The organism is Roseomonas sp. OT10, assembly GCF_020991085.1.
In the GTDB taxonomy this organism is placed as follows: domain Bacteria; phylum Pseudomonadota; class Alphaproteobacteria; order Acetobacterales; family Acetobacteraceae; genus Roseomonas; species Roseomonas cutis.
This window is the reverse complement of the sequence record NZ_CP087719.1, coordinates 3,899,717-3,956,251: the sequence shown is the minus strand read 5'-3', so window position 1 is coordinate 3,956,251 and position 56,535 is coordinate 3,899,717. Positions and strand designations below refer to the sequence as shown.

At 73.0% G+C, this 56,535-nt stretch carries 49 protein-coding genes and 1 pseudogene (2 of these 50 only partly in view); 22 read left to right on the top strand and 28 right to left on the bottom strand.

Annotated features, from left to right (window positions below; translation table 11 throughout):
* The 4 genes from cas8c to LPC08_RS17995 form a co-directional block, all read right to left on the bottom strand.
* Nucleotides 1-1,021 carry the 5' portion of a type I-C CRISPR-associated protein Cas8c/Csd1 gene (gene cas8c, locus LPC08_RS18010; protein ID WP_230449612.1) on the bottom strand. Its footprint begins 770 nt before the window's first position, so 1,021 of the gene's 1,791 nt are visible here — the first part of the coding sequence; the start codon lies at nt 1,019-1,021; its stop codon lies off the left edge, out of view.
* Entirely contained in the window at nt 1,018-1,695 is a 678-nt protein-coding gene (gene cas5c, locus LPC08_RS18005) for a type I-C CRISPR-associated protein Cas5c (RefSeq protein ID WP_255702284.1), read from the bottom strand. Before cas5c ends, cas8c begins: the two co-directional genes overlap by 4 nt.
* 196 nt (nt 1,696-1,891) lie before the next feature.
* On the bottom strand, nt 1,892-4,147 hold the full coding sequence (locus tag LPC08_RS18000) for a CRISPR-associated endonuclease Cas3'' (RefSeq protein WP_230449611.1): 2,256 nt from the start codon (nt 4,145-4,147) through the stop codon (nt 1,892-1,894).
* A 79-nt stretch (nt 4,148-4,226) separates the two neighbouring features.
* The gene (locus LPC08_RS17995; RefSeq protein ID WP_230449610.1) at nt 4,227-4,421 is read right to left on the bottom strand and encodes a hypothetical protein; all 195 of its coding nucleotides are present in this window, start codon (nt 4,419-4,421) and stop codon (nt 4,227-4,229) included.
* 189 nt (nt 4,422-4,610) lie between these two features.
* Here LPC08_RS17995 and LPC08_RS17990 point away from each other — a divergent pair.
* Nucleotides 4,611-4,755 (top strand): annotated as a pseudogene (locus LPC08_RS17990) (transposase); the annotation flags it as partial.
* 163 nt (nt 4,756-4,918) lie between these two features.
* On the opposite strand, the gene LPC08_RS17985 reads toward LPC08_RS17990, so the two are convergent.
* From LPC08_RS17985 to LPC08_RS17960, 6 genes are read right to left on the bottom strand one after another with little or no spacing between them, the layout of a single operon-like run.
* Nucleotides 4,919-6,007 (bottom strand): NAD/NADP-dependent octopine/nopaline dehydrogenase family protein, encoded by a 1,089-nt coding sequence (locus LPC08_RS17985; RefSeq protein WP_230449609.1) that lies wholly within the window; start codon nt 6,005-6,007, stop codon nt 4,919-4,921.
* The gene (locus LPC08_RS17980) at nt 6,007-7,125 is read right to left on the bottom strand and encodes an NAD(P)/FAD-dependent oxidoreductase (RefSeq protein ID WP_230449608.1); all 1,119 of its coding nucleotides are present in this window, start codon (nt 7,123-7,125) and stop codon (nt 6,007-6,009) included. Before LPC08_RS17980 ends, LPC08_RS17985 begins: the two co-directional genes overlap by 1 nt.
* A gap of 43 nt (nt 7,126-7,168) precedes the next feature.
* Nucleotides 7,169-7,966 (bottom strand): ABC transporter permease, encoded by a 798-nt coding sequence (locus LPC08_RS17975; RefSeq protein ID WP_230449607.1) that lies wholly within the window; start codon nt 7,964-7,966, stop codon nt 7,169-7,171.
* Nucleotides 7,963-8,829 carry an ABC transporter permease gene (locus tag LPC08_RS17970; protein ID WP_230449606.1) on the bottom strand — a complete coding sequence of 289 codons (867 nt, stop codon included), beginning with the start codon at nt 8,827-8,829 and terminating at the stop codon, nt 7,963-7,965. The genes LPC08_RS17975 and LPC08_RS17970 overlap by 4 nt, the downstream gene beginning before the upstream one ends.
* Nucleotides 8,822-9,892 (bottom strand): ABC transporter ATP-binding protein, encoded by a 1,071-nt coding sequence (locus LPC08_RS17965; protein WP_230449605.1) that lies wholly within the window; start codon nt 9,890-9,892, stop codon nt 8,822-8,824. The genes LPC08_RS17970 and LPC08_RS17965 overlap by 8 nt, the downstream gene beginning before the upstream one ends.
* A gap of 52 nt (nt 9,893-9,944) precedes the next feature.
* Complete coding sequence (locus LPC08_RS17960) at nt 9,945-10,985, bottom strand: ABC transporter substrate-binding protein (protein ID WP_230449604.1); 1,041 nt, start codon at nt 10,983-10,985, stop codon at nt 9,945-9,947.
* A 158-nt stretch (nt 10,986-11,143) separates the two neighbouring features.
* On the opposite strand from LPC08_RS17960, the gene LPC08_RS17955 reads away from it, so the two are divergent.
* The 9 genes from LPC08_RS17955 (at nt 11,144) to LPC08_RS17915 (ending at nt 22,152) form a co-directional block, all read left to right on the top strand.
* Entirely contained in the window at nt 11,144-12,094 is a 951-nt protein-coding gene (locus LPC08_RS17955; protein ID WP_230449603.1) for a LysR substrate-binding domain-containing protein, read from the top strand.
* A 334-nt stretch (nt 12,095-12,428) separates the two neighbouring features.
* Entirely contained in the window at nt 12,429-13,151 is a 723-nt protein-coding gene (locus LPC08_RS17950; protein ID WP_230449602.1) for an IclR family transcriptional regulator, read from the top strand.
* 67 nt (nt 13,152-13,218) lie between these two features.
* Nucleotides 13,219-14,847, top strand: coding sequence for an FAD-dependent monooxygenase (locus tag LPC08_RS17945; RefSeq protein ID WP_230449601.1), 1,629 nt, complete (start codon nt 13,219-13,221; stop codon nt 14,845-14,847).
* Nucleotides 14,847-15,581 carry a class II aldolase/adducin family protein gene (locus LPC08_RS17940; protein WP_230449600.1) on the top strand — a complete coding sequence of 245 codons (735 nt, stop codon included), beginning with the start codon at nt 14,847-14,849 and terminating at the stop codon, nt 15,579-15,581. The genes LPC08_RS17945 and LPC08_RS17940 overlap by 1 nt, the downstream gene beginning before the upstream one ends.
* 143 nt (nt 15,582-15,724) lie before the next feature.
* The gene (locus LPC08_RS17935; RefSeq protein WP_230449599.1) at nt 15,725-16,747 is read left to right on the top strand and encodes an amidohydrolase family protein; all 1,023 of its coding nucleotides are present in this window, start codon (nt 15,725-15,727) and stop codon (nt 16,745-16,747) included.
* A gap of 115 nt (nt 16,748-16,862) precedes the next feature.
* Nucleotides 16,863-17,843, top strand: a complete 981-nt coding sequence (locus LPC08_RS17930) for a Bug family tripartite tricarboxylate transporter substrate binding protein (protein ID WP_230449598.1) — start codon at nt 16,863-16,865, stop codon at nt 17,841-17,843.
* 36 nt (nt 17,844-17,879) lie between these two features.
* Entirely contained in the window at nt 17,880-18,869 is a 990-nt protein-coding gene (locus LPC08_RS17925; RefSeq protein ID WP_230449597.1) for a Bug family tripartite tricarboxylate transporter substrate binding protein, read from the top strand.
* A 653-nt stretch (nt 18,870-19,522) separates the two neighbouring features.
* A complete protein-coding gene (locus LPC08_RS17920) occupies nt 19,523-20,899 on the top strand; it encodes a M16 family metallopeptidase (protein WP_230449596.1) in 1,377 nt (458 codons plus the stop codon).
* The gene (locus LPC08_RS17915; protein WP_230449595.1) at nt 20,896-22,152 is read left to right on the top strand and encodes a M16 family metallopeptidase; all 1,257 of its coding nucleotides are present in this window, start codon (nt 20,896-20,898) and stop codon (nt 22,150-22,152) included. The genes LPC08_RS17920 and LPC08_RS17915 overlap by 4 nt, the downstream gene beginning before the upstream one ends.
* Before the next feature lie 414 nt (nt 22,153-22,566).
* Here the strand turns inward: LPC08_RS17915 and LPC08_RS17910 are convergent, their stop codons facing one another.
* The 10 genes from LPC08_RS17910 to LPC08_RS17865 all read right to left on the bottom strand — a co-directional run bounded on the left by LPC08_RS17910 (nt 22,567) and on the right by LPC08_RS17865 (nt 36,602).
* The gene (locus LPC08_RS17910) at nt 22,567-23,325 is read right to left on the bottom strand and encodes a GntR family transcriptional regulator (protein WP_230449594.1); all 759 of its coding nucleotides are present in this window, start codon (nt 23,323-23,325) and stop codon (nt 22,567-22,569) included.
* Nucleotides 23,326-24,041: 716 nt separating this feature from the next.
* A complete protein-coding gene (locus LPC08_RS17905) occupies nt 24,042-25,007 on the bottom strand; it encodes a 2-hydroxyacid dehydrogenase (RefSeq protein ID WP_230449593.1) in 966 nt (321 codons plus the stop codon).
* Complete coding sequence (locus tag LPC08_RS17900) at nt 25,007-25,771, bottom strand: GntR family transcriptional regulator (protein WP_230449592.1); 765 nt, start codon at nt 25,769-25,771, stop codon at nt 25,007-25,009. Before LPC08_RS17900 ends, LPC08_RS17905 begins: the two co-directional genes overlap by 1 nt.
* 534 nt (nt 25,772-26,305) lie before the next feature.
* Complete coding sequence (locus LPC08_RS17895) at nt 26,306-30,241, bottom strand: non-ribosomal peptide synthetase (RefSeq protein WP_230449591.1); 3,936 nt, start codon at nt 30,239-30,241, stop codon at nt 26,306-26,308.
* Nucleotides 30,234-30,512: a phosphopantetheine-binding protein gene (locus LPC08_RS17890; protein ID WP_230449590.1), complete on the bottom strand. Its 279-nt coding sequence runs from the start codon at nt 30,510-30,512 to the stop codon at nt 30,234-30,236. The genes LPC08_RS17895 and LPC08_RS17890 overlap by 8 nt, the downstream gene beginning before the upstream one ends.
* Entirely contained in the window at nt 30,509-32,143 is a 1,635-nt protein-coding gene (locus tag LPC08_RS17885; RefSeq protein ID WP_230449589.1) for a (2,3-dihydroxybenzoyl)adenylate synthase, read from the bottom strand. Before LPC08_RS17885 ends, LPC08_RS17890 begins: the two co-directional genes overlap by 4 nt.
* A 136-nt stretch (nt 32,144-32,279) precedes the next feature.
* Nucleotides 32,280-33,173: an alpha/beta hydrolase gene (locus LPC08_RS17880; protein ID WP_230449588.1), complete on the bottom strand. Its 894-nt coding sequence runs from the start codon at nt 33,171-33,173 to the stop codon at nt 32,280-32,282.
* Nucleotides 33,170-34,081, bottom strand: a complete 912-nt coding sequence (locus tag LPC08_RS17875) for a Bug family tripartite tricarboxylate transporter substrate binding protein (RefSeq protein WP_230449587.1) — start codon at nt 34,079-34,081, stop codon at nt 33,170-33,172. The genes LPC08_RS17880 and LPC08_RS17875 overlap by 4 nt, the downstream gene beginning before the upstream one ends.
* Before the next feature lie 166 nt (nt 34,082-34,247).
* Nucleotides 34,248-35,486, bottom strand: coding sequence for an MFS transporter (locus LPC08_RS17870; protein WP_230449586.1), 1,239 nt, complete (start codon nt 35,484-35,486; stop codon nt 34,248-34,250).
* A 201-nt stretch (nt 35,487-35,687) separates the two neighbouring features.
* The gene (locus LPC08_RS17865) at nt 35,688-36,602 is read right to left on the bottom strand and encodes an AEC family transporter (protein WP_230449585.1); all 915 of its coding nucleotides are present in this window, start codon (nt 36,600-36,602) and stop codon (nt 35,688-35,690) included.
* 166 nt (nt 36,603-36,768) lie between these two features.
* Between LPC08_RS17865 and LPC08_RS17860 the strand changes: the two genes are divergently transcribed.
* On the top strand, nt 36,769-38,469 hold the full coding sequence (locus tag LPC08_RS17860; RefSeq protein WP_230449584.1) for a putative bifunctional diguanylate cyclase/phosphodiesterase: 1,701 nt from the start codon (nt 36,769-36,771) through the stop codon (nt 38,467-38,469).
* Nucleotides 38,470-38,557: 88 nt separating this feature from the next.
* Complete coding sequence (ykgO, locus tag LPC08_RS17855; protein WP_230449583.1) at nt 38,558-38,683, top strand: type B 50S ribosomal protein L36; 126 nt, start codon at nt 38,558-38,560, stop codon at nt 38,681-38,683.
* A 556-nt stretch (nt 38,684-39,239) separates the two neighbouring features.
* On the opposite strand, the gene LPC08_RS17850 is transcribed toward ykgO, so the two are convergent.
* Nucleotides 39,240-40,160 (bottom strand): metal ABC transporter solute-binding protein, Zn/Mn family, encoded by a 921-nt coding sequence (locus tag LPC08_RS17850; protein ID WP_230449582.1) that lies wholly within the window; start codon nt 40,158-40,160, stop codon nt 39,240-39,242.
* Nucleotides 40,161-40,340: 180 nt separating this feature from the next.
* On the opposite strand from LPC08_RS17850, the gene hrpB reads away from it, so the two are divergent.
* The 3 genes from hrpB to ppk2 all read left to right on the top strand — a co-directional run bounded on the left by hrpB (nt 40,341) and on the right by ppk2 (nt 44,715).
* Nucleotides 40,341-42,779, top strand: coding sequence for an ATP-dependent helicase HrpB (gene hrpB, locus LPC08_RS17845; RefSeq protein ID WP_230449581.1), 2,439 nt, complete (start codon nt 40,341-40,343; stop codon nt 42,777-42,779).
* A 26-nt stretch (nt 42,780-42,805) separates the two neighbouring features.
* The gene (locus tag LPC08_RS17840) at nt 42,806-43,633 is read left to right on the top strand and encodes a HEPN domain-containing protein (RefSeq protein ID WP_230449580.1); all 828 of its coding nucleotides are present in this window, start codon (nt 42,806-42,808) and stop codon (nt 43,631-43,633) included.
* Between the two features lie 161 nt (nt 43,634-43,794).
* Complete coding sequence (ppk2, locus tag LPC08_RS17835) at nt 43,795-44,715, top strand: polyphosphate kinase 2 (protein WP_230449579.1); 921 nt, start codon at nt 43,795-43,797, stop codon at nt 44,713-44,715.
* A 25-nt stretch (nt 44,716-44,740) separates the two neighbouring features.
* Here ppk2 and LPC08_RS17830 read toward each other — a convergent pair whose 3' ends face one another.
* Nucleotides 44,741-45,859 (bottom strand): YeiH family protein, encoded by a 1,119-nt coding sequence (locus tag LPC08_RS17830; RefSeq protein WP_230449578.1) that lies wholly within the window; start codon nt 45,857-45,859, stop codon nt 44,741-44,743.
* Nucleotides 45,860-45,992: 133 nt separating this feature from the next.
* Between LPC08_RS17830 and LPC08_RS17825 the strand changes: the two genes are divergently transcribed.
* Complete coding sequence (locus tag LPC08_RS17825) at nt 45,993-47,234, top strand: NupC/NupG family nucleoside CNT transporter (protein WP_230449577.1); 1,242 nt, start codon at nt 45,993-45,995, stop codon at nt 47,232-47,234.
* A gap of 64 nt (nt 47,235-47,298) precedes the next feature.
* Here LPC08_RS17825 and LPC08_RS17820 read toward each other — a convergent pair whose 3' ends face one another.
* From LPC08_RS17820 to LPC08_RS17810, 3 genes are all read right to left on the bottom strand, one after another.
* Nucleotides 47,299-47,820 carry a hypothetical protein gene (locus LPC08_RS17820; RefSeq protein ID WP_230449576.1) on the bottom strand — a complete coding sequence of 174 codons (522 nt, stop codon included), beginning with the start codon at nt 47,818-47,820 and terminating at the stop codon, nt 47,299-47,301.
* Nucleotides 47,821-47,967: 147 nt separating this feature from the next.
* On the bottom strand, nt 47,968-49,029 hold the full coding sequence (locus tag LPC08_RS17815; RefSeq protein ID WP_230449575.1) for a dipeptidase: 1,062 nt from the start codon (nt 49,027-49,029) through the stop codon (nt 47,968-47,970).
* Between the two features lie 19 nt (nt 49,030-49,048).
* Nucleotides 49,049-50,152 (bottom strand): serine hydrolase domain-containing protein, encoded by a 1,104-nt coding sequence (locus LPC08_RS17810; RefSeq protein WP_230449574.1) that lies wholly within the window; start codon nt 50,150-50,152, stop codon nt 49,049-49,051.
* A gap of 124 nt (nt 50,153-50,276) precedes the next feature.
* On the opposite strand from LPC08_RS17810, the gene msrA reads away from it, so the two are divergent.
* From msrA to LPC08_RS17790, 4 genes are read left to right on the top strand one after another with little or no spacing between them, the layout of a single operon-like run.
* Nucleotides 50,277-50,834, top strand: coding sequence for a peptide-methionine (S)-S-oxide reductase MsrA (gene msrA, locus LPC08_RS17805; protein ID WP_230449573.1), 558 nt, complete (start codon nt 50,277-50,279; stop codon nt 50,832-50,834).
* On the top strand, nt 50,831-51,262 hold the full coding sequence (gene msrB / locus LPC08_RS17800) for a peptide-methionine (R)-S-oxide reductase MsrB (RefSeq protein WP_230449572.1): 432 nt from the start codon (nt 50,831-50,833) through the stop codon (nt 51,260-51,262). The genes msrA and msrB overlap by 4 nt, the downstream gene beginning before the upstream one ends.
* A 49-nt stretch (nt 51,263-51,311) precedes the next feature.
* Nucleotides 51,312-52,301, top strand: coding sequence for a YncE family protein (locus LPC08_RS17795; RefSeq protein ID WP_230449571.1), 990 nt, complete (start codon nt 51,312-51,314; stop codon nt 52,299-52,301).
* 25 nt (nt 52,302-52,326) lie between these two features.
* On the top strand, nt 52,327-53,133 hold the full coding sequence (locus tag LPC08_RS17790; protein WP_230449570.1) for a polysaccharide deacetylase family protein: 807 nt from the start codon (nt 52,327-52,329) through the stop codon (nt 53,131-53,133).
* 52 nt (nt 53,134-53,185) lie between these two features.
* Here the strand turns inward: LPC08_RS17790 and LPC08_RS17785 are convergent, their stop codons facing one another.
* Entirely contained in the window at nt 53,186-53,578 is a 393-nt protein-coding gene (locus LPC08_RS17785; RefSeq protein WP_230449569.1) for a hypothetical protein, read from the bottom strand.
* Nucleotides 53,579-53,803: 225 nt separating this feature from the next.
* Here LPC08_RS17785 and LPC08_RS17780 point away from each other — a divergent pair, with 225 nt between their 5' ends.
* Nucleotides 53,804-54,874: a tartrate dehydrogenase gene (locus LPC08_RS17780; RefSeq protein ID WP_230449568.1), complete on the top strand. Its 1,071-nt coding sequence runs from the start codon at nt 53,804-53,806 to the stop codon at nt 54,872-54,874.
* 185 nt (nt 54,875-55,059) lie between these two features.
* Complete coding sequence (locus tag LPC08_RS17775; protein WP_230449567.1) at nt 55,060-55,299, top strand: hypothetical protein; 240 nt, start codon at nt 55,060-55,062, stop codon at nt 55,297-55,299.
* 186 nt (nt 55,300-55,485) lie between these two features.
* On the opposite strand, the gene cuyB is transcribed toward LPC08_RS17775, so the two are convergent.
* Complete coding sequence (gene cuyB, locus LPC08_RS17770; protein ID WP_230449566.1) at nt 55,486-56,193, bottom strand: cysteate racemase; 708 nt, start codon at nt 56,191-56,193, stop codon at nt 55,486-55,488.
* On the bottom strand, nt 56,190-56,535 hold the final stretch of the coding sequence (locus LPC08_RS17765) for a sulfite exporter TauE/SafE family protein (protein WP_230449565.1). The gene runs 413 nt beyond the window's last position; only the last 346 of its 759 coding nucleotides appear in the window; its start codon lies off the right edge, out of view; its stop codon occupies nt 56,190-56,192. Before LPC08_RS17765 ends, cuyB begins: the two co-directional genes overlap by 4 nt.

Below are 56,535 nucleotides of genomic sequence, written 5' to 3'. Positions count from 1 at the left end.
CGAGGCCCAGGATGTGGAAGCGCACGCCCTCGGCAAGCTTCGGGTCGGCGTCGCGCAGCGGGCGGCCCTCATGCAGCGCGGCGAGAAGGGCACGCAGCTTCGCGGCCTCCTCGCCGTCGCGCGCCGTGTCGCCTTCCGGGGCGGGCGGGTTGAACAGCGTATCGAAGGCGCTCTCGGCGGCCTCCGCCGCCACCTCGCCGACGCCCGAGGCATCGGCCCAGAACACCACGGTGGTGTCGCCGATCGGGCGCGGCAGGCGGTTGCGGCTGCCCCGATCCAGCATGCGGTTCAGCGCAGCGCCGTAGCGGAAGGCGATGACCTGCGAGGTCGGAGCATTCGCGCCCTGCTCCTGGCCGTAGGAGCTGAAGGCTTCGAGGTTGAAGGAGACCAGCGCCGCGCCGGAACTCTGCGCGCCTTCCACCCCCTTGATGGTCGGATGCAGCCGCGTGATCGGCGCCTCCACGCCGGAGACCAGACAAAAGGCGCGCTTTCCCTCGCCGCCCGCGCGCGCCGCGACCAGGGCGCGCGCGGCCACCCGTTCATGCAGGTAGCGGTGCTCGCCCTCCAGCGCGAAAACCAGGTTGGCGTCCAGCATCTCCGCCTCGAAAGGCGGGGCGTCGAAGTGTTCCGACTGCCAGGCCTCCAGGAAGCGGCGCAGCGCCAGCAGACCCGGATCCTTCGTGTCCGCCAGCAGGTCCAGATGCAGCTTGCGGAAGGCCGCATGCTCCTCGGCCGTGCGGCGTCCCTCGCCGGCGGTCCGGCCAAGCACATAGGCGCTCTTGTCCCAGAGCAGGTTGGGCAAGATGCCCGCCGTCCGCTTGACGGCGGCCGGCACCTCCATCAGGCGGGGCAGCAGCTTTCTGCCGGCCTGCTGGCGCAGGTCCAGCCGCGCCGCTGGCTTGCCCTCCGGGGACAGCACGATGGCAAAGCCGATCTTCTCGCGGGAGTAGCCGGGCGCTTCCGCCTCTCCCCGCGCAGCCATGCGGTCGTAGTAGCGGTCGAGCGACTGGAGGATGGTCACGTCGCGCTGCCCTCCTCCAGGCAGGCACGCACATTCACCACCCCGTCCTGCATCCGCGCCCGGAAGAAGCGCGAGACCGCGTCCGCCCCGTGATCGATGTCGTGCAGCATCCAGCCCAGGTCGCGGTCGCGCTGGTCCGGCGGCAGGGTGCTCGCCGGCAGCGGGGCCCCGGGCGGGAGCAACGCGAACTCTGCGGCGAACTCCCGCGTGCCGAGGCAGGGACGATGGAAGCACTGGCCGGCCTCGGCGCGCCGGTTGAACATCGACAGGTGCTTGGCCGGCGTGTCCTCGGCGCCCGCGCGCGGCGTCATGACGAAATGCGCCTCGATGACATAAGCGACGTCGACGAGCAGGGTGGCGGCGCGCTGCTGCCGCACCTCCTCCATCACCATCCCCAGCCCGGCGACGGAACCCGCCCGCATGGCGCGTTCCGCAGTGGGGCCGGGGATCTTGCTGGACACCTCGTTGCGGCGGAAGGACTGGAAGCGGATCGGGCGCAGGACGTGGAGCCGATCCACCACCCAGCGGATGGCCGGCTTCCAGTGGATCGCCTCCAGGATGCCGCGTGCGGCGGAAGGGGTGATGACATCGTAGGAAACACGCTCGACCTTCATCTCCGGACGGGAGAAGCAGGCGCGGTCGCCCCAGACGTGCAGCCGGACGCCGAAGCTCACGCCGAGTGCAAAGAAAGCAACATATCTTCCTCCCGACCTGCTGTGCGTCCGAAATGCGAAGGCGTTGGGTCGATTCGCGTCAGTTTCCGCAGATAATGGTAAAGCTTCTTGCGTCAGGTTGAAGATGTTCGGCAGACGATACTTCTAAAATAAGATGGTACCGCCTAAGTGCTGAATTATGGCCCTGGACAAAGTCTCACCATATGTTTTCCTCTGCTCGTCGGAGCAGTGCGCTATCGCCGAGCCGTAACCCCGTCTGCGGGTCGTAAGGCGCCTCAGCCACGAAGGTCAGCAGCGTATCGCCCAGCCCGACATGCACCGGACGCAACGCCGCCGATGCAAGCCACTGTGCCCGCGCCTGCCGCGGCACGGACACGGTGTAGGGCTGCAGCTTCCGCAGGTCAGCGGAGAGTGGCCGCTCCATCGCCTCGATCTTGCGCAGCAGAGCCGCAGCCTCGTCATCCCAGGCGACAACGACCGGCAGCATCGTCTCGTCGATCATCCGGAAGGCTTCGGACAGGCTGCGGAACGGGAACTCGCCGGTCCTGCGCGTTTCGGCCAGGGCCGGCAGCACGCCGCGATGCCCGTCCACCACAGTCGCATCCAGTGCTTCGCGACCCTGCGTCCAGTACAGCGCCTGGAAATAGGCCTGGATGGCTTCCAGCCCCAGTGGATCCTCCGTGTGTCCCAGAACGCCCTGCGCTGCCTGCCGGAACTGTTTCAGGCTGTGCGGCACCTTGTCCTCCTGCGGCGTGAACACCACCACCCGACCGGCCGCCAGCTCTCCGTGCCGGTTGCAGCGGCCTGCCGCCTGGGCGATGGAATCCAGCCCCGCCGCGGCGCGCCAGACCTCGGGCAGCGAGATGTCCACCCCCGCCTCGATCAGGCTGGTGGAGACCAGCCGCACCGGCTCCCCACCACGCAGCCGCTCCCGTGCCTCGGCGAGCACCTGGCGCCGGTGTTTCGCGCACATCAGCGTGCTGAGATGCATCGCCCCGGGCAGTCCGCGGATGGTCCCGTACAGCGCCGCGGCATGCGCCCGGCTGTTGACGATGCACAGCATCTGCGGCTGGCCCGCGAAGCGTGCGGCGATCGCGGCGTCGGGGACGGGCTGCGGCGCCACCTCCACCCGAACGCGCTTCAGCGCGGCGTAGAGGGCGCGGGGGTCCGGGGCCAGCTCGCGCGTGTCATCGAGACAGAATCCATCCTCGAAGCCGTCTGTCCGCCGCAGCGCGGGCTGGGTGGCGGTGCAGAGCACGACGCTGCTGCCATAGTTGCACGCCAGCTCCTCCAGTGCCGCCATGCAGGGGCGCAGCACCGGCAGCGGCAGGGTCTGCGCCTCGTCCAGCACGATCACCGCCCTGGTCAGGTTGTGCAGCTTGCGACAGCGGGCGGTGCGGCTGGCGAAGAGGCTCTCAAAGAACTGCACCGCGGTGGTGACGACGATCGGCGCATCCCAGTTCTCCGCCGCGCGCCGCAGCCGGGTGAGGCTGTCCGGCTCCGTTCCCTCCTCCGATTCCGCGCCCGACCAGTCGACGCCGGAATGGTGCTCCAGCACGTCGTCCTGCGTGTCCAGGGCGTTGCGGAACACGTCGACGGTCTGTTCGATGATGGCGGTGAACGGCACCACATAGACCACGCGCCGCAGCCCGTGCCGCCGCGCATGCTCCAGAGCGAAGGCGAGCGAGGTCAGCGTCTTGCCGCCGCCGGTGGGCACGGTGAGGGTGAAGAGGCCCGGTGCCAGTGCGGCCTTCTCCCGCGCATGCTCCAGCACCCGTTGCCGCAACGCGATGACCTCGGGCGCTCCCGTCGGCGGCAGGGCCGCCAGGGACGCGTCGAGGCGCTGGCGGAGCGTGTCCAGCGGGGTATGGCCGCCGCGGTGCGGGGCCTCGCCCCTGGTCCGGGCAAAAAAGGCTTCCGTCGCCAGGAAATCGGCATCCACCAGGCACGAGAACAGCATCCGCGTCAGGAATGCCTGGGAGAAGCCGGGATGCCGGGAGGGCCGGAAGCCGGCCGGCGGCGCCATGTCCCGGGCAGGCGGCAAGGGACCGGCATGCGCCTGCCATCCATCATAGGCCTCCAGGGAATGGTCGGGGCTCAGCCGCCCCTCCCGTAGCGTCCTGCCATCCTGGAGGCCGGCATGGTGCCCTGCGATGATCCCCGCAAGCAGCGGGCCACCTGCCTTCGGATAGGCGGCCAAGGCCTCCCTCGCCCCGGCCGTCGAATGGTCCGGTCCTTTGCGCCCGGAGCGGGGCGGGGCCGCGATGTAGGTTTGATAGGCGGCGGAGACCTTACCGATGTCGTGCAACAGGCCCGCCACGCGGCCCATAGGGGACCAGCCGAATGGCGCCGCAAAGCATGCAGCGAGATCGGCGACCTCCTCGAGATGGTCGGAAAGCTGTTCCCAGCTTTCTGGCGACTGGCCTTTGACCGAATGAGCATACACAGGCATTCAGATCGGGCCCCCGGTTGCGCAGCCCGAACGTAGACTATTTCGCTTGTTTGCGAAAACAAACCCGTTTCGGTGTCGTCTATTTCAAAGACAAGTCCCGTAAAGCTGGGTTTGATTGGGATTCATTGAGCATGGTGGTGGAAAAATCATGCCTTTCGGCGAATTTCCGGTCCTTTGCCTGATGCAATAAATTTACTGCTTTATCCATGGCCGCCACGATGGTCGAAGGACCACCGCGGAGCATGACATCATTTTCAGTCGCTGCCTCGGTCACGATGCCGGAGCAAGGTCAGGGCAACAACACCATTCGCCACGACCGCTGCAGCCTGTGCCTTCTTTTATCCTGGATTCGACAGCGGCGCCTCCCGGTGCGGTGCACGGTATGAGGCGAACCAGCGGAGGGGGCCCGGATCTGGTGATGGTTCTTCGGCAGATTTCCCCATGATGGATGGAGAGATCGGCCATGACGGAGAGATTCTCCGTGGAGCAGACCGTGGCGGCGCTGAGGCAGGCCGAGATGGACCTGCCGGTGGCCGACCTGATCCGCAAGCTTCGGCATCTCGGAGCAGGCCCGCTGGCGCTGGAAGAAGCAGCGTGCCGGCTTGGAGAGGGCGCCTATGCCTGTTCAGCCACGACCGCCGTCTGGCCATCCGCGACGAGCGCCGCGCCGATAACGGCCAAGCCTTCCCCCCCTCGCCATCGCACGCATCACCCTCAAACAGATCAAACGGTTCTGCTCGGCGCCGCGGAATGGCGATCGACACGGCAATGTCAGTTTCCTGCCGCTGCCGGGCTGCGGCCGATGCCCCGTTCGGCCAGGATCTCCTCGGCCAATCCCTGCGCTTCCAGCGCCGGCAGCAGGTCGTTCTCCGCCGCGAGGTCACGTCCGTAGAGAGCGGAGAACAGCGCGATCCCCGCCTCGTGCAGCGGCACGGGAACCCCCGCCAGCCGCCCCAGCCAGGCCAGAGGCACCAGCCCGAAGGGCACGTCCTCCAGCGTGTAGCGCGTCTGGATCGTGGCCGGCCCCAGGGTCGGCGCGTCGCGCGCGGCCAGGATGCGGGCGCTCTCCGCCACCGGCGCGTCGGGCAGGCCGTAGGTCAGGCTGTAGTGCTGGCGCATGCTGCGCACCTCGCGCCCGAAGGCGGCGGCGATGGCGAGGCGCTCCGCATCCACCGCCTCCAGCAGGCGCCCGACGGACTCCGTCATGTGCTCGCTCTGCCCCCAGGCCTCGCCCTTCTCCATGCGGGTGAAGTTGCACAGCGCGAGTGCCAGGTGGCTCTGCGGGTTGACGTTGCTCAGCGCCACGGCGAGCAGGTCGGCACGCGGGAGGAAGCGCTCGCCGAACAGCGCGTTGCAGGCGGCGAGCCCCTCCGCCGCCGCGGCGGCGGGGACCGTCGCCATGTCCACCTTGCCGCGCAGCGTGGCCACCCGCACGCGCGTCGGCGAGGTCTGCCGCGCCCGCAGCACCGTGGTGCTCAGCGCCACGATCGGCAGTTCCAGCCCGCGCGCGGCCAGCAGCCGCGAGAGGTAGAGCGCGCCGAAGGAGGCATGGGCGCTGACGATCACCACCTGCCCGGGGCGCAGATGCGGCGCCATCGCCTCCAGCACCATGCGGTAGCCATTGGCGGGCAGGGCGACCAGCGCGACATCGGCGCCGTCCAGCGCGGCGGCGCAACTGCCGGCGATGACGGGATGGAACTCTCCCGCCACCACGCCCTCGCTCACCAGCGGCGCGCCGGCCGCCAGCGCCTCCGTGCGGCGACCGGAGGGCGACCAGAGCCGCGCCTCGTGCCCGTTGGCGCAGAGGAAGGCGGCGCTGCCATAGGCGACGGCGCCGGCGCCGAGGATGCCGACGCGCATCAGCGGAAGAACCGCGCCGGGCGGAACTCGGCCAGCTCCGGCGCCTCGCGCCCCTCGATCGCCTCCTGCGCGATGGCCTGGCCGAGGAAGGGGCCGAGCGTCACGCCACTGTGCGTCACCGCCAGGTAGTAGCCGGACAGGCCCGGCACCGGCCCGACGGCGGAGTAGCTGTCGCCCGGCACCGGACGGATGCCGATGCGCACCGCCTCCACCTCGGCCGGGCCGAGGGCCGGCAGGGTCAGCTTCGCCCGGCGCAGCAGCTCCTGCGCCTGCGGGTGGGAGGGCACGGCGCCGTCGAGCGAGGTGACCAGCCGGTCCAGCTCGTTGGAGCGCAGCAGCAGCCGCCCGCCGCCATCGGGGCGCAGGTTGATCAGCGGCGTGCGCAGCCCGCGCCGCAGCCGCAGCCCCACGGCGGGGGTATAGGCGACGATGCCGTAGGTCGGCGCCAGGGGGATGCCCGCCTCCCCCGCGACCTCGTTGGACCAGCGCCCGGCGCAGTTCACCACCAGGTCGGCGCCCAGCACGCTGCCATCCGCCAGCCGCACGCCCTCGCAGCGCCCGGCCCGCACCTCCAGCCCGGCGACCTTGCCGATCCGCAGGGTGAGGTCGTGCCGCTCCATCCCCGCCCCCACCTGCGCCGCGGCGCAGAGCGGCGCATCGGCCCAGCCGTCGCCGGGGTAGTGGATGACCGGCGCGTTGCCGACCACCGCCGGGCTGATCTCCGGCTCCAGCTTCAGCAACTCGGCCTGGTCCAGCGGCTCGGCGGGATAGCCCCATTCCTGGAGGCGCTTCAGCTTGTCCGTCGGCTCGGCGCCGTCGCGCCCGCCCGCCTCCGCCTCGGCATGCTGCCATTGCAGCACGCCCGGGCGATGGTACCACCACTTCGCGCCGTCCAGCTCCTCGGCCAGCGCCGCGTGGGCGCGGCGGCCGGCCATGTTCAGCTCAAAATAGGGGCGGGAAGCGAGCTTCTCGCAGGCGTTCACCCAGGCATAGGTGACGCCGGAGGTGCCGCCGCCGATGCGGCGCTCCTCGACCAGGGTGACGGCGGCGCCGGCCTGCGCGAGGCGATAGGCAACCGAGGCGCCGACGATGCCGGCCCCCACGACGATGGCTTTCATACGAAGGACCTCTTGATCCGGACGGAAGGGAAGGGCGGGGGCGTCAGCGCCCCTTGCCGACGAGCATGCGGTCGAGCCCGTAGATGCGGTCGATCACCAGCATCAGGACGAAGGTGCCGAGGATGACGACGGTGGAGACGGAGGCGACCAGCGGATCGATGGATTCCTCGATGTAGTGGTACATCCGCACCGGCAGCGTCATCGAGGAGGGCGTGGCGATAAAGGCGGTCATCGTCACCTCGTCGAAGCTCTGGATGAAGGACACCACCCAGCCGCCCGCCACCCCCGGCAGCATCAGCGGCAGGGTGAGCCGGCGGAACAGCGTCCAGCGCGAGGCGCCGAGCGAGAGCGCCGCCCGTTCCAGCGCGGGATCGGCGCTGACCAGCGCGGCGAGGACGAGGCGCAGCCCATAGGGGAAGATCACCAGCACGTGGCTGGCGAGCACGGCCGCGAAGCTGCCCTGCACGCCTATCCCGGTGAAGAAGCGCAGGAAGGCGACGCCGAGGACGACGTGCGGGATGATCAGCGGCGAGAGGAACAGCGCGATCACGCCGTCCCGTCCCGGGAAGCGGTGCCGCGCCACGGCCAGCGCCGCGGGCACCGCCAGCAGCATGGCGCAGGTCGCGGCGAGCAGGCCGAGCAGGATGCTGAAGCCGAAGGCGTCCAGGAACTGCCGGCTGTTCAGGATCGCCGCGAACCAGCGCAGGGAGAAGCGCGTGGTCGGCAGCACCAGCAGGCTCTCCGGCGTGAAGGCCATCCAGACGATGACGAGCAGCGGCGCCAGCATGAACAGCACGAAGACGGCGTGGAAGATCAGGCTGAGCGGGCCGTTGCGGGTCATGCGGCGAACCTCGCGTAGCGGCGCTCCAGCACCCGGTTGTAGGTCAGCATGATGGCGGCGTTGACGACCAGCAGGGCGATCGCGAGGGCGGCGCCCAGCGGCCAGTTCAGCGTGCCCAGGAACTCGTCATAGGTCGCCGTCGCCACCACCTTGAGCTGCCGCCCACCGATGATCGCGGGCGTCGCGAAGGCGCTGGCGGCCATGGCGAAGACGATCAGCGAGCCGGACAGGATGCCGGGGATGATCTGCGGCAGGATGACGCGGCGGAACATGGTGAAGGGCCCGGCCCCGAGCGAGACGGCGGCGTGGGAGACGCGTGGGTCCAGCCGTTGCAGCGAGGTCCAGACGGAGATCACCATGAAGGGCAGCGCCACATGCACCAGGGCGATGACGACGCCGTGGGTGGTGTAGAGCAGCGGGATCGGCCCGCCGCCCAGCCCCAGCGCGCCCAGCGCCTGATTGATCACCCCGTTGCGGCCGAAGAGCAGCGCCCAGCCCAGCGTCCGCACCACCACGGAGATGAGCAGCGGGCTGAGGCAGACGATCAGGAAGACCGAACGCCAGGGCGAGCGCATGCGCGAGAGGATATAGGCCTCCGGCGCGCCCAGCAGGATGCAGGCGAGGGTGGTGGCCACCGCGATGCCCAGGGTGCGGCCGAAGATGGTGTGGTAGTAGGGATCGGTCAGCACGTCGGCGTAGTTCTGCCAGGTGAAGCCGCCCGTGGCGCCCGTGTTCAGGTCGAAGGCCTGGAGGCTGAGCGCCACCGTCATCACCAGCGGCGTCACCAGCAGCGCGGCGAAGAAGAGCAGCGCCGGCAGGCTGAGCAGGATGGGCGGGCCGGGCCGCCGCGCGACCTCAGCCACGGGCGGGCTCCGCCGGCAGCAGCACCGCGTCGGACCAGGACCAGCCGAGCGAGACCGCATCCCCCTCGCGGAAGGCGGGGGTGCCGCGGTGCAACTGCGCCGCCGTGACCCGCCCGGCCGGCGTCGTCACCTCGAACAGCCAGGCGCTGCCCTGGAAGACGCGCGCCGTCACCTGCCCTTGCAGCATGCCCTCGCCCACCGGGCCGATGGCGACGCGTTCCGGGCGGAGCGCGAGCAGCACGGCCTCTCCGGGCGACCAGCCGCCCAGCACACCGGGTAGCGGCGCCTCACAGCCCTCCAGCCGCAGCGCCGGGCCGTCCGGCCCCGCCACCACCTGCCCGCGCAGCTGCGAGGAGCGGCCGACGAAGCCGGCGGCGAAGGCGCTGCGCGGGGCGTCGTAGAGGCTCTGCGGATCGGCGTACTGCACGATGCGCCCCGCCTCCATCACGGCGATGCGGTCGCAGGTGGCGAGCGCCTCCGCCTGGTCGTGGGTGACCATCAGGGTGGTGGTGCCGACGCGGCGCTGGATGGCGCGCAGCTCCACCTGCATCCCCTCGCGCAGCTTGGCGTCGAGGTTGGAGAGCGGCTCGTCCAGCAGCAGCAGCTCGGGCTCGATCGCCATGGCGCGGGCCAGGGCCACGCGCTGCTGCTGCCCGCCGGAGAGCTGGCGCGGGTAGCGGTCCGCCATGGCGGAAAGCCCCACCAGATCCAGCGTGCGGCGCACCCGCGCGTCGCGCTCCGCCTTCGGCACACGCCGCATCTCCAGCCCGAAGGCGACGTTCTCCGCCACCGTCATGTGCGGGAAGAGGGCGTAGCTCTGGAAAACGATGCCCATGCCGCGGCGGTTGGCGGGCACCCCCGCGAGGTCGCGCCCGTCCAGCAGCACGCGGCCGCCGCTCGGTGCCTCGAAGCCCGCGATGATGTTCAACGTCGTCGTCTTGCCGCAGCCCGAGGGGCCGAGGAGCGCGATGAACTCGCCCGGCTCCACGGCGAGGTCGATGCCGTGCAGGGCGACAAAATGGGCGAAGCGCTTGGTCAGCGCCTCGACGGCGATCTTGGCCATGTCCTGTGTCCGTCCTGGCGGCCGGCCCGCTGCCGGGCCGGCCGCCGCGCGCTCAGCGCTCGATCTCGCGGTTCCAGCGCTGCGTCCAGGCGGCGCGCTGGCGGTTGATCGTCGGCCAGTCCAGCGTCACCAGGCTGTTCACCGCCTCTGCGCCGAAGGGGACCGCCTCGGCCTCCTTCTCGGTGAGCTGCGTCGTGCGGTTCACCGGGCCGTAGCCGCCGGAGGCGAAGATGCGCTGCATCTCCGGCGAGAGCATGTGGCGGATGAAGGCCTGCGCCGCCGGCGAGACGGTGCTCTTCGCCACGGGGCAGATCGTCGTCATCAGCGCGACCGGCCCTTCCTTCGGCGTGGCGGCGGCGATCGGCAGGCCCATGGCGCGCAGCGCGGTGACGCGGGAGCGGGAGAGGACGGAGAGCGAGATCTCGCCGCTCTGCAGCAGCTCCTCGATCTTCGGGGCGGAGGGCGCGAAGGTCACGACGTTGGGCCGGATCTCGCTGCGGAAGGCGGCGAAGCCCGGATCGATGTTGGCCTCGCCGCCGCCCTTGGCGCGGGCGACCATGATCAGCCCGTGCAGACCCGTGGTGCTGGCCGCGCCGAGCAGGGCGAGCTGGCCGCGGAAGGCGGGGTTGCCGAGATCGGCCCAGGAGGCGGGCGGGGCCCAGCCCTTCTCGGCGAAGACGCGCTCGTTGTAGACGGGCACGGTGGCGCCGACGCCGAAGGCCACCGCCTTCTCGTCCAGCCGCGCCAGCGGGTAGAGGTCGTTCAGCACGGGCGACGCCTCGATCGGCGCGCAGAAGCCGAACTGCACCGCCTGGTACATCGGCCCGTCATCGACGATGGCGATGTCCAGCTCCTGCTGCCCGCGCTGCGCCTGAAGCTTGGCCAGCGTCGCGGTGGACTGGCCGGCGACGTATTCCACGCGGAGGTTGTTGGCCTGCTCGAAGGGCGGGATGATCCGCTCGCGCATCATGCGCTCGAAGGAACCGCCGTAGCCCGCCACGTAGAGCGTCTGCTGCGCCTGGGCCGGCTTCCCCAGGAGGAGGGCGGCACCCAAAGCCAGGCCGAGGATGGGAAGAAGCGTCGGTCGGTCCATCTGCATCGTGCAGCCCCTTGAACTTGCCTTGCCGGCCTGTCGGCGTCCCGGATCGTCTTGCTCTTGCGGGCAGTCTCGGCGCGGCAGGCGATCTGTCAATTCGCTGATTCTGGATGTGCTCATCCGGATCTGATATGGCGCAGGGGAATGGAGGGCGAATGGCCGTCACCCACCGGCATCTGGAAGCGTTCCACGCCGTGATACAGTCCGGGGGCTTCACGCGAGCGGCGAAGCTGCTGCGCACCTCGCAGCCCTCGATCAGCCGGCTGATCGCCGAGTTGCAGGACAGCCTGGCCTTCCCACTCTTCTCGCGCGTGCAGGGGCGGACCGTGCCGACGGCCGAGGCGCTGGTCTTCCACCAGGAGGTGGAGCGCTCCTTCACCGGCGTGGACAAGATCCTCCAGCATGCGGAGCGCATCCGCACGCACCGCGTCGGCCATCTGAACATCCTCAGCATGCCCGCCCTGGCGCAGGCCTTCCTCCCGCGCGTGCTGGCGGGCTTCCTGCGGGACCATCCCGGCGTGTCGGCGTCGTTGCAGGTGCAACGGTCGGACGCCATCCCGGGCTGGATGACGACGCAGCAGTTCGACATCGGCTTCGCCATGCTGGCCGCCGAGCGGCCCGGGCTGGAAACGGAGCTGTTCGATCCCTCGCCCAGTGTCTGCATCATGCCGCCGGATCATCCGCTGGCAGCGCGCAGGACCGTGGAGGTGCAGGACCTCGCCGGGCTCCAGCTCGTCGGGAGCGGGCCGAACAGCGTGGTGCAGCGCGCCCTCGGCCTGCTCCTCGCGGAGCAGGGCGTGCAGCCGGACATCACCGTGGAGACGCCGATCACCGCGATCGCCTGCGAGCTGGTGGCGAGCGGGGCCGGGGTGACCATCGTCGATCCCTTCACGGCGCAGAGCTACCGCGACCGGGGGCTCGTCGTGCGGCCCTTCATGCCGCAGATCGCCTTCACCATCTCCGCCCTGTATCCGGAGGGCCGGCCGCGCCCCGCCCTGGTCGGGCGCTTCCTGGCCGCCATGCGGCAGGCACGCGACGGGCTGTATCGCGACCTCGCGGCTCGCCCCCCGCCTCCCGGAGCGGCGTCATCGCGGCGGCGGACGTGAGGCTGCGTCCGTCGTGACCCGATCGCCCGCCATCGTGCCGGTCCCGCGGTGGGATGCGGGCCATGTCGGATCGTGCCGGGCGCCGGTGTCCTCCCGCGCGATGCCGTCCCGCGCGATACCGGAGCCGGGACGGGGCCTGACCCCGGCGTGCCACCGGCAACCGGACCGGATCAGCCTCGGGGGCCCGGTCGGGGTTCCGCGCATATGGCTGCCGGGGACCCGCCGGTGCTAAAGCCGATCCGTCTCCGCGCCAATCGGGTGGCGCGGAAGGACATCGGTCAATCCCATATGTCAGGACAAACTCCGATTGACGGCGCAATCCAGCCCTGAGCGCATGCTGCGCGTCCTGGACCAGATCGAGGCGGCGCCCGAGGGGCTGCTGAGCTTCGAGGCGCTACACGAGGCCCTCGGCTACACCCGCTCCACCCTGTACCGCCACCTCAAGACCCTGACGGATGCCGGGCTGGTCGCCTCCCTGCCCGATCGCGGCTTCACCCTGGGGCCGCGGATCATGGAGCTGGACCGCAGCATGCGGGACCGGGACCCGCTGATCGCGGCGGCGCGGCCGGTGATGGCGGAGCTGGCGGGCTCCATCGGCGGGATCGCGCTGCTCTGCCGCCGCTACCGGGACCGGGTCCTGTGCATCCATCAGGAACAGGGGGATGCCCGCTTCCGCAGCCGCTATTCCCGCGGCCTGGGGAGGCCGATGTTCCGGGGTGCCGCCTCCCGCATCATCCTGGCGCACCTCCCCCCGCCCGCCCTGGCGCGGCTCCATGCGGAGCATGCGGCGGAGTTCGAGGCGGGGAGGCTCGGCGCCACCCTGGCGGAGGTGCGGGAGACGCTGCGCCGGATGCGGGCGCAGGGCTGGGACTGCAGCCATGGCCAGGTGACGCCGGGCGTCACCGGCATCGCCGCCCCCATCCTGGAGCGCGGCGACCAGGTCCTGGGCAGCCTTAGCATCACCCTGGGCAAGCCGGACCTGGCGCCGGAGGAGGCCGCGCGGATCGCGGAGCGCGTCGTCTTCGCGGCGGGGGTCATCAACCGCTCCTTGCTTTAATCCTGAATATTGGGACTTGACCCCGTTCAAGGATGGAGCTTTGTTCCCCGAAAGCGAAGGGAACGCCATGCCGGACAGCGAGGTCCTCATCATCGGCGGCGGCCCGGTCGGCCTGACCCTGGCCGTGGACCTCGGGCGCCGCGGCATCCGCTGCACCCTGGTCGAGCAGAAGCCGCATCCCGAGTTCCTGCCCAAGATGGAGCGGTGCAACGCCCGCACCATGGAGCTGTACCGGCGCATCGGCCTGTCGGAGCGCATCCGCGCCGCCGGGCTGCGCGCCGACGTGCCGATGGATGTCTTCGTCATCCTCTCCATGGTGGAGCCGCCGCTGCTGCGCCTGCCCTACCCCTCGGTGGAGGAGGCGCGCGCCACCCTGGCCGCCACGCATGACGGCACCCAGCCGGCCGAGCCCTACCAGCTCATCTCCCAGTACACGCTGGAGCCGCTGCTGAAGTCCGTGGCGGAGGGGCTGCCCGGCGTCACCCTGCTCTATGGCCACCAGTTCCTGGAATTCGCCCAGGATGCCGAAGGCGTCTCGGCCATGCTGCGCGCGCCCGACGGCGACACCCGCACCCTGCGCGCGGACTACCTCGTCGGCTGCGACGGCGGCGCGAGCCAGGTCCGCCGCCAGCTCGGCATCCGCCTGCGCGGCGAGGGCAACCTGCTGCAGCTCCGCCAGGCGCTGTACCGCTGCGACGAGCTGTTCGACCGCCTGCCGCTCGGTGACGGCCCCGGGCGCGGCCGGCACTACCACGTGGCCGACGACCGGGCGAGCTTCCTGATCATGCAGGATTCCACCCGCCACTGGACGCTGCACGCCGTCGTCGAGAGCGACGCGGCGATGCAGGCGCAGTTCGAGAGCGTCGTCGGCACGCCCGTCCGCTACGAGATGCTCTATTGCGGCGAATGGCGGCAGAACCTGCTGCTGGCCGACCGCTACGGCGAGGGACGCGTCTTCCTGGCCGGGGATTCCGCGCATCTGGTGATCCCGACCGGGGGGCTGGGCATGAACACGGGCGTGGGCGACGCCTTCGACCTGTCCTGGAAGCTGGCGGCGACGCTGCGCGGCTGGGGCGGGCCGAACCTGCTCCGCTCGTACGAGGTCGAGCGGCGCCAGGTGGGCGAGCGCAATGTCGGCGCCTCGCGCTATGCCTCGCTCGGCCGGCGCAAGTGGCGCTCGCAGTGGCGGCCGGAAATCCGCGACGAGACCCCTGCGGGACAGGCCGCGCGCGACAACCTCGCCCATGTCGCGGAGGTGGAGCAGCGCAAGACCAACGAGATGATCGGGGCGGAGCTGGGCTACCGCTACGTCGACAGCCCGATCATCGACAACGTCCCGGGCGGGCCGGAGCACCTGTTCCGCGAGTACCACCCGACCACCTGGCCAGGCGCGCGGCTGCCGCATGTCTGGATGCGCGACGGCTCGGCCATCCAGGACCACATCCCCGACAGCGGCTACGCCCTGCTGCGCCTGGGCGGCACCCGGGCGGAGACCGACGCGCTGGAGGCCGCCTTCCGCGCCCGCGGCGCGCCGCTGGCGGTGCTGGACATCGCCGAGGAGGCGGCGCGCGCGGTCTATGGCCACGACCTGTTGCTGCTGCGCCCCGACCTGCACGTCGTCTGGCGCGGCAACGCGCCGCCCGCCGATGCCGCCGCCCTGGCCGATACCGCCACGGGCCATGGAGGGAGGCCCTGATGTCGCAACGCGATGAACTTGCCCGGGATCTTGTCGCCGCCAGCCGGATCCTGGCGAACGAGGGCGTCTGCGACGCCTTCGGCCATGTCAGCGCCCGGCATCCGGACGACCCCGCCCGCTACCTGCTGGCGCGCGCCCGCTCGCCCGAGCTGGTGGAGTTCGAGGATATCGAGGAGTACGCGCTGGACGGCACGCCGCTGTCGCCCGGCGCGCGCAAGCCCTTCCTGGAGCGCTCCATCCACGGCGCCCTCTACGAGGCGCGGCCGGACGTCATGTCCGTGGTGCACAGCCACAGCCGCACCGTCGTCGCCTACAGCGTCGTGCAGGAGAGGCTGCGGCCCGTCATGCACAGCTGCGCCACCATCGGCGCGGAGGTGCCGGTCTGGGATTCGCGCCGGCGCTTCGGCGACACCACCCTGCTGGTCTGCGACATGCCCATGGGCCGCGACCTCGCCGCCGGGCTGGGCGACGGCAACGCCGTGCTGATGCGCGGCCATGGCTCCACCACCATCGGCCGCTCGGTGCGCGAGGCGGTCTATACCGCCGTCTACCTGGAGGTGAACGCCTCGCTCCAGGAGCGCGCGGGCCGCCTGGGCGAGGTGACCTTCCTCTCCCCCGGCGAGGTGGAGAAGATCAACGCCCGCCTGCTGCACGGCCTGCCCGGCGAGGGCTTCGGGCGTGCCTGGGACTACTGGTGCCGTCGCGCCGGGGTGCCGGACCGCGCCGCGCCCTGACACGCCGCCCCGACACGCCCCCTGGCACGCCACCGGGACCGCTGCCATGGGGGCGGCGGCATCCGTGACGGAACCCAGCGATCCGCATGGCCTGCCGGGGCCGGGTCGCGCATCCTGCCCGCCCACAACAGCCGAGGAACGCCGTGCGCTACGTCGACGCCTTCTGCCACTTCTTCCCCAAGCCGCTCTGGGACCGCATGCAGACCCTCGAAGGGTCGGCGCGCAACATCGGCTCCCGCATGCGCGGCATCCCCGCGATCTACGACCTGGAGGAGCGGTTCCGGGTCATGGACCAGTTCCGCCACCACGACTACACCCAGGTCATCTCGCTCGGCATGCCGCCGCTGGAGCAGCTGGGCGAGCCGGCGGTCTCCGTGGAGCTGGCGCGCCTGGCCAATGACGGGCTGGCGGAGCTGGTGCGCAGGCACCCCGACCGCTTCGCGGGCTTCGTCGGCTCGCTGCCCATGAACGACCCGGACGCCGCGGTGCGGGAGGCGGAGCGCGCCTTCCGCGACCTGGGCATGAACGGGTTGCAGATCCACAGCAACATCAACGGCGTGCCGCTGGACGACGAACGCTTCCTGCCAATCTTCGAGGTCGCGGCGAAGTACGACCGGCCGATCGCGCTGCACCCGTCGCGCGGCAACGAGCTGCCCGACTACATCACCGAGAGCAAGTCGAAGTACGAGATCTGGTGGACCTTCGGCTGGCCCTACGAGACCAGCGCCGCCATGGCCCGGCTGGTCTTCGGCGGGGTGATGGACAAGCTGCCGAACCTCAAGCTCCTGGCGCACCACCTGGGCGCGATGGTGCCGTACTTCGAGGGCCGCGTCGGCCCGGGCTGGGACCAGCTCGGCAAGCGCACCACGGACGAGGATCTGAGCCACGTCCTCGCCGGGCTGAAGCGGCGGCCGCTGGAGTACTTCAAGGACTTCTGGGCGGACAGCGCCGTCTTCGGCTCGCGCGCCGCCACCGTCTGCGGACTGGAGTTCTACGGCGCGGACAAGGTGCTCTTCGCCTCCGACTGCCCCTTCGATCCGGAGCGCGGCCCCGGCTACATCCGCGAGACGATCAAGGTGCTGGAGAGCATCGAGATGTCCGACGCGGACCGGCAGAAGATCAACTACCGCAACGCCGAGGCCTTCTTCGGCCTGACGCCGCGCTGACCGCGGGGCCGGGCGCGGCGGCGGGACCGCCTGCCCGGCCGTGCGGCCGACTTCCCCGGCCTCCCGACAGGGGGAGGCCGGCACCAAGCAAGCAAGAACGAGGATCGTCCGAAGCATGCTGACCCGACGCCGCGCCGCCGCCGTCGCCTCCCTGGGCCTGGCCGCCTTCGCCCCCCTGACCCTGCGCGCGCAGCCGGCGCGCCAGCCGGACGGGCCGGTGGCCCTGATCGTCGGCTCGACCCCCGGCACCGGCAACGACATCCTGGCTCGGCTGATGTCGCCCTTCCTCCAGGCGCGGCTGGGTCAGCCCGTGGTGGTGGACAACCGCACCGGGGCCAGCGGCATGATCGCCGCCCAGGCGGTGAACCGCGCGGCGCCGGACGGGCGCACCCTGCTGGTCCTCGGCGATCCCTTCGTCACCAGCCCGGGGCTGACGCCGAACCTGCCCTACGATCCCGTGGCCGGCTTCAGCTTCATCGTGCGCCTGGCCAGCGGGCTGGTCGTGCTCGCGGTGAAGCCGGACTCCCCGGCGCGCGACCTGCGCGGCTTCGTGGAGCTGGCCCGGGCGCAGCCGGGCGCGCTGAGCTACGCCTCGCCGGGCAGCGGCACGCCGCACCACATGATCATGGAGCTGTTCAAGCTCACCAACCGGCTGGACCTGCTGCACGTCCCCTATCGCGGCTCCGCCCAGGCCGTGCAGGACCTGATCGGGCGGCGGGTGGATGCGATGATGCTGCCGATCCACGTCGCCCTGCCGCTGGCGAAGGACGGGCAGATCCGCATCCTCGCGGTCGGCAGCGAGCGGCGCGCCGAGGAGGCGCCGGAGGTGCCGACCTTCGCCGAGGCGGGCTTCCCCATGCAGAACGTGACGCTGTGGTACGGGCTCTTCGGCCCGCCCGGCATGCCGCCCGAGCTGATCGCGCGGCTGAACGCGGAGGTCAACGCCTGGCTGGCATTGCCGGAAACGCGGGAACGGCTGCGCTCGCAGGGCATGACGCCCGATGGCGGCACGCCGGAGGCGTTCCGGGCACAGATCGTGTCCGACATCGCGCTGTGGGGCCGCGTGATCCGCGAGGGGAACATCAAGGCGGACTGACGATCCGCCCGCGACAGGAGGGAGGAGGTTCCGAGCATGCTGCGACGCAGACAGGCCCTGGGTGCGGTCGCCGGCCTTGGCGGCCTCGCGCTGGTTGGGGCGCAGGCCCAGGTGGCGCAGGCCCAGGGGATTCAGCCCGACGGGCCGGTTACCTTCGTCGTCCCCTTCACCCCGGGGACGACGCAGGACCTGCTCGCGCGGCTGCTGGCGCCCTTCCTCCAGGCACGTCTGGGCCAGCCCGTGGTGGTGGACAACCGCGCCGGCGCCAGCGGCGTGATCGGCTCGGGCGCCGTGGCGCGGGCGGCGCCAGACGGGCGCATGCTGATGATCCAGGGCGTGCCCTTCGTGATGAGCCCGCCGCTGATGAAGTCGCTGCCCTACGACCCCGGCAGCAGCTTCACGCCGATCCTGCGCCTGGCCGAGGGCCACGTCCTGCTGGTGGTGCAGCCGGACGTGCCCGCCCGCAGCGTGGCGGAGCTGGTCGCGCTGGCCCGGGCGCGGCCGGGGGCGCTGGACTATGCCTCGCCCGGGAACGGCACGGCGCAGCACATGACGATGGAGCTGTTCAAGCTGCGGGCCGGGGTCGACCTGACCCACATCCCCTATCGCGGCACCGCCCCGGCGGTGCAGGACCTGATCGGCCGGCGCGTGGCGGCGATGATGCTGCCCGTCCCGGTGGCGCTGCCGCTGATGCGCGAGGGACAGGTGCGGGCGCTGGCGATCGGCGCCGACCGCCGCTCGACCGAGGCGCCCGAGGTCCCGACCCTGGACGAGGCGGGCGTGCCGGATGCGAGCGTGACCCTGTGGTACGGGCTGTTCGGACCGCCCGCCATGACCCCGGAGCTGACCGCCCGCTTCGCCGCCGCCGCCAATGCTTGGCTCCGGGAGCCCGCGACCCAGGAGATGCTTCGGGCGCAGGCACTCTTTCCGGTCGGCGGCGAGGCTGAGACCTTCCGCCGCTTCGTCGGGACGGAACTGCAACGCTGGGCCACCGTGGTGCGGGATGCGGGGATCTCGCCGGACTGATCCGGACGGCAGGACGACCTGACCCGTTGTGCTGTGGTGTTCCGGCGTGGGACCGGGAGGGGACGCCGTCCCCTCCCAGACCCTCCCCTGCCGGGGCCACAAGCGGGCCCCGGCCCCCGCTGGGAGTTTGGTGCTTCCGGTGGGTGTCAGCCTGCGGGCTGAACCCTGACGGAGCTCGGACAGGCGGGACTCTGGAAAAGCGTCAAAGGCGTCAGCGAGTGCTGCGGCCGTACCCGCCGAGGAGCATGGCTCCTCGGCGCTGTGACCCCGTCACAGACAGCCGCGCGGCAGCGCTGATCGGGTCCAGGGCCCGCAGGGTCCTGGCGGAGTGGGGGTACGGGGGCGAGGTGGAGCCTTGCCCCCGGGCCACGGGCACCAGTCCGCCAGACGTCAACGCATCATGTCGCGCGTATGCGGCGGGAAGGCGCCCGGCATCGGCCCGTGCGGCGCGTCTGCTGCACGGTGGTCCGGCCCGGCGCCAGGGGCGCAACGCAACGACGAGCAGGCCACGAAGCGCGTTGCCGTGGTGCTGCTGGCCCGGACGGGGCGGGTGCCCCCGGACCGTCCGGCCGACGCCCGCGTCGCCCGCAACCCGCCCCCGAGGCCATCCCCGCTGGCATAAAGCCTGCCGACGCCCCATTCTGGGTTATACGATGTCCCTGACCCGACGGGCGGCCCTGGCGGCCGCCGCCAGCCTTCCTCTCCTCCCGCCCGCGGCCCGTGCCCAGCTCCCGGCGGGCCTGCCGGCGGGCGAGCGCCGGCTCTTCGATGCCGGGCTCTGGCGCCTGCCCAACGGGCTGCGTGTCGTCCATGTGGAGAACCACCGCGCCCCCGTGGTGGCGCACTACCTCTATTACGCCGCCGGCTCCGGCGAGGACCCGTCTGGGAAGTCCGGCACCGCGCACTTCCTGGAGCACATGATGTTCAAGGGCAGCCGGCGCGTGGCCTCCGGCGAGTTCAACCTGCGCGTGGCGCGGGAGGGTGGGCAGGACAACGCCTACACCTCCCGCGACGTGACCGCCTATCACCAGACGGTCGAGGCCTCCCGCCTGCCGCTGATGGCGATGATGGAGGCGGACCGGCTGGAGGGCGCGCTGCTGCCCGAGGCGGAGGTCGAGCCCGAGCGCAGCGTCATCCTGGAGGAGCGCCGCCAGCGCACCGACGCCAATCCCCGCGCCCGCTTCCGCGAGGCCTACGACGCCGCCATGTGGGGCGCCCAGCACTGGCGTGGCCGCCCCATCATCGGCTGGCAGGACGAAATCCGCGCCATCTCCCGCCAGGATCTCTTCGACTTCCACAGCCGCTGGTACGCCCCGGGCAATGCCGTGCTGGTGGTCTGCGGTGCCGTCGGCGAGGCCGAGCTGCGCCGGGTGGTCGAGGCGGAGTACGGCGGCATACCGGCCCGCGAGGCCGCCACCCGCCACCGTGCCCCGCCGCCCGAGGCCCCGCTGGAGGCCCGCCTGGTCCGCAACGACCCCCAGGTGCAGGAGGCGCAGTATCTGCGGAGCTGGATCGCCCCGACCCTGACCTGGGGCGCGAGCGAGCATGCCGATCCGCTGGAGGTGCTGCTGCACCTCCTCGGCGGCGGCCCGGGCTCCCGCCTGCACAAGGCGCTGGTGGAGACCGGCCTCGCCGTGCAGGCCGGCGGCTATTACGATTCCGACGATCTCGGCGTCGGCAACGTCGTGCTCTACGGCACGCCCCGCCGCGACGTGGCGCCGGCGAAGCTGGAGGCGGCGATGGAGGCGGAGGTCGCCCGCCTCCTCGATGGCGGCGTGACCGAGGCGGAGGTGGCGCGCTCCCGCCGCCAGGTGACCGCCGGCGCGCTGCTGGCGCTGGACGGGCTGGGTACCGCGCCCAGGTTGTTCGGCCATGCGCTGTCCATCGGCCTCGGCCCCGAGGTGGTGGAGTACTGGCCCGCCCGCATCCGCGCCGTGACGCGGGAGCAGGTGGAGGCGGCGGCGCGGACGGTCTTCACCCACCCATCCACCACCGGATGGCTGCTGCCCGAGGGAGTCAGCGCGTCGTGACCGCCGCCTCCTTCTCCGTCCCGATCCGCGAGGTCGCCGGCCATGGCGTGACCGCCTGGCTGGCCGAGGATCACTCCGTGCCCGTCGTCTCCCTCTCCTGGGGCTGGGACGGCGGCGCTGCCCTCGACCCCGAGGGGCAGGAGGGCGCCGCGGCCATGGCCGCCGCCCTGCTGACCGAGGGCGCGGGCGACCTGGATGCGGCCGCCTTCCAGGACGCGCTGCGCGATGCCGCCATCGGGTTGAACTTCGGCGCCGACCGCGACGGCTTCGAGGGCGGCTTCCGGGCGCTCACCGATGCGCTGCCGGAGGCGGTGCGCCTGGCCCGCCTGGCCATGACGGCCCCACGCTTCGACGAGGACGCCGTGGCCCGCACCCGGGCCCGCGCCATCGCCAGCGCCCGGCAGTCCCTGGAAGGCCCGCGCGGCCAGGCCAGCCGCGCCTTCTGGGCGAAGGCCTTCCCGGAAAGCTCCTATGGCCGCCCGCCCAACGGCACGGCCGAAAGCCTCGCCGCGCTGCCGGTGGAGGCGATGCGCGCCGCCGCCGCCCGCCACCTGCGCCGCGGCGGGCTGCTGGTCGCCGCTGCCGGGGCGATCAACGAGGCCGACCTCGCCACCCTGCTCGGCACGCTGTTCGGCGAGCTGCCGGAGGCGCCGCCGCCGCCGCTGCCCGCCCTGCCGCCCTTCGCCCTGCAGGGTGTGCAGGTGGTGGAGGTGGATGCGCCGCAGTCCCAGATGCTCTTCGGCCAGCCCGGCATCCCCGTGCGCGACCCGGACTGGGAGGCGGCCCAGGTGATGCTGCGCGTCCTGGGCGGGGGCGGCTTCTCCTCCCGCCTGATGCAGTCGGTGCGGGTGGAGCGCGGCCTGTCCTACGGCATCTATGCGGGCTTCGAATCGATCGCCGGGCAGGGGCTGCTGGTCGGATCGGTCGCGACGGAGAATGCCCGCGTCGCGGAGACGCTGTCGGTCCTGCGCCAGGAATGGGCCCGCATGGCCGAGACCGGGCCCACGCAGCAGGAGCTGGAGGATGCGGTCGCCTACCTGACCGGCAGCTTGCCGCTCCAGTTCACCGACAGCCGCCGCACCGCCTCGATCCTGCTCGGCCTGCGCCGCAACGGACGACCACTGGACTGGCTGGCCCGACGCAGCGAGCGCCTCTCCGCCCTGACCCGCGAGGCGGTGGCGAAGGCGTCCGCCCGGGTGCTGAAGCCGGATGCCCTGGGCGTGGTCGCAGCCGGGCGGCCGGTGGGGATCTGATCCCGGCGGCGGGATGACCTGACCGATCGTGCTGCCGTGTTCCGGCGGCAGACCGGGAGGGGACGCCGTCCCCTCCCAAACCCTCCCCTGCCGGGGCCACAAGCGGGCCCCGGACCCCGCTGGGCGTTTGGCGCTGTGCGGTTGCCGTCAGCCTGCGGGCTGAACCCTGGCGGAACACGGACAGGCGGGACTCCGAAAAAGCTTCAGAAGGTGTCCGCGAGTGCGGTGGCCGTACCCGCCGAGGAGCATGGCTCCTCGGCGCTGTGACCCCGTGTCAGGCTGTCCCGCGGCAGCGCCCACTGGGTCCAGGGCCCGCAGGGTCTTGGCGGAGTGGGGGTACGGGGGCGAGGCAGAGCCTTGCCCCCGGGGCATGGGCGCCAGTCCGGCAGACGTCAGCGCATCACGCCGCGCGGATCAGTCCAGGACCAGCACGTAGCGATGCCGTGCCGTGTTCAGCCAGGACAGGCGGTGTTCGACCACGCGGCCGGCGGCGTCCCAGGTGTGGCGCTCCGCCACCAGCACCGGCGCGCCTTCTTCCAGACCCAACTCTGCCGCGACCGCGGCGGTGGCGGCGCGGGCGCTGAGCGCCTCCTCTGTCCGCACCACCGTGACGCCGTGGCGCTTCTGGTAGTGGACGTAGAGCTCGTCCGGCATCTCCCGCTCCATCGGGACCGAGAAGTCCTCGAACAGGGTGGCCGGAAGGACGTTCTCCTCCAGCATGAAGGGGCGGCCGCCTTGCAAGCGCAGTCGGCGTAGCCGGTGGACGGGCGCACCTTCCGCCAGATGGAGCGCCTTCGCCTCGGCGGTGTCGGCCTCACCCGTCTCCAGCGACAGGGCGCGGGAGATGGGGGGCGGCAGCCCGGGCTCCAGGGCCCGGACCGGGAAGAAGTGGTGCCGGGCGCGCTCGCTGGTCTGACGGGCGACGAAGGTGCCCTTGCCCTGGCGCCGCTCGATCAGGTGGCGCCGCTCCAGCGCGTCCAGGGCCTTGCGCACCGTGCCGTGGCTGACGCCCAGCTCGGCGGCCAGTTCGGGCTCGGCGGGCAAGGCATGGCCGGGCGGCCACTCGCCTTCCGCGATCCGGTTGGTCAGGATGGTCTCGACCTGGGCATAGAGCGGGCGCGAATCGGGCCGGAGGCCAGTCGGCGCGGCGGCTTGGAATGAGCGGTCGCTCACGGAGTCTCCCGGTATTGTCGCAGGACGCCGATGCCGCAGGGACCGGACGGAGGATCCGGTCCCGCGACGAGGCATGTCCCCTATATACACTTAGGAAGCGATCCGGCGTCCCTGTCCTGGCCTCAGTGAATGGGTGCCATGCAATTTCACGTTTACGATATTCTTGTATAAGTTACCGGACCCCGCTAGAAACCTCGTCATCGGTGACCGGAAGACGGGCCGGGTTTAGGGTGGAAACAGAGGGGACGACGTCGCGCCCGTTGTGGTGCGCGATGCGGCTGGCATCCTCGGTCGGGGCTGTCGGCTCGAACGCCCGGGAATGGACCGGTGCGACGTCGTTAACCCCGGTACGCCCGCCCCTCGCACATCGTGCCTTCCACAGCTTCTGTCCCAGGCGGCACCTTCACGCCGCCGGGTCCGCGCTGGCATCATCCAGGCCTTCGCGCCCGCGCAACCGATATCCAGAAGCCAACATGCCGCACCTGTCCCTCCTTCCCCTGCTGCTGGCGGCCGCGCTGTCGGGGGCGCCCGGCGGCGCGACCCGGCAGGTGGCGGAGACGCCGGCCACGCCCGCCGATGGCCGGGAGGCCGCCCCGCCCGCACCGCCGCCGGGAACGGATTGCGGCTGCGGGCCCCCGTCGCGGATGGGCGGGCCGCGATAGAACCGCCCGCCGAAGGGCGGCACCGTCCGGAAGCGCGAAGCGCCCCCGGCCCGGTCAACGGAGTCGGTTCACCAAGGGCTCGCCGCGGCGCAGGCGGTTGACGTTGTCCGCCATGGCCCGCTGCCGGCGGCGGATGGTGCCGTCGGTCCAGCCGGACATGTGCGGCGTCATCACCAGGTTCGGCAGGGTGTGGAAGGGCAGGGCCGCAGGCAGCGGCGCGGGTTCGGGCGCGCTTGGGTAGCGGTACCAGGTGTCGATCGCGGCCTGGACCCGGCCGGCGGCGAGCGCGTCGTACAGCGCCTGCTCGTCGATCACCGGCCCGCGCGCCACGTTGACCACCAGCGCCCCATGGGGCAGCGCCGCCAGGGCCGCCTCGCCGACCAGCCCGCGGGTCTCCGACGACAGCGGCACGGTGACCACCAGCGCCTCCACGTCCCGGCAGAAGCCCGGCAGGTCGTCGAGGCCCTGGGCCCGGTCCACCTCGGCCCCCGCGGGAAGCGGACTGCGGTTGGCGACGTGCACCCGCATGTCGAAGGCCCTCGCGCGGCGCGCCACCGCCCTGGCGATATGGCCGAAGCCCAGCAGGCCGAGGGTGCGTCCCGCCAGCTCGCCATGCGCCCGTGCCGGGTCCCCTGCCCAATAGGCCCACTCGCCCCGGCGCAGGCGACGGTCGGCCTCCGCCATCGGAATCTGCCATTGCAGCAGCGCGGCCATCACGTACTCGGCGATGGCGGCCTCATGCCCGAAGCAGTTGCAGACTGCGGCCTGGGGCGGCAGGGCGTCGAAGCGCACCGCATCGGTGCCGGCGCCGGGCACCTGGAACAGGCGCAGCCGTCCGGGGGAGGGCAGGTCGGTGTCGAAGCGGACGCCGATCACCGCCTCTGCCGCCGCATAGGCGTCACGCTCGCCGGGCGCGTCCAGCGCGTCGGAGAGGGTCTCCACCTCCGCCCCCGGATCGAGCAGAGCCGCGAAGCCCGGGGCGAAGGAGGCGGCGTTGGCGCCGTGGAAGACGATGCGCATCAGCGGAGTTCCGGCGTGACGAGGTCGATGCTGCAATCCAGCAGCGTGGGGTCCACCTCGCGCTCCATCACGCCCAGCATGTGCTCGGCGAAGCCGATGAGGCGGTCGGAGGCGGCGACGGCGGCCTCGGCCTGGCGTGCGGCCACCGCCTCCAGGATCTCCAGATGCGGGACGAGGGTGCCGGCGAGGCCCTGATCCGGCGCGACGGCGGTGTGGTAGATCCAGCCGACCCGGCGGAAGATGGTGTGAAGTGGCCGCAGCGTGTGCTCCAGGAAGGGCTCCGCCGTGGCGGCCAGCAGCAGCCGGTCGATGCGCCGGTCGATCTGGTTGAAGGCGTCGACGGTCAGCCGCGCCTGCTGGTCGCGCAACAGGCGGATGAGGTGCAGGAGCTGGTTGCGCTGGGTCGGGCCGGACCGCTCGGCCGCGAGGCGGATCACGAAGCGCTCCATGTCCCGCCGCAGCAGCAGCAGCGTGCGTTCGCGCGCGAGATCGACGGGCGCGATCCGCAGCCCGTGGCGCGGGCGGATGATGATGAGCGTGTCGGCGGCCAGCCGGCTCACCGCCTGGTGCGTCGGCGTGCGGCCGAAGCCGGTGAGCGCCTGGAGATCCTGGATGGAGAGCGCCTGGCCGGGCCGCAGGGCGCAGGTGACGACCAGTTCCTCCAGCCGTTCGTAGGCCTGGTTGGCCAGGTTGTCGCGGTTGCGCCGGGGCTGCGGCTCCTCTGCCGTCACCAGCCGCGGCTTGCGTCCGGGCTTACCGGGCATGGGCGTCCTCCTCCTGGCCGGGCAGAGTATGGCCATGCAGCCCCGCACGGGGGGCGGTGTAAAGCATATTGTGATATTTCACGACTTTCCCCTGCTTCCCCGGGGGGACCTACCTGTCGTGCTGTGGTGTTCGGGCGTGGGACCGGAGGGGAGGCCGGCCTGCGGCATCGACGCCGTGCGTCGATCCCCGTCCCAGACCCTCCCCTGCCGGGGCCACAAGCGGGCCCCGGTCCCCGCTGGGAGTTTGGTGCTTCCGGTAGATGTCCGCCCGCGGGCTGAACCCTGACGGAACACGGACAGGCGGGACGCCATAAGAACTTCGTAGGCGTCAGTGAGGGCAGAGGACGTACCCGCCGAGGAGCATGGCTCCTCGGCGCCTCGACCCCGTTACCACCACCGCGCGGCAGCGCTGATCGGGTCCAGGGCCCGCAGGGTCCTGGCGGAGTGGGGGTACGGGGGCGAGGCAGCGCCTTGCCCCCGGGCCACGGGCGCCAGCCACGCCGGCACGGATCAAGGCGCATCCCGCCGTGCGTATCAGCGCTCCATCCGCTCGCGCAGGGCGGGGGCGACGAGGGCCGTGGCCGCGCGGCCGACCATGTCCTTGTGCAGGGCCGGGAGGTCGATCACCTCCACCGCCTCCGCGTAGGGTTCCCACAGGGCGGGCGAGAGGGCGCGGCCCGCGTGGTCCAGCGCGGCGCGGAAATGCGTGATGGTGCCGTCGTAGCGGCGGTGCCGGTGGCCGCGGACGAGGCGGTTGTTGCCCTCCACCACGCGGATCACCCCGTCCAGCGCCGCCTCCGGCAACCGGCCCAGCGGCGTGCCGCCGCGGCGGAGGAAGTCCATCACCGCGTCGCGCCGCATCGGCAGGTCCGGGTGCGCGGCCGGGTCGTGCCCGGCGATGGCCAGCAGGGCGCGGTAGACCGCGGCGGCGTCGGGCTCCGGCTCGGCGCGCCAGGCATCGGCCGGGTAGGCATCCAGCAGCGCCAGCACCCCGACCGCATGGCCCCGCTCGCGCAGGAGCACGGCCATGGCCTGGGCGATGATGCCGCCGACCGACCAGCCCGCGAGGTGGAAGGGCCCGGACAGGCCGGCGGCCAGCAGGCGGTCCACGTAGTCGGCGGCCAGCGCCTCCAGGCTGGCGGGGGGCGGCACCTCGGCGGCGAGCGAGGGCGCCTGCAGGCCCAGCGTGGCGATCTCCGGCGCCAGCGCGCGGGCGAGCGGGCCATAGCTCCAGGCGATGCCGCCCGCCGGATGCACGACGATCAGCGGCGGCCGACCCGCCTCGCCGCGGCCGAGGCGGATGAGCGGGCCGAGGCCGTCGTCGCCGGGCGGCAGGTTGGCGGAGTCGAGCAGGGCGGCGAGGCGGGCCACCGTCGGATGCTCGAACAGCGCGCCCAGCCCGGGGTCGCGGCCGAACGCCTCCTGCACGCGCAGCATCAGGTCCACGGCGAGGAGGGAGTGGCCGCCGAGGGCGAAGAAATCCTCCTCCGCCCCGATCCGGGGGATACCCAGCGCCTCGGCGAAGAGGGCTGCGAGGCGGCGCTCCGTGTCGCCCTCGGGCGCGCGGCCCCGGTCGGTGCCCTCCTCCGGGCCGGCGGGGGGCGCGGGCAGCGCGGCATGGTCCAGCTTGCCGCTGGCGTTCACCGGCAGCGCGTCGAGCGCGACGAAGGCGGCGGGCAGCATGTAGTCCGGCAGGCGGGCGGCCAGGTGGGCCCGCAGCGCGGCGGCGTCGTAGCCCGGCGCGGGGACGAGGTAGGCGACGAGGCGGCGGTCCGCCATCGGGCCCCGCTGCCGGTCCTCGCGCGCGATCACGCGGGCCTGGCGCACCAGGCCGGACCCGGCGATGGCGGCCTCGATCTCCCCCGTCTCGATGCGGAAGCCGCGCAGCTTCACCTGCCCGTCGGAGCGGCCGAGGTAGAGGATGGCGCCGTCGTCGCGGAAGCAGGCGAGGTCGCCGGTGCGGTACATCCGCTCGCCCGGCCGGAAGGGGTCGGAGATGAAGGCGCGGCCGGTGAGGTCCGGGCGGCCGAGGTATTCGCGCGCGAGCTGCCGGCCCGCGATGAAGAGGTGGCCGGGCACGCCGGCCGGCAGGGGCCGCAGCGCCTCGTCCAGCACGTAGAGGCGCGTGTTCCAGACCGGCCGGCCGATCGGCACGGGGCGGCTGTCATCCCCCGCCGAGGCGTCCCAGAAGGAGACGTCCACCGCCGCCTCGGTGGGGCCGTAGAGGTTGTGCAGCTCCGCCTGCATGGTGGCGTGGAAGCGGTCCCGCAGCTCCGCCGTCAGCGCCTCGCCCGAGCAGAAGACGCGGGCCAGGGAGAGGCCGCGCGCCGCGGGATGGGCGAGGAAGGCGGCGAGCATCGAGGGGACGAAATGCGCGGTGGTGACGCCCTCCGCCCGGATCAGCCGGGCGATGGCGGCTGGGTCGCGATGCGCACCCGGGGGGGCGAGGACCAGCGTGGCGCCGCAGAGCAGGGGGAGGAAGAACTCCCAGACGGAGACGTCGAAGGTGGCCGGCGTCTTCTGCAGGATGCGGTCCCGCGCGGTGAAGCCGTATTGCGCGCGCATCCATTCCAGCCGGTTCACGATGGCGCGGTGCTGGATGACGGCGCCCTTCGGCTCGCCGGTGGAGCCGGAGGTGTAGATGGCATAGGCCGCGTCCTCCGGCCCCGGCCCCCGCGGCGCGCGGCCCTCCCGCGGCCAATCCGCCGGGGGCAGCACCGGGACCTCCCCGGGCAGCGCCGCCATGGCGAGGGCGAGGCGGGGCCGGGCGGAGGCCAGGATGCGCGCCAGCCGCTCCGGCGGGTGCGCCGGGTCGAGCGGCAGGTAGGCGGCGCCGGCGCGGAGCACGCCCAGCAGGGCCACGACCAGCTCGAAGGAACGGTCGAGCGAGACCGCCACCAGGTCCCCGGGGCCGATCCCCCGCGCCGCCAGCGCGCCGGCCAGGGCGGCGCTGCGCGCGTCCAGCGCGCGGTAGCTGAGCGCCTGCCCGTCGAGCACCAGCGCCGTGGCCTCCGGCCGCGCTTCCATGGCCGCCGCGATCAGCGCCGCCAGGGTGGTGTCGGGCACGGGGTGCGCCGTGTCGTTCACCGCCTCGACGAAGTGCCGGGCCTCGGCGGGGGTGGCGGTGGGCACCGCGTCGAGCCGGCCCGCGGCGAGCGCGGCCGCGACGAACTGCGCCGCGCGGGCGGCATGGGCGGCGGTCTGCGCCGCCGTGTGCCGCACCGGATTGGCCTCCACGTCCAGCCGCAGCGTGCCCGCCCCGGGATCGGTGCGCAGGTCGAAGGTGATGTCGTCCACCGGGCCGGTGCCCAGCAGGTGCAGCGCGGCCGTCAGGCCGGGGAAGGGCGGGATGCCGTGGAAGGGCTGGATGTTGACGATGGCGCCGTGCAGCCGCCGCCCGCCGCCGACACGGCCCAGGTCGCGTCGCAGCTGCTCGCCGCGGTAGCGCCCGTGCCGCCGCAGACGGGCGAGCTGGACCACCACCTCCTCCACCGCCTCGTGCAGCGGCGCGGCCTCGTCCGCGCGGATGCGCAGCGGCAGCACGTTCATCAGCGTCGCCGGCACGCGCGCGGCGGCGCTGCCGAAGCGGTTCATGAAGGTGACGCCGACGATCGCCTCCGCCTCCCCGGTCATCCGGCGGCAATAGGCGCCGAGCAGGGCGGTCAGCAGGTCGGGCCAGGCGAGGTCGTGGGCGGCGGCGGTGCGGCGCAGCGCCTCGCCGGCCGCGTCGTCCAGCACCGCATGGGCACGGTGGACGGAGCGCGCGGTGCGCAGGCTGCCGCCCGGGGCCGCGCCCGGGAGGCTGCCAGGGGAGCCGCCGGGGGAGCCGCCAGGGGAGCCGCCGATCTCGGGCGCGCCCGCCATGGCCTCCCGCCAGTAGGCGGCATCGGCGGCGCGGCGGGGCGAGGCGCGGTAGGCGGCATCCTCCGACACCGTCGCGGCGAAGGGGGCGAGGGGCTGGCCGGGGTCGCTGCCCGTCAGGCGCGCGGCGTAGAGCGCGGCGGTGCGGCGGACCAGCAGCTCCGTGCCGAAGCCGTCCAGCACCAGATGGTGGGCGCGCTGGTACCAGAGGTGGTGGTCGGGGGCGAGGCGATAGAGGCGCTCGGCCGCCAGGCCGCCGCGGGCGAGGTCCACCGGCCGGCCCATGTCGCGCGCCATCGCCTCCCGCGCCGCCGCCAGCGGGTCCGCCGCGTCGGAGAGGTCCACCACCTCCAGCCAGGGGCGCAGCGCGGGGTCGGGGACCTGCCGCGGGCCGCCGGGCGCGTCCAGGATGCGCAGGGCGAGCGAATCCGCCTCCGCCACCATGCCGTCCACGGCGGCGCGGAACGCCTCCACCTCCAGCGGGCCACGGAAGGCGATGTACTGCCCCGTGTTGAAGACCGGGTTGCCCGCGTCCAGCCGCTGCGCGTACCAGAGTCCTTCCTGCGCCTCGGTCAGCGGCAGGCCGGGCGCGGCCCCGCCGTCAGCCACGGGTCTGCTTGGCCAGGGCCCGTTCCGCCACGCCCCACCACGCGTCGAGGGTGGGCCGCTCCGCCAGCTCGCCGAAATCCAGCTGCAGCCCGCCTTCCGTCCAGTAGAGGACGAGGCCCATGGCCCGCATGGAGTCCAGGCCGAGGTCGTTCAGGTCGTCGTCGTCGCCGATCTCGTCCGGCGGCAGGCGGAGGGTGCGCGCGATGTCGGCCCGCATCCGCTCCCGCGTCAGCGGCTCCGTCGCGCCGGTCCGGCCGATCTCCATGCTCATGCCCTTGTCGTGTCCTCGCCGGCGAGAAGCTGCGCGCGCAGGCGGGCGCGCAGCTCCTTGCGGCTGATCTTGCCGGCCGCCGTCGTCTCGAAGGAATCCACGAGCACGATCTGGTCCGGCACCTTGAAGTCCGCGATGCCGCGGGTCCGCATCCACGCCTTCAGCGCGACGGCGCGGGGCCGCTCGCCGCGCGGGATGACGAAGGCGCAGCTCCGCTCGCCCAGGAACTCGTCGGGTACGGAGACCACGGCCGCGTCGAAGACGTTGGGGTGGGCGAGCAGGTGGTCCTCCACCTCCTCGGCGGAGATCTTCTCGCCCGCGCGGTTGATGTGGTCGCCCGCGCGGCCCTGCACGACGAGGTAGCCCTGCGGCGTGCGGCGCACGATGTCGCCCGTGCGGTAGAAGCCGTCCGCGGTGAAGGAGCGGGCGTTCGCCGTGTCGTCGTTGTGGTAGGCGCGGATGGTGTAGGGGCCGCGCGCGAGCAGGTGCCCTGCCTCGCCCTCCGGCACGGGCTCGCCCAGGTCGTCCACGATCAGCACCTCGTCGTCGGGGCTGATCGGGCGGCCCTGGGTCTCCAGCACGATCCCGTCCGGGTCGTCGAGGCGGGTGTAGTTCACCAGCCCCTCCGCCATGCCGAAGACCTGCTGCAGCCGGGCGGGCAGCGCATCGGCCACGCGGCGCGCCGCCTCGGGCGTCAGCTTGGCGCCGCCGACCAGCAGGACCGCCAGGCTCGACAGGTCGTGCGGGGTGCCGGCCGCCGCCTGGGCCCAGAGCAGGGCCAGCGGCGGCACCAGCCCGGTGATCGTCACGCGCTCCCGCGCGATCAGCGGGAAGGCGGCGTCGGGGCTCGGCGAGGGGGCGAGGACGACGCGGGCGCCGGCGTAGAGCGCGCCCATGTGGCCGGGCGAGCTCATCGGGAAGTTGTGCGCGGCGGGCAGGGCGACGAGGAAGACGCTCTCCGGCGTCACGCCGCAGATCCCGTTGCTGGCCCGGAAGCTGTAGATGTAGTCGTCATGCGTGCGCGGGATCAGCTTGGACAGGCCCGTGGTCCCGCCCGAGATCTGCAGGAAGGCGACGCTGGCCGGGTCCGGGTCGCCCGGCAGCGCGGCCCGGTTGCCGTCCAGCCCGGCGAAGGGGGTGAACTCCGCCGCATCGCCGACGATGACGACATGGCGCACGGAAGGCTGCGCCTCGCGCAGCGCCCGGGCCAGGGGGCGGCCGTCGAAGCCGTCAGGGCCGCGCTCGGCCCCGATATAGGCGGCGGCCTCGGCCTTGGCGGCGAAGTGGGCGATCTCCGTCAGCCGGTGCGCCGGCAGGGCGTAGACGGGGACCAGCCCGGCGCGGAACAGGCCGAAGACGGCGCTGAAGAATTCCGGGATGTTGCCGAGCTGGACGACGACGCGCTCCCCCGGCCGCAGCCCGAGGGCGAGGAAGCCCGCCGCCGCGGCCTCGGCGCGCGCGTGCAGCTCCGCATAGGTCCAGCGCTGCGTGCCGCCGATGATGGCCAGGGCATCGGGGCGCTCCGCCGCCCGCGCGCGCAGGAAGCCGGGGAAGGTTTCGCCGCGCCAGTACCCCGCCTCCCGGTAACGCGCCGCGAATTCGGGGGGCCATTCCTGTCGCAGCGGGATCAACGCGGGTGGGTCCTGGCATGGGCCGGGACCGGCCGCGGGGATGATGCGCCCCCGGGCCGGGCCGGACTGTTCTTGATAGGCATTCTCGATAGGCTGCCCATCCGCGCGACACAAGGTCGCGGGCGACGCTCCCTGGCTACCGTGACGCGATCGCCTCGGGCGCCCCTCCGGCTGCCAGCGCCAGGGCATCGGCCACGGCCGGGGAGCGCATGGAACCATGATCCTCCTCCGCCATGTGCCGGAAGCCGACCCGCAGCCCCGCCACCCCGGCCAGGGCGGCCGCCGTGTCGCCCCCGTTCGGCGACTGCATCCGCCGCGCGCTCTCGGGCGAACCCGCCCGGCCGGAGGTGGAGAGCAGGATGCGGACCGGCCGCGCCGCGCGCCCGCCGCCGAGGCGCAGCCCTGCCAGGAAGGCCGCCTGCTCGTCCAGGATGGAGCGCCGGTTCCACCAGATGGAGGGGTCGGCCAGGGCATAGGCCTCGAACAGCTCCGTCCGGGTGAACAGCACGTGCAGCCCGAACAACGCGCCGAGGGAGTGGCCGAACAGGGTCCGCCGCGCGGGGTCCAGCGGCAGCCGGCCGTCCAGGCCGGGGCGCAGCACGGCCTCGAGGAAGTGCAGGAAGGCGCCGCGCCCGCCGGTCTCCGGCGGGTTGCCGCGCCGCTCGCCGAAGTTGTCCGCCACGGTCGGCGGCGTCAGCTCGTGGAAGCGGCGCGCGACGTCCGGCCGGTCTCCCCCGGGATGGCCGACCCCCACCAGCGCGACGCCGTCGGCGCCGGCGGCCGAGCGCGCTTGCAGCGCCAGCGGGAAGGTGGCGTTGCCGTCCAGCAGCCAGAGGGAGGGGTGCCCGCCGGGCGGCGCCGCGCCGGCCGGCGGGGCCAGCGTGATGCGCCAGGCCGGCCCCTCGCCGCTGCCGAGGTCGAAGCTCTCCACCGCCTCCGTCGGCGCCGTCCCCGCCGCCCTGGCGCGGGCGGCGAGGGCGAGGCCGGAGGCGGCGCCCAGCAACGCCCGGCGGGAGGGGTGGGGGCTCAATCCACCTTCACCCCGGCCGCCTGCAGCAGCGGCGTCCAGCGCGCTCGCTCCGCCGCCAGGAAGGCGCCGAATTCCGCCGGGCCGAGCAGGGCCGGCTCCGTCGCCTGCTCCGAGAAGCGGGCGGCCAGGGCGGGCTCGGCCAGGGCCGCCGCCGCCGCCGCATGCAGGCGCGCGACCACCCCCGGCGGCGTGCCCGCGGGCGCGGCGAGGCCGAACCAGTTGTCCATCTCGTAGCCCGGCACCGTCTCGGCGATGCTGGGCAGGTCGGGCAGCAGCCGGGATCGCTGTTCCGAGGCCACGCCCAGCAGCCGGATGCGGCCGGCCTGGCCCAGCGGCACCAGCACCGGCCCCGTGCCGATCGTGGCGTCCAGCTTGCCCGAGAGGAAGTCGCCCATCATCGGCCCGCCGCCGCGGTAGGGCACGTGCAGCACCGAGACCTTCGCCAGGTGCTCCAGCAGGATGATGCCGAGATGGCTGCCGGAGCCGACGCCGGAGGAGGAGAGGACCAGCCCGCCCGGCTTCGCCCGCGCGGCCTCCAGCACCTCCGCCACGCTGCGCCACGGCCGGTCGGCCGGGACCGCCAGCACGTCCATCACCTTGCCCAGCCGTGCCACCGGGGCGAAGCCGCGCTCCGCGTCGAAGGGCAGCCGCTCGTAGATGGCGGGGTTGATGGTCAGCGGGCCCGGCGTGGCCAGCAGCAGCACGTGCCCGTCCGGCGGCGCGTTGGCCACGGCCTCGGCGGCGATGTTGGCGCCGGCACCGGCGCGGTTCTCCACCACCACCGGCTGGCCCAGGCGGGCGGACAGGGCGGGGGCGATCAGCCGTGCCACGATGTCCACCGCCCCGCCCGGTGCGAAGCCGACCAGCAGCCGCACCGGCCGGCTGGGCCAGCCGCCCTCGCCTCCCACTGGGCCTTCCCTTGGGCTTCCCACTGGGCCTCCGCCTTGGGCCCGGGCGCCGGAGGCCGCGACGGCGAGCGCGCCGCCCGCCCCCAGGAAGGTCCTGCGCCGCACGCCTGTCATCAGTTCTGCCTCCGCGGTGGGTGATGGGCTTCGCCGGTCGGGGCGGGGCGGCTCATCCCGCCAGGCCCGCATCCCGGGCCGGGCGGGCGCGCAGCGCCATGGACAGGGAGACGCCGAGGAGCAGAACGCCGACCAGCAGGTAGGGCAGGGCGGGGTCCAGCATGTAGAGCAGGCTGCCCGCGACCGGCCCGACCAGCATCCCGAGCCCCTGCGCTGTGCCCGCCGCCCCGGCCGCCCCGCCCTGCTCCGCCGGGCCGACGCTGTTGGCCGCCATGGCGGAGAAGCCGGGGAACACCCAGCCCATCCCGGAGGCGGCGACGAAGTAGGCGGCCGCCAGCATCCAGCCTTGCTCCGCCAGCGCGACGGAGCCGAAGCCCAGCCCGGCGACCAGCGTGCCCAGCCCGATCATCCGCTCCGGGGCCAGGCGCAGCCGCGCGGCGATGGCCTGGGAGATCACCAGGGCGACGCCCACCATCATCAGCGCGGTGCCGGCCGCCTGCGCCGCGGCCTCCGGCGGCAGGCCCAGCCGGTCCAGGGCGAAGAAGCCGATCGTGACCTGGGCGATGGAGACGCTGAACATCGCGGCGAAGCCCGCGAGGAGCGGATGGCGCAGCCGGGGGTCGAGCAGGCGGAGCGGCGTCCGCGGCGGCCGCGCCTGTGGCGGCGGGGCCGGCACCTTCCACCAGAGCGCCAGCAGCGCCGCCAGCGGCAGGGCGGCGGTGGCCAGGAGCGGCGCGCTCAGGCCATAGGGCACCAGCAGCGCCGCCAGGGCGGGGCCGAGCACCAGCCCCGCCCCGCTGCCCGTGCCCAGCAGGGCCATGGCGGCGGCCCGCCGGTCGGGCGGCGTCCGGTCCGCGATGAGGGCGCCGCTGGCGGCCGGGATGGCCGCGTAGGTGCCGCCCACCAGCGCCCGCCCCAGGACGAGGCCGGCGAAGGCGAGCGCCGCCGGCAGCTGCCAGCGCAGCACCGCGTCGACGAAGAGGCAGAGCGCCCAGTAGGACAGGGCGAATCCGGTGCCCCCGAGGAGGAGCACGGCCCGGCGCCCGTACCGGTCGCTCGCCAGCCCCCAGGGGCGCGCGCCCAGCATCCACATGACGCCCGAGGCGGTGACGGCCAGCCCGGCCTGCCAGGGCGCGAGCCCGGCGACGCGGGCGATGGGCCCGATCAGCGCCACGAAGCTCATCATGGCGAGGCTGCCGCAGAAGGTGGCGGCCATCAGCGTCGTCACGACGCCGTCGCGCACCGGCGCGCGGGATTCCGGCCTGGCCGCGCCGGGCGTGGCGGCGGTCAAGGCCGCGGCGCCGGGGCGGCCGCCGCTGTCCTGGCGCTGCCAGGGTCCGGTGACGTCGCGGCGCCCCTGGTCATGGCGGTCATCCCCTGCGGCTCTCCTTCTGCGGCGGCGCAGCCCGGTCCTGGCCGGGGCGGCCTTCGCTTGCGACGCATTATCATAACCACCCGCCATGGCGAGGGTCGGCCGGCCGGCGCGGCATGGTCAGCCCAGCAGCAGCGCGACCCAGAGCGGCAGGGTGACCACGGCGGCGACGTGCTGGTTGGTGGTCATGGCGGCCATCAGCGGGGCGTCGCCGCCCATGATGCGGGCCATCACATAGGCGGTGGTGGCGGTGGGCATGGCCATGAACAGCGTGGCCACCGCCGTGGCCAGGGGCGGCAGGCCGAGCAGCGCGCAGAGCGACCAGGTCAGGGCCGGCATGGCCAGCAGCTTCCAGGCGGTGACCAGCGCCTGCGTGACCGGGCGGTGGCGCAGCCCGGCGCGGGTGAGGGCGGCGCCCACCGCCAGCATCCCCAGGGCGACGGAGGCGGAGCCGAGCGCGCGGGTCAGCGCCCCCAGCCCCGGGGGCAGCCCGCCCAGCGCCGCCAGCAGGAAGCCGGCGAGGCAGCCCAGGATCAGCGGGTTGGTCGCCAGTTGGCGCAGCAGCCGCCCTGGCGAGGGGCGGGCGCCGTGCCCGCCCATGGCGAAGGCGAGGGTCAGGATGAGCTGGACCCCCGGCACGATCAGCCCCGTGGTCACCCCGCCCAGCGCGAGGCCGGGCGCCCCCAGGACCGGGCCGACGATGGCGAAGGCCATCAGGTTGTTGAAGCGGATGCCGCCCTGCAGGACCGTGGTGCCGGTCGCGTGGCCCAGCCTTGCGCCGCGCGCGTAGAGCCAGCTCGCCAGGGTGCCGAGCGCCAGGGCCATCCAGATCGCCGCGCCGAGTCCGCCCAGCGGCAGGCGCGACAGGTCGACGGCGGAGATCGAGCCGGCGAGCAGGCAGGGCAGCAGCACCCAGAAGACCAGCCGCTCGATCCCCGCCCAGACCGCCGGATCGGGCAGCAGGCGCCGACGCAGCGCCGCGCCCAGCAGCATCAGCCCGAAGGCGGGGACGAAGGCGTCGAGCCAGGTCTGCATCCGTGCGTCTCTGCCGCCGCTGCGGCATCCGGGCAACGGGTGGCGCACGGGTGCGGCCGCTTCAGGGCGCATTAACCCCGGCCCGTCACTGTCGCCCCATGCAGCCAGGGACAGCGGCCCGATGATGCAGCGGTGGTGGCCAAGCCTGCGCCGGACCTGCTCCGGGGTGGCAGGCCGGTTGATCCTGACGGCGCTGCTGCCCGGCTGGGCGGCGGGGCTGCTGGCCGGCTCGCTCGCGGCTATGCTGTGGTGCGGCGCCCATTCGGCCGGCATGACGGCGGATCTGGCCTTCCTCCTGGATCCGGGCCCGGCCGTGGCCGCGCTGGTGCTGGCGAGCCTCGCGGCCACCCTGCTCGCCGGGCACCGGGCGGCCCTTCGGCTGACGCGACCGCTGCAGCGCCTGGCGCAGCGGCTGCGGCAGCCCCCGGGGGGGGAGGCGCCGCCGCTGCTCGGCGGCGAGGCCCCGCCCGAGCTCGTCGCCCTGGCCGCCGCCAGCGCCCCGCTGCATGCGGCCGCCGCCGAGCGGGACAGGCTGGAGGAGCGGCTGCGCCACATCGCGCAGTACGATTCGCTGACGGGCCTGCCCAACCGCGCGCTGCTGCGCGACCGGCTGCAGGTCGCGGTGGGGCTGGCGGAGCGGACCGGCCAGGCCCTCGCCGTCCTGTCCCTCGACCTCGACCGCTTCCAGGCGGTGAACGACACGCTGGGCTCGGCCGCCGGGGATGCGCTGCTGTGCCAGGTCGCGGAGCGGCTGCGCGGTTGCCTCCGCGGCTCCGACACGCTGGCGCGGAGCGGGGGCGACTCCTTCGTGCTGGTGGCGCACGGGCTGGGCGAGCCCGCCGGGCTGTCGGCGCTGGCGGATCGCATCCTGGCCATCCTGGCCCAGCCCTTCGAGGTGTCGGGCGAGGCCTGCCTGCTGGGCGTCTCCCTCGGCGCCGCGATCCGGGGGGCGGGGAGCCTGCCGGCGCTGACCCCCGCCATGGCGGAGGAGATGGTGGCGGAGCTGCTGCGCGGTGCCGAGCTGGCGCTGCACCAGGCGAAGATGGATGGCCGCGGCCGGCTGCGGGTCTTCGCGCCCGACATGGACGAGCGGCTGCGGCGGCGGCGCGCCATGGTGCAGGACATGCGCGCCGCCATCGCCCGGGGCGAGTTCCGGCTGGCCTTCCAGCCGCAGGTCTGCGTGGCCAGCGGCCGGGTGATGGGGGCGGAGGCGCTGCTGCGCTGGACGCATCCCGTCCATGGCCCGATCCCGCCGGACAGCTTCATCCCCGTGGCGGAGGAGAGCGGGCTGATCGTGCCGCTCGGCGCCTGGGTGCTGGCGGAAGCCTGCCGCGTCGCGGCCGGCTGGCCGGACCTCTCGGTAGCGGTGAACGTCTCTCCGATCCAGGTGCGCCAGGCGGGCTTCGTCGCGACGGTCGAGCAGGCGCTGGCGCGGTCCGGCCTGCCGCCCGAGCGGCTGGAGCTGGAGATCACCGAGGCCGTGATGCTGGCCCATACGGCGGAGACGCTGGGCACCCTGTCGCGGCTGCGCGCGCTGGGCGTGCGGCTGGCGATGGATGATTTCGGCACCGGCTACTCCTCGTTCGCCACGCTGCAGCGCTTCCGCTTCGACAAGATCAAGGTGGACCGCGCCTTCATCGGCGACCTGGGCCATGACGAGCGGGCGCTGGCGCTGCTGCGTGCCCTGGTCGGCATGGGAAGCGCGCTGGGCGTGATCACCAATGCGGAGGGCGTGGAGGAGGAGAGCCAGTTCGCCCTGCTGCGCGCCGAGGGCGTGCAGGAGGCGCAGGGCTACCTCTTCGGGGCGCCGATGGCCCCGCAGGCCTTCGATGCCCTGCTGCGGCAGCCGGCGCGCGCGCTGGCCTGAGATCCGGGGTGGCAGCCATCGCCCGGCCGCGGTTGACCACCCGGGCCTACCCCCCTATACGCGCCCGCTCGATCGGAAGAACCCTGTCATGAAGATCCGCAACAGCCTCAAGTCCGCCAAGGTCCGCGACAAGAACTGCGTGGTGGTGCGCCGCCGTGGCCGCCTCTACGTCCTGAACAAGAAGAACCCCCGCATGAAGGCCCGTCAGGGCTGACGGAACGGCTGCCGGCCGGCTGGCTGGCGGCCCGAGGCGTCTTGCCGGTGCTGCCCCGCGGATGGGGTGTCGCCGGGTCGCTGAGACCTTCCGATCGGGACACGAAACCCGCGCACGGCCCGGCCGCTGCGCGGTGTTTTCGTTTGGCCTCTCGCCTGACCGCGTCCGGTATGGGGCGCCCGCTGGTGGACCCGGGCGCTCCGGTGGTTGGCCGCCGGGGGGAAAGGCTCCGCCTTCTCCCCCCGGACCCCCCTATCCGCCAGGAGCAGAGCCCCTGGACCCCCTTTCACAGACGCGTCGGCACGCCGGGGAGCATCGCTCCCCGGCGACGGCGGTCGCAGCACGCGCGGCCTATTATTCTTCTTCGGTGCCCCGCCTGTCCGCGCGCTCCCCGGATGCCGCCCGCAGGCTGACGCCCACCAAGCGAGCCGGACTCCCAGCGGGGTCCGGGGCCCGCTCGTGGCCCCGGCGGAGGGGGGCATCGGGGGGAGGCGGAGCCTCACCCCGGGGGGCAAGAGATCACGCCGAACCCGACAACCCCCCCCGGGTACACGCGCTAGACATCCCCGCGCATGGCGGGAACCAGCAGGGACAGGTTGTGCCGGAACATTGCCTCGTAGGTCGGCGCCGGTCCGTCCGGGGGCGAGAGGGCGTCCGAGAAGAGCGAGCCCCGCACGCGGACGCCGGCATCCTTCGCCAACCGGTCGAGCAGGGCGGGGTTGGTCATGGTCTCGACGAAGACGGCGGTGATCCCCTGCGCCTTCACGCTGCGGATCAGCGCCGCGACCTGTGCGGCGGAGGGCTCGCCCTCCGTGCTGATGCCCTGCGGCGCCAGGAAGGTGACGCCATAGGCGGCGCCGAAATAGCCGAAGGCGTCATGGCTGGTGACCACCTTGCGCTTCGCCTCCGGCACCGTGGCGATCTGCTCCCGCACCCAGGCGTCCAGCGCCGCCAGCCGCCCGGCATAGGCGGCGGCGTTGCGGGCATAGCTCTCGGCCCCCGCCGGATCGGCCGCGGCCAGGCCGGCGGCGATGGTGCGCAGATAGGTCTGGGCGTTCCGCAGGTCCTGCCAGGCATGCGGGTCCGGGGCGCCCGCGCCATGGCTGTGGCCGTGCCCGTCAGCCGCCGCCTTGCGCGCCGTTACGCCCTCCGTAGCGGTCACCAGCCGCGCCGTGCTGCCGGAGGAGCGGAACAGCCGGTCCAGCCAGGGTTCGAAGCCCAGCCCGTTGCGGACCACCACGGCCGCGTCGCGCAACGCGGCCGCGTCGGAAGGGCGGGGCTGGAACGCGTGCGCGTCCTGGCCCGGCCCGACCAGCACGCGCACCGCGACGCGGTCCCCGCCGATCTGGCGCACCATGTCCCCCAGGATGGAGAAGGAGGCGACCACCGGCAGCGGCGTGCCGGCCTGCGCCAGGGCCCGGGCGGTGGGCAGGGCCGCGAGGGCGGCCAGGAGGAAGGGGCGGCGGGGGAGGGGCATCGCATCCTCAAGTAAGTATGTTATACCATAACATTCCTTGACCCGCCCGCGCTGGCAATCCCCGCCTGCGCCGGGCCGGCCATGCGACGGGCACGACCGTGCGGCCCGCCCAGCCGCCCAGCCGCCCAGCCGCTCGGCCGTTGCTGCCGGCTGCCGCCCCTGCTCTACCCTCGGTCCCGCATGGAACTCCCCGATCTTCCCGTCACCGAGGCCCTTCCCCGACTGGCCGAGGCGCTGCGCGCCGGGTCCAACGCCGTCCTCGTCGCGCCACCCGGGGCGGGCAAGACCACCCTCGTCCCGCTGGCCCTCATGACCGAGCCCTGGGCGGCGGGGGGGAAGATCCTGGTGCTGGAGCCCCGCCGCCTCGCCGCCCGGGCGGCCGCGCGGCGAATGGCCGACCTCCTCGGCGAGCCGGTCGGGCAGCGGGTCGGCCTGACCACCCGGCTGGACCGCGCCGTCTCAGACGCCACGCGGGTCGAGGTGGTGACGGAGGGGCTGCTGGTGCGGCGGCTGCAATCCGACCCGGGGCTGGAGGGCGTCGCGGCGGTGCTGTTCGACGAGGCGCACGAGCGGCACCTGGACACGGACCTCGGCCTCGCGCTCTGCCTCGACCTGCAACGGGCGCTGCGGCCGGAGCTGCGGCTGGTGGCGATGTCCGCGACGCTGGACGCCGCGGGCTTCGCGGCGCTGCTGGGGGAGGCGCCGCTGGTCGAGAGCGCCGGGCGGATGTTCCCCGTGGCCATCGAGCACCGGCCGCGCGACCTCGCCACCCCGCGCGACCTGCCGGAGGCGATGGCCGGGGCCATCCGGGGGGCGCTGCGCGAGCATCCGGGCGACGTGCTGGCCTTCCTCCCCGGCTGGGGGGAGATCGCTCGCACCGCCGAGCGGCTGGGGGGCGTGGATGCGGAGGTGATCGCCCTGCATGGCGAGCTGCCGCCGGCCGAGCAGGACCGGGCGCTGGCGCCGTCCGCGCGGCGGAAGGTGGTGCTCTCCACCTCCATTGCCGAGACCTCGCTGACCGTGCCCGGGGTGCGGATCGTGGTGGATGGCGGCTTCCGGCGGGTGCCGAAGCTGGATGCGGCCTCGGGCCTCTCCAAGCTCGCCACCGTGCGGATCGGCCGCGCGACGGCGGAGCAGCGGGCGGGGCGCGCCGGGCGCACCGCGCCGGGGGTGGCGATCCGGCTGTGGACGGAGGCGCTGCACCGCGGCCTGCCGCTGGCCGACCGGCCGGAGATGCTGGAGGCGGAGCTGTCCGGCCTCGCGCTCGACTGCGCCGCCTGGGGGGCGGAGCCGCGCGAGCTGGCCTTCCTCGACCCGCCGCCGGAGGGGACGCTCGCCGCCGCGCGGGCGCTGCTGCGCGACCTCGACGCGCTGGACGGGGACGGGCGCATCACGCCGATGGGGCGGCGCATGGCGCGGCTGGGGACGCATCCGCGCCTGGCCCGGATGATGGAGGCGGCCGAGGCGCCGGAGGAACGGGCGCTGGCCGCCGACCTCGCCGCGCTGCTGGAGGAGCGCGACCCGATCCGCGACCGCGAGGCGCCGTCGGAGATCGGGCTGCGGCTGGACCTTCTGGCGGGGGGCGACCATCCGGGGGCCGATCGGGGCACCGTCGCGCGCATCCGCCGGGCGGCCGGGCTGCACCGGCGGCGGCTGCGCGTCCCGGGCGGCGTGGCGGCGAGCGGCGATCCGGCGGCGCTGCTGGCGGCGGGCTTCCCGGACCGGATCGCGGCGAAGCGCGGGACGATGGACGGGGCGTTCCGCCTCGCCTCCGGCCAGGGGGCGCGGCTGCCGGCGACGGACCCGCTGGGCAAGGCGCCGCTGCTGGCGGTGGCGGACCTCCAGCTTCAGGGGACGGAGGCGCGAATCCGGATGGCCGCGCCGCTGTCCCGTGCCGTGCTGGAGGCGCGGTTTCCGGAACGCTTCGTGCGGGAGGAGGGGGCGGCGTTCGACGCGCGCGCCGGGGCGGTGCTGTCGCGGCGGCGGCTGCGCTTCGGGCCGCTGGTGCTGGAGGAGGCGACGATCCCGGCGGCGGACCCGGCGGCGGTGGCAGGCGCGCTGGCGGCGGCCGCGGCGGAGCGGGGGTTCCGGGACCTGAACTGGACGGAGGCGGCGAAGCGGTTCCGCGCGCGGCTGGGCTGGGCGCGGCGCGTGGAGGGGGAGGAATGGCCGGACGTGTCCGATGCCGCGCTGGCCGCGACGGCGGGGGAGTGGCTGGCGCCGCACCTGCACGGGATGAGCAAGCTGTCCGAGCTGCGCGGCGTGGGGGTGATGGAGGCGCTGGGGGCGCTGCTGCCCTGGGCGATGCGCAAGCGGCTGGACGAGGCGCTGCCGGACCGGGTGGCGCTGCCGAACGGGCGCTCGGCGGCGATCGACTACGACCGCGACCCGCCGACGCTGGAGGCGCGGGCGCAGCATCTGTTCGGGATGGCGGATGTGCCGAGGCTGCTCGGCGGGCGGGTGGGGTTGCAGGTGGCGCTGCTGTCACCGGCCGGGCGGCCGGTGGCGGTGACGGGGGACCTCGGGGCGTTTTGGGCGGGGGCGTGGAGCGAGGTTAGGAAGGAGATGCGGGGGCGGTATCCGCGGCATGATTGGCCGGAGAGGCCGGAGAACAAATGATATTTCGGCAAGAAATTATTCGCAGAATGTTTGTTTACACCGCAGACGAAAACTACCTGTTGGCGCGACTCGCTTTTATAAATCGTCTTCCGCTGGATTTTCTATGGTTAAGCTTACACGCCATCGAGAAATACTATAAGGCAATTCTCTTGTTTAACGGTCGGTCAACAAAAAAATTTGGCCATGATCTCGTGAAACTTCGGGAAACTCTACGCAGCATTGACCACAGAATTTTGCTAGAGAAATTTGATGCCCCACCAAAGAATTTTAATTCTTGGAATTCGAAATATGAGCATGTCGACACTTATATAAAACAATTAAGTTCTTATGGAAGTGCCGGCAATCGTTATATGATGTACGGCTACCATGTTTACATAGATGATCTTATTCGCGTTGATCAAATGGTTTGCTCCGCCCGTCGATGGTGCCTGCCATTGACAGAAAATCTTTCAGGGAAGGATCCTTTCTCTGGCGAATGCGTAGAAACGATACTTGATAATGGAAGCTTTCTCGAAGCGAATCCTGGTTACCGTCCACCTCTTGGCGGTCCATTGGAAAGGATCATTGGTGGCCTTAGGGGACCAGAGGCAAAATCTGCACTGTTATTCGGAAACACGGTCTTGAAGGAGAATGCTTATGTAGAACTTCGAATGATCTGGTGGCTGTCCAGTTCCGATCCTCCACTCGCCGATGTATTCGATTTGCTAGAAAATCCGCTAGGAGGTGGGGAAGATAAAGAAGAGGCGAGACTAGATCTCGAATGGTTCTTGGATAACGTAAAGACATCGCTTAATGAGGAGAAATTCATAAGAGAGTTCATTAGTAAGTGCGGCAAAAATACAAATATAGGTTAAATAATGATAGTTTTTTTCAAATTTTGATGGTAGCAATAATTAAAAGTGCTGTCACTTTTTCGATTTTGTCTTAGCACCAAAAAGATATTTCACATCACAAAACCGTCACGGCTTCCAGCCTATAACTCGCCCCATAACTATCCCGACCTTAAGGAAGTCTGATGCCGGCCCGAAGCCCCTCCACTCCCACCCCCTCCTGGGCCGAACTCGAACTCCAGGACGACCTCGACGAGGAGCTGGAACTCGAACTCGACGACAACCGCCTTCCACCCGAACTCCTCGCCCTCAAGGCCGCGCACAAGCGCGACTCCATCGACCGCGCCCTCTACTTCCGCGAACTCCTCCGCCTGCAAGGCGAGCTGGTGAAGCTCCAGGACTGGGTCGTGAAGAACGGCCTCAAGCTCGTCGTCCTGTTCGAGGGCCGCGACAGCGCCGGCAAGGGTGGCGCGATCAAGCGCATCACCCAGCGCGTGAACCCGCGCACCTGCCGCGTCGTTGCCCTTCCCGCGCCGTCGGACCGCGAGCGGACGCAGTGGTACTTCCAGCGCTACGTCGCGCACCTGCCGGCGGCGGGCGAGATCGTGCTGTTCGACCGCTCCTGGTACAACCGCGCGGGCGTCGAGCGCGTGATGGGCTTCGCCAGCGAGCACCAGGTGGAGGACTTCTTCCGCGACGTGCCGGAATTCGAGCGCATGCTGGTCCGCTCCGGCATCCTCGTCGTGAAGTACTGGTTCTCCATCACGGACGAGGAGCAGCAGCTCCGCTTCCTCATGCGCATCCACGACCCGCTGAAGCAGTGGAAGCTCTCGCCGATGGACCTGCAATCCCGCGTGCGGTGGGAGCAGTACACCAAGGCGAAGGAGGAGATGTTCGCCCGCACCAACATCCCCGAGGCGCCCTGGTACATCGTGGAGGGCAACGACAAGAAGCGCGCCCGCCTGAACGTCATCGCGCACCTCCTCTCCCTGGTCCCGTACCAGGAGGTGCCGAGCGAGCCGGTCACCCTGCCGGAGCGCGTCTTCGACCCGCACTACGAACGCCGCACCCTGCCGCCCGAGCTCTACGTGCCCGAACGCTACTGACCGCCCCGCGGGGCGCCCGGCGTCCTCACGGCGCCGGGCCGTGCAGCGCCACCAGCCCCAGGCTGACCACCCCCAGCACCAGCAGCGACCCCACCACCGTCAGCACCACCTTCGGCCCCGCCCGCAGCACCGAACGCACGTCGACCCCCAACCCCAGCGCGGCCATGGACAGCACGGTCAGCCCCGTCGCCACCGTCGCGATCGGCCCCAGCGCCGCGGGCGGCACCAGCCCCAGCGAGCGCAGCGCCGCCGCCGCCAGGAACCCCAGGATGAACCACGGCACCACGCGGGTCAGCCGCAGCCGCACGGCGCCGGGCACGGCCTCCCCCGCCTCCCGGAAGCGCGGCGCCAGCAGGGACAGCGCCACCACCACCGGGCCCAGCATCAGCACCCGCACCAGCTTCACCAGCGTGCCCACCTGCACCGCCGTCGCCCCCACCGGCGCCGTCGCGGCCAGCACCTGCGGCACGGCATAGACGGTCAGCCCCGCCACCACGCCGAACTGCGCCTCCGTCAGGCCCAGCAGCGGCACCAGGATCGGCAGGGCCAGCACCACCACCACGCCGAGGACGGCGGTGAAGGCGATGGCCGAGGCCACGTCGCGCGCCTGCGCCCCGATCACCGGCGCCACGGCGGCGATGGCGGAATTGCCGCAGATGGCATTGCCGCAGGCGACCAGCATCGCCATGCGCTTCGGCAGCCCGACCTGCCGGCCGAGCGCGTAGCCCCCGGCCACCGCCAGCGCGACCACCACCAGGATGCCCGCCACCAGCACCGGCCCGACCGCCCAGAGCGTGTGGGCGGACAGGGCGGTGCCCAGCAGCACCACCGCCACCTCCAGCAGCGTCTTGCCCGCGAAGTGGATCCCCGGCTGCCAGGCCCCGCCCGGCGTCCAGGCGGTGCGGAGGCCGACGCCGAGCAGGATCGCCAGCACCAGCGGTTCGATCCAGGCGCGGCCGAACAGCGCCGCCTCCAGCGCCGCCAGGGCATAGGCCGCCACCGACACCCCGGCGCAGAGCAGCAGCCCCGGCCAGAGCGGCCGCAGCCGCCCGAGCGCGCTGCCGGCCGGCGCCGGATGGGCCGCTCCGGCCCGGGCGGCCTCGCCCCGGGTGGCGGACAGGGGGGGCGGGGCGGCACGCGTCATGCTGGCAAGCGATTCCCGGGTCGTCGGAGGGTCGGGGCGATCCTAGAAGCACCCCCCGCCCCGGTCACCCGCCGATCCGCCCCGGATTCGCCATTCATCCAGGAGACCCCGCCCTGTCCCCCGCCTTCCGCGCATGAGCGCGCTGCAACTGCAATCCGGCCTCGGCCTGCTGGCGCTGGCCGCCTTCGCCTGGCTCTGCGGCGGCTGCCGCCGGCCCATCCCCTGGCGCACCGTCGTCGCCGGGCTGGCCGGGCAGGTGGCGGCCGGGGCGCTGCTGCTCCACGTCCCGCCGGTGCGCCGCGCCTTCGCCTGGCTGGGCGATGCGGTGGACGCGCTGGCGCGGGCGACGCGGGAGGGCACGGCGCTGGTCTTCGGCTATCTCGGCGGCGCGCCGCTGCCCTATGCCGAGCTGCGGCCGGGCGCCTCCTTCATCCTGTTCTTCCAGGCCCTGCCGCTGGTGCTGGTGGTCGGCGCGCTCTCGGCGCTGCTCTACCACTGGCGGGTGCTGCCCTTCGTGGTCGGGCTGCTGTCGCGGGCGCTGCGCCGGGCCTTCGGGCTGTCGGGGGCCTGCGGTTTCTCCGTGGCGGCGAATGTCTTCGTCGGCATGGTGGAGGCGCCGCTGCTGATCCGCGCCTGGCTCGCGCGCCTGTCCACGGCGGAGCTCTTCGCGGTGATGGTCGCGGGGCTCGCCACCATCTCGGGCAACATGCTGGTGGTCTATGCGACCATGCTGGCGCCGGTGGTGCCGGATGCGGCGGGGCAGCTCCTCGCCGCCAGCCTGGTCAGCGCGCCCGCCTCGATCCTCGCCGCGCTGCTGATGATCCCCCCCGCCCCCGGCGCCGTGGAGGCGGCGGAGCCGGAGATGCCGCCGCTCTACGACAGCGGCATGGAGGCGGTGGTGCGCGGCACGGCGGACGGGCTGCAGCTGCTGCTCGGCATCATGGCGACGCTGATCGTCTTCGTGGCGCTGGTGGCGCTGGCGGACATGATCCTCTCGCCCACCGGGCTGACGGTGCGGGCGGTGATGGGCTGGCTGATGTGGCCCATCGCGCTGGCCATGGGCGTGCCGGTGGCCGAGGCCGGGACCGTCGCCGCCTCGCTGGGCGTGAAGGTCGCGGTGAACGAGTTCGTCTCCTACCTGGAGCTCGCCGCCTCCGGAGGCGCCGGGCTGTCGGAACGCTCGCGGCTGGTGCTGACCTGGGCGCTCTGCGGCTTCACCAACTTCGCCTCGGTGGGGATCATGGTCGGGGGCATGACCGTCATGTGCCCGGAACGCCGGCCGGAGATCGTACGGCTGGGGCTGCCCTCGCTGCTCTCGGCGGTGATCGCCTGCGGCATGGTCGGCGCGGTGGTAGGGTTGCTGACCCCGGGCTGAGCGGCCACGGCGGCCCCGCCCAGCCAGCGGGTCAGCAGCACGGTCCAGAGGATGGGGGGAGCGGTCAACCTTCCGCCTCCCCCGGCGGGGCGGCGGGCGGCATGGCGCGGTTGGACGGCCCGGTGCCCTGGGCGCGGTGGCAGCCGGCCGCGCCGTAGCGGGTCAGCAGCGCCTCCTGCCGCGCCAGCATCCCGTCGAGGCTGGCGTGCATCCGCTCCTGCGCCGCGGCACGGCCGGCGCTCTCGACCCCGTCCAGCACCATCCCCGCCACCGCGCCGGCATAGGGCACCAGGCCCAGCGCGGTGCGCGCGACCTGGCCGCCGAGGCCCAGGCCACGCATCGCCTGCATGTTCTCGCGCATGGCGCGCATCATCTCGGCGGCGAAGGCAGGATCGCTCATCTCGGCCTCGATGGCCGCACAGGAATCGGGCGGAGTTGCGGCGGGAAGGGCCGCTTCCACTGGAAGGGGAGGGGAGGCCGGCGCGCCCCGGGCCGCGGCGACCGCATCCTCCGGCGGCAGGACGCCCGTCGCGCAGCCGGCCAGCCAGCCGGCGAGCGGAAGCAGGATGAGGGGACGGGGCGGCATCGCGGGTCTCCGACGGTCTTGCGGACGTCGGCACGACGTTCCGCGGCCGGAATGCCGTCCCGGCCGCGGCCCCGCACCCCTCAAACGGGTGGCCCCCAACCCGCGGGACGGCGCCGGGGCCGGCCGCAGGCTGCCGGCCCGGCCCCGTCAGCCCCCTTCGGCGGCCACTGCCTCGGCCGCGCGCCAGACGCGGCGGAAGTTGCCGGACCAGAGCAGCTCCAGCGCCGCCTCGTCGAAGCCGCGCCGCACCAGCTCGGCGGTCAGCCCGGCCGTCTCGCCGGCATGGCGCCAGCCCTCCACCCCGCCGCCGCCGTCGAAGTCGCTGGACAGGCCGACATGCTCCAGCCCGATGCGCTTCACCGCGTGCTCCACGTGGTCGGCCATGTCGGCGACCGAGGCGCGGTACTTCCCGTCCGCGTCGGGCGCGCGGAGGAAGGCGGGCACGGCGGTGACCTGGATCAGCCCCTTGGTGTCGCGCAGCGCGTCGAGCTGCTCGTCGTCGAGGTTGCGCGGATGCGGCCGCAGCGCGGCGCAGCAGGCGTGGGTGGCGACCACCGGGGCGCGGGAGGCCTCGACGGCGTGGAAGAAGGAGGTGCGCGCGATGTGCGAGACGTCCACCATCAGCCCCAGCCGGTTCATCTCGCCCACCGCCTGCCGGCCCAGCGCGCTCAGCCCGCCATGCAGCGCGGGGCCGTCGCCCAGCTCGGGCTTCGGACGGGCGGCGTCGGCCAGGTCGTTGTGCCCGTCATGGGTGATGGTCAGGTAGCAGGCGCCCAGCCCCTTCCACAGCGCGAGGCGGGAGAGGTCGTGCCCCATGGCGTTGCCGTTCTCCACCCCCAGCAGCACGGCGAAGGCGCCCTCCGCATGGGCGCGCTCCAGCGCCTCCGCCGTGGCGACGAGGCGGCGGTTCCCGGAACCGGGCACGGTCCCGCGGATGGTGCGCAGCATCGCCTCGGCGCGCTGGCCGGCGGCGGCATGGCCCTCGGGCGTGCGCGGGCCCTGGGGGGTATAGGCGATGAAGACGACGGCCTTCAGCCCGCCCGCCGCCATCTTCGGGAAGTCCACCTGCCGGACGGTCTCGCCGCGCGGGTCGGGCGTGGCGGGCCAGGGGATGTCCACATGGGTGTCGAGGGTGGGCAGGCGGGCGTGGAGCGCCAAGACCTCGGCCATGGGGGCCTCGGCGGGCAGGGGCGGGCTCTCGGTGTCCATGGTCGGGTCGGGCTCGTCGTCAGATGGTTCGGGCGGCGGTGACGCGCTCGATCATGCCGGGCAGGGCGGCGGGGTCGAGCCAGCGGAAGACGGCGACGATGCGGGTGGCGGGCTCGATCCAGATGGTGTTGCCGCCGGCCCCCTGGGCGAACAGGCTCTCCCGGTCGGCCGAGGGGTAGCGCCCTGTCGCGTTCAGCCACCACAGCAGCCCGTAGTCGCGGTTCAGCGGACAGGGCGTGCCGCTCGCCGCCACCCAGCCGGGGGGCAGGAGGCGCCGGCCCTCCCAGATGCCGCCGGCCAGCATGAGCAGGCCGAGCCGCGCCTGGTCCTCGGCATGGGTCCGCATCCCCCCGCCCCAATGCGTGCCGCCCGGGACGGAGAGCGCCCGCACGCCATTGGGCAGATCCACCCAGGCGGTGCGGTAGCCGTCCCAGGACCAGTCGGCGCTGCCGCCGATGGGGGCGACGACCCGCTCCGCCCAGACCTCCGGCAGCGCCCGGCCGAAGCGGTGCATCAGCGCCAGCGACAGCGCGTTCACCCGCACGTCGTTGTATTCCCAGTGCGTGCCGGGCTGCTTCAGCGGGCGGTCGTGCTGCTTGGCCGCCGCGCCCTCGCGCTGGAGCTGCCGGCCCCGGTCGATCGCATCCGACTTGCCGTGCAGCGTGCCCTCCCACTCGCTGGTCTGGGAGAGCAGCATCCGCCAGGTGACGGCGCCGTTGCGCGGGCCGACGAAGGCGGGATCGGGGACGGTGGCCGAGATCGGCGCGTCCAGATCGGCGATCAGCCCGTCCAGCACCGCGATCCCGGTGAGGAGGGAGAGGCAGGACTTCGCCACGGAGAAGGTGCGGTCCGCCTGCCGCGTATCCCCCCAGCGCGCGGCCACCCGGCCGTGGCGCAGGATCAGACCGTTGGGCGCGCCGCGCGGCTCGACCGGGCCCAGCACCGCGTTGTGCGGCGGCGGCTCGAAATGGCCGGATTCCAGGAAGGCCGGCAGGTCGCGCGGGAAGGGGCTCTCATGCCCCTGGGCCCAGGCGACGGCCTCGGACAGGCGGGCCGCGTCGAAGCCCAGGGTGTCGGCATCGGCCTCGGGGAAAGGGGCGGGGGAGGGGGCGGGGAAGATCATCGCGGGCGGCAAACTGCACCCGGCGGGGGCGGGTGCGAAGGCCCCCGCGCGCAACGGGGCGGTCCCGCGCGGCGTTGGGGGCGGGGAGATTGGCGAGGCGAGGGGGAGGCACCACATCCGGCCCATGAGCGAAACCGCGAACCCATCCCGGGAGACCGCCATCCTCGGCGGCGGCTGCTTCTGGTGCCTCGATGCCGTCTACCGCAAGCTGGAGGGGGTGGCCGAGGTCGTCTCCGGCTATGCCGGGGGCCAGGTCCCCAATCCGACCTATGAGCAGGTCTGTGGCAAGAAGACCGGCCATGCCGAGGTGGTGAAGGTCGTCTTCGACCCCGCCGTGATCTCCTATGCCGACATCCTGCGGGTCTTCTTCACCATCCATGACCCCACCACGAAGGACCGCCAGGGCGCCGATGTCGGCCCGCAGTACCGCAGCATCGTCCTGACCACCTCGCCGGAGCAGGCGGCGACGGCGGAGGCGGTGATGGCGGAGGCGGCGGCGCTCTACCCCGCGCCCCTGACGACCGAGCTGGTCCCGGCCGGGGAGTTCTGGCCCGCCGAGGCGGAGCACCAGGACTACTTCGAGCGGACCCCCTGGTCCGGCTACTGCCGGGCCGTGATCGCCCCGAAGGTCGCGAAGTTCCGCAAGACCTTCGCCCACCGCCTGCGGGAGCGCGCGGCATGAGCGACGAGAAGACCCGTGCCGAGGCCGCCCGCACCGAGGCGGAGTGGCAGCACTGCCTGACCCCCCAGGCCTACCGGGTCCTGCGCGAGCACGGCACGGAGCGGCCGGGCAGCAGCCCGCTGAACGGGGAGAAGCGCGCCGGGACGTATCACTGCGCCGGCTGCGGCCAGCCGCTCTTCGATTCGGTGACGAAGTTCGAGAGCGGCACCGGCTGGCCCTCCTTCTTCCACCCGGTGGAGGGGCAGGTGGCGACCACCACCGACCGCACCTTCGGCATGGTGCGGACGGAGGTCCACTGCGCCCATTGCAACGGGCATCTCGGCCATGTCTTCCCGGACGGTCCGCCGCCCACCGGGCTGCGCTACTGCATGAACGGCGCTGCCCTCGACTTCCGGCCCGCGGTGGAAGAGACGGGAACGACGCGCTAGGCTGACGCGTTCAAGGTCCTCCCCCCCCGACAGGACCCTGCGAGGTTCCATGCGGCTCTCCCCCTGCGCCACCGTCCGCGCTGTCCTGTTCGCCGCGGCGACGCTGCTGGCGCCCGCGGCGGCACGGGCCGACCTGGTCTTCGTGCTGAACTCGACCGACCCCAGCATCCAGCTGCTGGACGGCAGGACCCAGCAGGAGGTGCGGCGCATCCCCGCCCTGCGCGAGGTCCACCACCTGACCCTGACCCCGGACGGAACCCAGATCCTGGTCGGGGATTCCGGCGGCAACGAGATGGTCTTCCTCGACCCCGCCACGGGCGAGGTGAAGCGGCGGGAGCGGATCAGCAACCCCTACCACCTGGCCTTCACCCCGGACGGCAAGAGGCTGGTGGTCACCAGCCTCCGCCGCGATCAGGTGGACGTCTACGGCTGGGACGGGCAGGCGCTGACCCTGCAGGGGCGGGTCCGCTCCGGCGACATGCCGAGCCACGTCGCCTTCAGCCCGGACAGCAAGGTGGCCTACGTCACCCTGCAGGGCGACAGGGAGATCGCCGCGATCGCCCTGGACACGCGGGAGGTGCTGTGGAAGCTGGAGGTCGGCCGTGATCCGGCGGGCATCCTCTGGCACGAGGGCAGGCTGCTGGTCGGCATCATGGGCTCGGACAATCTGGCCGTCGTCGATCCCGAGGCGCGGGTGGTGGAGCGCCGGATCGTGCTGGGGCGCGGGACCCATCAGGTCTTCCCCTCGCCGAACGGCGACACGATCTACGTGACCAGCCGGGTGGACAGCCGCATCACCGCGCTGGACCCCAGGACCCTGGCCATCCGCCGCGTCTACGAGGTGCCGGGCGGGCCGGACGACATCACCTTCGGTCCGGACGGCAAGCTCTGGGCGACGCTGCGCTTCATCCGCAAGGTGGGCGTCCTGGACCCCGCCACGGGCGAGCTGACGCAGATTCCGGTCGGCCGCTCCCCGCATGGCATCCTGTACCAGGTCGGCGCCGCCGCCGTGGCCGACGCGCAGCGTTCCGCCCGCTGAACGTCACCGGCACGGCCGGGGCAGCATGGGCGGCGCAGACGCCTTCCCGAAGGGCGCCGCCGGTTGCGGCCGGCGCGCCCTGCTCGCGGCGCTGGCGGCGCCCCTCGCCGTCCCGGCCCTCTCCACCCCGGCTCTCGCCCAGCTTCTCGCCTGCCGTGGCACCATCTACCTCACCATCGACACCGGCTGGTCGCGCGAGGCGGAGGAGATCGCAGCGATCCTGCGCCGTCGGCAGGTCCGCGCCACCCTCTTCGTCGCCGACGAGCCGACCTTCCGCGGCGATCGCACCCTGGATGATTCCTGGGCCCCCTTCTGGCGGGCGCGGGCGGCGGAGGGCCACGTCTTCGCCAGCCATACCTGGCGGCACTGGTACTTCTCCGGCGATCCGGGGCCGGGCCGGGTCCGCTACGCCTCCCGCCGCGCGGGGGAGGGGGCGGAGGTGCTGGACGGGGCCGCGCTCTGCGCGGAGCTGCGCCGGCCGGTCGAGCGGCTGAAGGCCATGGTGCCGGAGGCGGTGGTGCTGCCGCTCTGGCGGGCGCCCGGCGGCCGGACCACGCCCAACGCGCTCGCCCTGGCCCGGGCCTGCGGCCTGCGGCACCAGGGCTGGACGGCGAACGGCTTCCTGGGCGACGAGCTGGACAGCGACCGCTCCCCCAACCGTGCCCTGCTGGCGAGGAACCTCTCCGCCATCCGCGACGGCGAGGTGCTGCTGATGCACTGGGGCGTGCGATCCCGCCGCGAACCCTTCGCCGGTATCCTGGAGCCGCTGCTGGCCGGCTTGCAGGAGCGCGGCCTGTGCTTCGCCCCGCTGCCGCGGGAAGGACGGGGCTGAGGGCTCCGGTTCCGCCGCTGGCGGAGACGCCGGCCGGCTGGCAGGTCCCGGTTCAGGTCTCCTTGGCGATGATGCCGTTCAGGGTGCGGCAGGCGGCCACCACCGCGACCAGCAGGAGGCCGTCGCGGATCATGCCGGAGGGGGTGAACTCATACCCGGCGGCCTGCAGCCGGTCCGGCAGCTCGCGCAGGATGGGCTGCAGCGCCGGCTCGGTGATCAGGCCGCCGAGCAGGTGCAGCGCCGCCCACCAGGCCAGCCCGAGCAGCAGGACCACGGGCGCCAGGATGTCCGCGACCTCCTCGGCCAGGGTCAGGACGAAGGTCAGCACGCCGAAGACCAGGATGCGGACGCCCTTCAGCGCCATCGCGGCCGGCCCGCGGCGCCGGGGGCGGGGCCGGGCCAGGCTGGCCTCGTCATAGCGGCGTGGCGGGGGAAGGTCCGGCATCGGGGTGCCTCCGACAAAATTGGGCCGCCGGCCCGGGACGGGTCCTCCGGCGCGGGCGCGCCCGGCCCGCGGCGCTTCGGGCGGGGCTGCCCGGGGCCCGTCCGCTCTAGCGAGCCCGGTGGGGCGCCGCAACCGAACGGCCCAAATGGGCTGCCGGGTGGGCTTGCCGGGCCGCGGCCCCCCGGCCACCCTGCGCCCCTTCCGAGGAAGCCCCAGGACGTGCCCATGACCCGCACCCACCGCATCGCCGTCATCCCCGGGGACGGCATCGGCAAGGAGACCGTGCCGGAGGGGCTGCGCGTGCTGGAGGCCGCCGGGAGGCGCTTCGGCTTCACGCTGGACTGCACGGAATACGACTGGTCCTGCGACCGCTACCGCACCACCGGCGCGATGATGCCGGCGGACGGGCTGGACCGGCTGCGCGAGGCGGACAGCGTCTTCCTGGGCGCGGTGGGCTGGCCGGACGTGCCGGACCACGTCTCGCTCTGGGGCCTGCTGATCCCGATGCGGCGGGAGTTCGACCAGTACATCTCGTTGCGCCCCTGCCGGCTGATGCCGGGGGTGCGCACGCCGCTGGCCGGCCGCACCCCGGCCGAGATCGACTTCGTCGTGGTGCGCGAGAACACCGAGGGCGAGTACAGCTCCTCCGGCGGCCGCATGTTCGCGGGCACGGAGCGGGAGTTCGTGACCCAGGAGAGCGTCTTCACCCGCCACGGCGTGGACCGGGTGATGCGCTATGCCTTCGAGCTGGCGATGAAGCGTCCCCGGAAGAAGGTGACCAGCGCCACCAAGTCCAACGGCATCACCTTCACCATGCCCTTCTGGGACGAGCGCTTCGCGGCGATGAAGGCGCAGTACCCGGAGGTGACGACGGACCAGTTCCACATCGACATCCTCTGCGCGCAGTTCGTGCAGCATCCGGACTGGTTCGACGTGGTGGTGGGGTCGAACCTGTTCGGCGACATCCTCTCCGACCTCGGCCCGGCGGTGGCGGGCTCCATCGGCATCGCGCCCAGCGCCAACATCAACCCGGAGAAGAAGCACCCCTCGATGTTCGAGCCGGTGCACGGCTCCGCCCCCGACATCGCCGGCAAGGGCATCTGCAACCCGATCGGCCAGATCTGGTCGGGTGCGATGATGCTGGAGCACCTGGGCGAGGCGGAGGCCGCGGCCGCCATCCTGGCCGCCATCGAGAAGCTGCTGGGCGAGGGCGGGCCGCGCACCCGCGACCTGGGCGGCCAGGCGGGCACCGCCGATCTGGGCCGGGCCCTGGCCGAGGCCGTCGCGGCGGGCTGACCGGATCGCCGGCCGCCCCATCCGCGTGGCGCGGCGGGCTTCCCCCGGTGCCGGGGCGCCGCGGCATCCACCGGTCGGCAGGGTCGGTAACGGGGCACTTCGATACTTGAACGGCCATTCATGTGACCCTAGTATGGGCCACACATTGCGAGCGATTCTCAATTGGATCGCATGCGGAGATGGGAATGGGCCACGACTTCAGCTACATCGCACGGCGCTGCGAGCGCGCCGTCGTCACGGCCTATCGCGAGCTGCGCGAGGGGGGGAACGACGACCTGTCCTCCTTCCGCGCCTGCACCGCCCTGTACCGCATCCACCATCCCGAAGCCTCGGTGAGCGAGGCGCAGCGGCTGGTGGCGGAGTGGGTGGACCATCACGTCATCCGCGCCGATACCGGCCCGACCAACGGCTGCGAGTGCGACTGACGGCGCGGCCCGCCGCCTTCCTTCCGTCTCCGCCCGCCCGGAATCCGCAAGCCAGGGATTCATAGGCCCTGGCAGCCCCTGCCTCGCCGCCCCCCTGAGGGCGGGCACGATCCAGCCATCCCGTTTCCGCCGGGATCGCCCCCGGCACGACATTGCCCGCCCGTCCGCCGCCCTGGCGGAATGCCCTCAGCCCCGTCCCGCCCAGCGCAGCGCCGCCCGGGCCAGCGCGTCGATCGTGTCCACCACGGGGAAGGGCAGCCCCGGCCCGGCGGCGATCCCCAGCGGGATCTCGGTGCAGCCCAGCACCACCGCCTCCGCCCCGCGCGCGGCCAGGGCGCGGGCCGCCTCGGCCAGGGGGGCATGGGCCTCGGCGACGCGATTGGCCTTGACCAGCGCGATGCCCGGGCTGACCAGCCGCTCCATCTCCTCCGGCTCCGGCACCAGGCATTCGTGGCCCAGCGCCCCCAGGCGATCCTGGTAGAGCCGCATGGCCAGCGTTCCGGCCGTGCCCATCACGCCCACCCGCCGGCCGCCCAGGCCCTGGCGCAGCAGATCCTCCTCCGCGGCGTCGATGATGTGCAGGATCGGCAGGCGGGTGGCGGCCTGCATCTCCGCGTACCAGCCATGGGCGGTGTTGCAGGGGATGGCGATGGCGCTGCAGCCCGCCGCCTCCAGCCCGCGCAGGCCGCGCAGCAGCCAGGGCAGCGGGTCCTCGCCGCCGGACAGGCGGGCGGCGGTACGGTCGGGCACGCGGGGATCGGACCACAGCACGGCCGGGACATGGTCCTGGTCCCGCCCCGCCGGGTTGAGCAGGGTGAGGCGCGCCAGGAACTGCGCCCCGGCCAGCGGCCCCATCCCGCCCAGGATGCCCAGGACCCCGTCGTCCCGCCTCATGCCAGACCGTCCCATACCAGCTTGATCCCCGTCACCAGCAGCAAGGCGTAGATCGCGTTGTAGAAGACCCGGTCGCTGATCCGGTGGTGCAGGCGGATGCCGATCTGCACGCCGATCGGGGCCAGGGGCAGCAGCACCAGGCTGGTCAGCAGGTTCGTGCCGTCCAGCAGCCCCATCCCCGCATAGGGGATCAGCTTCAGGTAGTTCATCACCCCGAAGAAGACGGTGGTGGTGGCGGCCAGCATCCGCCGGTCCAGCCGCAGCGGGTAGAGGTACACCGCCAGCGGCGGCCCCCCGGCATGGGCGACGGTGCTGGTCAGCCCGCTGGCCGTGGCCCAGAGG

Bases quoted from the DNA above. Each gene is read 5' to 3' on its own strand.
- LPC08_RS17810 (WP_230449574.1), bottom strand. From the start codon at position 50,152: ATGATCTTCCCCGCCCCCTCCCCCGCCCCTTTCCCCGAGGCCGATGCC.
- LPC08_RS17790 (WP_230449570.1), top strand. From the start codon at position 52,327: ATGGGCGGCGCAGACGCCTTCCCGAAGGGCGCCGCCGGTTGCGGCCGG.
- LPC08_RS17820 (WP_230449576.1), bottom strand. From the start codon at position 47,820: ATGCCGCCCCGTCCCCTCATCCTGCTTCCGCTCGCCGGCTGGCTGGCC.
- LPC08_RS17950 (WP_230449602.1), top strand. From the start codon at position 12,429: ATGCTGCGCGTCCTGGACCAGATCGAGGCGGCGCCCGAGGGGCTGCTG.
- LPC08_RS17965 (WP_230449605.1), bottom strand. From the start codon at position 9,892: ATGGCCAAGATCGCCGTCGAGGCGCTGACCAAGCGCTTCGCCCATTTT.
- LPC08_RS17815 (WP_230449575.1), bottom strand. From the start codon at position 49,029: ATGGACACCGAGAGCCCGCCCCTGCCCGCCGAGGCCCCCATGGCCGAG.
- hrpB (WP_230449581.1), top strand. From the start codon at position 40,341: ATGGAACTCCCCGATCTTCCCGTCACCGAGGCCCTTCCCCGACTGGCC.
- cuyB (WP_230449566.1), bottom strand. From the start codon at position 56,193: ATGAGGCGGGACGACGGGGTCCTGGGCATCCTGGGCGGGATGGGGCCG.
- LPC08_RS17960 (WP_230449604.1), bottom strand. From the start codon at position 10,985: ATGGACCGACCGACGCTTCTTCCCATCCTCGGCCTGGCTTTGGGTGCC.
- msrB (WP_230449572.1), top strand. From the start codon at position 50,831: ATGAGCGACGAGAAGACCCGTGCCGAGGCCGCCCGCACCGAGGCGGAG.
- LPC08_RS17980 (WP_230449608.1), bottom strand. From the start codon at position 7,125: ATGAAAGCCATCGTCGTGGGGGCCGGCATCGTCGGCGCCTCGGTTGCC.
- LPC08_RS17925 (WP_230449597.1), top strand. From the start codon at position 17,880: ATGCTGCGACGCAGACAGGCCCTGGGTGCGGTCGCCGGCCTTGGCGGC.
- ykgO (WP_230449583.1), top strand. From the start codon at position 38,558: ATGAAGATCCGCAACAGCCTCAAGTCCGCCAAGGTCCGCGACAAGAAC.
- LPC08_RS18000 (WP_230449611.1), bottom strand. From the start codon at position 4,147: ATGCCTGTGTATGCTCATTCGGTCAAAGGCCAGTCGCCAGAAAGCTGG.
- LPC08_RS17905 (WP_230449593.1), bottom strand. From the start codon at position 25,007: ATGCGCATCGTCTTCCACGGCGCCAACGCCGCCTCCTTCGCCCCGGGC.
- LPC08_RS17850 (WP_230449582.1), bottom strand. From the start codon at position 40,160: ATGCCCCTCCCCCGCCGCCCCTTCCTCCTGGCCGCCCTCGCGGCCCTG.
- LPC08_RS17775 (WP_230449567.1), top strand. From the start codon at position 55,060: ATGGGCCACGACTTCAGCTACATCGCACGGCGCTGCGAGCGCGCCGTC.
- LPC08_RS17890 (WP_230449590.1), bottom strand. From the start codon at position 30,512: ATGAGCATGGAGATCGGCCGGACCGGCGCGACGGAGCCGCTGACGCGG.
- LPC08_RS17985 (WP_230449609.1), bottom strand. From the start codon at position 6,007: ATGCGCGTCGGCATCCTCGGCGCCGGCGCCGTCGCCTATGGCAGCGCC.
- LPC08_RS17930 (WP_230449598.1), top strand. From the start codon at position 16,863: ATGCTGACCCGACGCCGCGCCGCCGCCGTCGCCTCCCTGGGCCTGGCC.
- ppk2 (WP_230449579.1), top strand. From the start codon at position 43,795: ATGCCGGCCCGAAGCCCCTCCACTCCCACCCCCTCCTGGGCCGAACTC.
- LPC08_RS17940 (WP_230449600.1), top strand. From the start codon at position 14,847: ATGTCGCAACGCGATGAACTTGCCCGGGATCTTGTCGCCGCCAGCCGG.
- LPC08_RS17920 (WP_230449596.1), top strand. From the start codon at position 19,523: ATGTCCCTGACCCGACGGGCGGCCCTGGCGGCCGCCGCCAGCCTTCCT.
- LPC08_RS17780 (WP_230449568.1), top strand. From the start codon at position 53,804: ATGACCCGCACCCACCGCATCGCCGTCATCCCCGGGGACGGCATCGGC.
- LPC08_RS17785 (WP_230449569.1), bottom strand. From the start codon at position 53,578: ATGCCGGACCTTCCCCCGCCACGCCGCTATGACGAGGCCAGCCTGGCC.
- LPC08_RS17830 (WP_230449578.1), bottom strand. From the start codon at position 45,859: ATGACGCGTGCCGCCCCGCCCCCCCTGTCCGCCACCCGGGGCGAGGCC.
- LPC08_RS17900 (WP_230449592.1), bottom strand. From the start codon at position 25,771: ATGCCCGGTAAGCCCGGACGCAAGCCGCGGCTGGTGACGGCAGAGGAG.
- LPC08_RS17865 (WP_230449585.1), bottom strand. From the start codon at position 36,602: ATGCAGACCTGGCTCGACGCCTTCGTCCCCGCCTTCGGGCTGATGCTG.
- LPC08_RS17795 (WP_230449571.1), top strand. From the start codon at position 51,312: ATGCGGCTCTCCCCCTGCGCCACCGTCCGCGCTGTCCTGTTCGCCGCG.
- LPC08_RS17945 (WP_230449601.1), top strand. From the start codon at position 13,219: ATGCCGGACAGCGAGGTCCTCATCATCGGCGGCGGCCCGGTCGGCCTG.
- msrA (WP_230449573.1), top strand. From the start codon at position 50,277: ATGAGCGAAACCGCGAACCCATCCCGGGAGACCGCCATCCTCGGCGGC.
- LPC08_RS17825 (WP_230449577.1), top strand. From the start codon at position 45,993: ATGAGCGCGCTGCAACTGCAATCCGGCCTCGGCCTGCTGGCGCTGGCC.
- LPC08_RS17840 (WP_230449580.1), top strand. From the start codon at position 42,806: ATGTTTGTTTACACCGCAGACGAAAACTACCTGTTGGCGCGACTCGCT.
- LPC08_RS17975 (WP_230449607.1), bottom strand. From the start codon at position 7,966: ATGACCCGCAACGGCCCGCTCAGCCTGATCTTCCACGCCGTCTTCGTG.
- LPC08_RS17955 (WP_230449603.1), top strand. From the start codon at position 11,144: ATGGCCGTCACCCACCGGCATCTGGAAGCGTTCCACGCCGTGATACAG.